The organism is Streptomyces sp. NPDC058401 (genome assembly GCF_042722885.1).
In the GTDB taxonomy this organism is placed as follows: Bacteria; Actinomycetota; Actinomycetes; order Streptomycetales; family Streptomycetaceae; genus Streptomyces.
The window spans coordinates 1-57,671 of sequence record NZ_JBHXKA010000024.1 but is presented as its reverse complement, the minus strand read 5'-3'; the positions used below and the strand labels follow the sequence as shown (position 1 = coordinate 57,671).

Below are 57,671 nucleotides of genomic sequence, written 5' to 3'. Positions count from 1 at the left end.
CTACACCGGCAAGGACTTCGACTCCGCCACCCGCTCCGCCCCGCTGAGCACCGCGGTGAATCCGGCGAACGCCAACGACCGCAACGACGACACCACTTGGCGCTGCAACAACAGCCCGACCGGTCGCGAGGCCACGTACGCCCCGGACACCTCCCATTACGCGCAGAAGAACTACTGCGACCTGATGGGCGTGTGGGTGGATCCCGACACCGGTGACTGGTACGGGCTGGTCCACAACGAGTTCACGCCGCGCCCCTTCGGCGACGGCCTGCACTACGACGCGATCGACTATGCCGTGTCCAAGGACCAGGGCAGGACCTGGGCCATCAGGGACCACGTGCTCACCTCGCCCTACAGCACGCTCCGCGGCGACACCGCGGCCTTCCCGCACGAGACGTACCACTACGGCAACGGCGACGCCCGCCTGTTCGTGGACACCGCCTCCGGCTACTTCTACGTCTACTACAACTCCCGCGTCATCCCGAAGGGCGGCGTCCCCGGCTCCTGGACCGCCGGCAGCCGGGCGCACGTCGCCCGCGCCCCCATGTCCGGGAAGATGGCACCCGGTTCGTGGCAGAAGTGGTACGACGGCTCATGGTCCCAGCCCGGAAAGGGCGGGCTGGAGAGCAATATGGAGCCCGTCGATGCCACCCACACCACCGGGTACACCCCCGTGGCGAAGGACTACGACCCGTCGACCCCCGGCAACGTCCAGGAACAGCAGGCCGCGGGCGAACTGCCGTCGAAATCAGACCTGTTGACCATGAACATCGCCTACAGCGCCTATCTGGGCATGTACGTGGGCCAGCCCGAGGCGGTCAACCAGGACGGCAGCGAGCCGCAGCGCTTCTACGTCACCGACGACCTCGCCACTCAGAAGTGGCGCCTCGCCGGCGACTCGGGCGCCTACCGCACCGGCTCCTGGTACCGCTGGGTCCTGGACTCGGTGAACAAGACGGGCTCCACCATCGTCGGCAAGACGTTCCGGTCGTACTGTTCGTTCTTCTGCTCCGGGGGCGCCGACGGGGAGTACTACGACACCGTGATCGACACGAACGCCCCCGCCGCCGCCGTCGACCCGGGCAAGGCCTACACGATCACCGCCGGAACAGGCCGCCGGCTCGCCCAGGTCCAGGGCGGCACGGCGACCACGTCCCTCCCCTCCACCGGCGGATCGACCCTCGGCCAGTGGGTGTTCACCTCCAACGGCGACGGCTCCTACCGCATCGTCAACGCCGCCACCCGTCAACTCCTCGGTGTCGAAGCCAAGTCGAACTCGGGACGCGCCTGGGCGGCCAGGCCCACGGCCACGAAGGCTCCACAGGGCGGACCCACCGTGGGACAGCAGTGGTTCGTGATCCCGAACTCCACGGCCGACGGCCGGCCCACCGGCACCTACCGGCTGGTGAACCGGTACAGCGGACTCGTGATCGGCCTCTCGAACGTGTCCGGCCGCCTCGCCGAGACCACTCCCACCCGCGCCTGGACCGACACCACCGGCAGTCCGGTCGGCGGCGCCCGCACCTCCGCGGAACAGACCCTCACCCTCACCGCGGTGGGAGCGGCCGGGTAGGAGCGCGGACGGCCGGTTGCGGTAGTCGACGCCGTCGCGCCGGTCCCGGAGGACGTTCGACTCCCCGACACGGGACCTTCGCGGCCATGCGCCTCGAAGGGTGAAGGGGTAGCGTCGAGAGTGCGACAGGAGATCACCGCTGCATAGCGGCAGATCCTGGCGTACGTCCCCGCGCGGGACGGCAAGAGAAAGTAAGACCAGCGTTGGCGAGCCGTGCCCGGCCGCCTGTGTCGACGCGTGGGCGCATCCAGTAGCGAAATCCTGGATTCCCGGTCTTTGCTTCGTGCTCTTGCCCTTCAAGCTCAAGGCTCCGCACTCCGGGAATCCTCCATCCCAGGAACCGGAGCTTTTTCCATGTCTGACATCGAGCGCAACAAGCAGATCGTCGTCGACTACTACCAGACGGCCTTCGGCGGGAACCCCCAGAAGGCGATCGGGGACCACTTCGGCGACCGCTACATCCAGCACAACCCGGACGCGGCCGACGGCCCGGAGGCATTCATCGGCTTCGTGACCTGGCTGCGCGGCGAACACCCGGACCTGCGGCTGGACATCAAGCGGGTCATCGCCGAAGGCGACATGGTCGTCACCCACTCCCACCTGATCCTCGAACCCGGCGAGCCCGGCCGCGCCCTCGCCGACTACTTCCGCCTGGAGGACGGCAAGGTCGTCGAGCACTGGGACGTCATCCAGGACGTACCGGCCCGGTCCGCCAACCCCAACGGCATGTTCTGAGGCCCACCCGGCACGCGAGGACGACGCTCTCCGTACGGCTACGCGGCGACGGTGATGGTCAGGATGTTCCCGGTGATCCGTGCGACGAGCCTCATGGCGAAGCCGTTCTCGGTGAGGACGTCGACGGCCTCCTTCGGGCCGTCCGGCTTGTCGGCGATGGCGAGTTGAGCGGAGATCCACTCCTTCTGCCGTGTGGTCGCCTTTCCGCCCAGCGCGATGTCCGCGCACTCCGCCAGGGTGGCTGCGACCTTCTCGGAGGTCGAGTTCAGGGCCATGCACTCGACGCGGTGCGTGCGGCCCGCGCCGTCGCTGTTCATCCGCACCCAGAGCGTGAAGCCCTCCGGGAGGACCCGCTTCGCCTCCAACGGCCCCTGTCCGTAACGGCCCTGCCGGTGGACCTCCATGCCCCACCGCCCGGCGATCTTGGCCATGAGCACGTCGGCGCCGGGCCCCGGAAACGGCGGAGAGTCGAAGGACTCCGTCGGCGAGGGTGACGGCGGGAGCGAGGCTGAGGCGGACGCGGCCGGCGGAGTCTCCGGGGTCGCCGCAGCCTTGCCCGCCGGACCACCCTCATCCGCACAGCCCGCCAGCAGTACCGCCGAACAGGCCAGCAGGCCGCCGGCCACGCGTATGCGGAGGGCCCTGTCCGCGGATCCGGTCCGGCTGATGTGGTCGGTCATGAGGCGCCACCTTAGCCGGGCCGGACCGGGCCCCGGGACCCGAGCGGGCACCGTGTGACGGGCACGGTTCGGCAGGTGAAATGAGAAGACAGGCTCCGGTTACTCGCGAGGAAACCCCACCGTTGGCTATGGTGAGCGCCCTGCGGTCGGAAACCCTTCGGATCCAATGATCAATACTGAATCCGTTGACCCGATCGAAGGCTGCCCTGCCAACTCAGGGCATATCTGCATGCAGAGCGACGTGCTGTCGGCAACACCGCCCGGCGTCGGCTCCGTGCGAGCCGGCCTGCCCTCGCCCCGCCATCCGGGGCTGGAGGGCGGCGGTCTTTCTCATTCACCTACCTCGCGAAGGCAAGGCAGAGATGGCAAGAACGCCCCGACAGTCCTCCCGAACGTCCTCCCGGCAGCACTCCCGGGAGCCCGCCTCCCGGCAGCGGACACACCCCGTCGACGAGCTGCTCCCCGTCCCCAGACTCGCCCTGTACGGATTCCAGCACGTGCTGGCCTTCTACGCCGCGGCCGTCATCGTCCCCGTCCTCCTCGGAAACGCGCTCGGACTCTCCCGCGAGGAGCTCGTCCACCTCATCAACGCGGACCTGCTGACCTGCGGCGTGGCCTCGATCATCCAGGCCCTCGGGGTCTGGAAGATCGGCGCCCGCCTGCCGCTGGTCCAAGGCGTGACCTTCACGGCGGTCTCCCCCATGATCGCCATCGGCACGGGGGCGGGCGGCGGGACCGCGGGCCTGCTCGTCGTCTACGGAGCGGTGATCACGGCGGGCATCGCCACCTTCCTGTTCGCCCCGCTCTTCAGCAAGCTGGTGAAGTACTTCCCGCCGGTCGTCATCGGCACCGTCCTGACCATCATCGGCATCACCCTGATACCCGTGGCCCTCCAGGACGCGGCCGGCGGCGCGCACCTCATCGGCACGCCCGCGTACGGGTCCCCGAAGAACCTCGCGTACGCGCTCGGCACCCTGCTCTTCATCCTGGCCCTGGTCCGGGTCGGCAAGCCGCTGCTGAGCAGCCTCGCCGTCCTGCTCGGGCTCGTGGCGGGCACGACGGTCGCGTGGATCTCCGGCGACGTCGACTTCGGCGTGGTGGAGCAGGCCGACTGGTTCGGGGTCACCACACCGTTCCACTACGGCATGCCCCGGTTCGAGCTGTTCCCGATCATCGCAATGCTCGTCGTCATGCTGATCACGATGGTGGAGACCACCGGGGACGTGTACGCCATCGGGGAGATCACCCGCAAGCGGGTCGACGCCGACACCATCGCGCGCGCCCTGCGCGCCGACGGTGTGGCGACGGTGCTCGGCGGCATCCTCAACTCGTTCCCGTACGTGGCGTTCGCGGAGAACATCGGGCTCGTCCGCATGTCCAGGATCATGAGCCGCTACGTGGTGGCGGCAGCCGGCGTATTCATGATCGCCCTCGGGCTGCTGCCGAAGGCCGGCAGTCTGGTCGCCTCCATCCCGCACCCGGTCCTGGGCGGGGCGGCGGTGTCCATGTTCGGCATCGTCGCCGCGGTCGGCGTCCAGATCCTGGGGAAGGCCGATCTGCGGGAGGAGCGGAACACCCTGATCCTGGCCGTCAGCCTCGGCGCCGCACTGCTGCCGACCACGGTCGCACCGTTCTTCGAACGGATGCCGGACAGCGTCCGGGCCGTACTCGACAGCGGGATCACCCTGGGCGCCCTCACGGCCATCGCCCTGAACCTGGTCTTCAACGTCTTCACCGGCCGCAGCACGATGGACATCGACTGGGACGACGTGGAGGACAACTCCAACTCCCTTGCGGGATCAGGAACGTTCGCCCACTGACCGGCCGGCCGACTGGCCGATCGACCGGCTGACCGCAGCCGCGGCAGCGGTCCGGAGCGGATCCCCCACTCTCCGGCCCGCTGCCGCGGCGCGCGAGCGCCCCCGTACTCCGCCCTCCGGCTCAGCCGTCCACCCCGAGGTACGAGGGGGACCCGGTCTCGTCACCGATCAACTCCCAGAACCGGTCCGGAAGTCGGCGCAGGAACGCCGCGCGCTCCGCCGCGATCTCCTTGAGCCGGGAGTCGTCGTTGCGGGCCACGAGGTTCCCCATGTACCGCTCGGAGAACTCGGAGAACTCCCCGTGCATCGTCCGCAGCGCATCGCCCACGCTCGTCGCGTCCACGGCGACGATCTCCACCACCGGATCCACATGAACCTTCCACCGTCCGGCGATGGCCGACCGCAGATGCTCCTCCAACTCGCCGTCCCGGCCCGTGATCCCGGTCAGCTTGCGCAAGGACAGTCCCAGGGCCTCCACCAGAATCCGTGTCTGCCGGGCGTCACCGTGCCACTGCCGTGCCGACTCGGCCTCGCGGTACTCGTCCGGGTCCATGCCCAGGCGGTGTGCCAGCCCCTCCACGCCGAGCCGGCGGGCCAGCCGGAACTCGACCAGCGTCCTGGGCCCGGTACCCATGAGGGTGACCGTGTCGCACCACAACACGTCGGCCAGCGCGAAGAGATGCCGGTCGGACGGCGCATGGGAGCCCCGCTCCCATGCCAGGACCAGCTCGGGGTCGACCGGGGTGCCGCAGGACGCCATGGAGGCGGCCACCTGCGTCACGGTCAGACCCATGCGGGCTCGCGCGGATCTGGCCTCGGCAGGAGAAAACGGAGCGCTGTACACGTACAAGACACCTCGCAACAACCCTCGGACGCTCCGCGCGCGAGGGGAAACGGAATGATGGACGAACACCAAGCGCGGGCACACTAACAGACGTTAAGAAGGCCGGAACCGGCCCCTCCCCTTCAATTCAAAGGCTGTGTGGGGTGATGTAGAGATGATCACGGAGTCCGGAGCAGTCCTGCGGAATGCCGGAATGCCGGAGCGCCGGAACGCCAACCCGCCCGGGTCTCAGGGACGAGACCCAGGCGGGTTGGCTAGCGGTTGGGCTCCTGCATCGTGACGCAGTGGGCGCCCCCGCCCCCGTTGCCGTAGAGGTTGTCGAGGTTCAGCTGGACGACGGGCCTGCCGTAGGCGGCCGAGATGGCCGCCTTGGCCGCGGCGTCCTTGGCGGTGTCACCGAACTGGGTGGTGATCACTGCCTGGTTGGTCACCGCCCAGTTCATGTAGGAGCTGAGGAAGTCCGCCTGCTTGCTCCGCGCGATCCGGGGCAGGGTGTCGGGGCCTTGGATCGTGAGGACCTGGAGTCGGCGCCCCCTGGCGTCGGTCGCGTTCACCAGCACGTCGCGGATGGCGTTGGCGTTGGCGGTCCAGACGGCCGGCCGCACCGCGCCGGCCAACTGCACCATCACCACTCCGGGCTTGATGTACCGGGCGGTGCCGTCGATGTGGCCGTCGGTGACGTCCTGCCCCCTGACGCCGGGCAGCCAGATCATCTTCGAGGCCCCGAACCGTGTGAGCAGCTCCGCCTCGATCTGGCTCCGCGTCTTCCCGGGGTTGCGGTTGGAGTTGACCCAGCAGCTCTCGGTCGCCATCAGCGTGCCGTCGCCGTCGTACTCGACTCCGCCGCCCTCGCCGACCACGGATGTCCTGGCGAACGGGGTGCCGTTGTAGGCGGCGAGGTTCTGCTCGACCACGCGGTCCTTGTTGTAGGCGGAGGCGGGGATCCCGTAGAAGCTCGTCGCGTTCTCGCCCCAGGCGTTGAAGTTCAGGCCGATGGAGTCCATGCCGCCGGCGCCGTCGACGCGGAACAGCGGTCCGGTGTCGCGCATCCAGCAGTCCGAGACGGGAACGGAGCTGATCAGCGTGACGGTGGAACCGCACATGCTCCTGGCCGTCGATGCGGCGGAAGAACCGTCCGCACACATGATGACCTGCTCGTACTTGGCGATCTCCTTCGCCAGCTTGGCGATGTCGGCCTGGATCTTGGACAGTACGCTGCCCCAGATCGTGGAGCTGGACGGCCAGGCCATCCAGGTCCGCTTGTGCGGGGACTCCTCGCCCGGCACGCGCCAGGCCGCGGCTGAGGCGGGCTGGATGCCGCCGAGGACCGGTCCCACCGACAGTGCGGCTGCGGCCGCTCCGGTGCGGGCCAGGAGGGTTCTGCGGCTCATCGCCGGCTTGGGGCCGTCGTTCTCAATCTTCACGTGGTGCTCCTACTCCGAGTGGTTCGAGGTTCCGTACGTGTGCGCAGGCGGCGGGGTTGCTCAGTGGAGTGCGTCCAGCAGCCCCTCCTCCTGGACCAGCCGGCGCTCGGCGGCGAGATCGAGGCTCCGGGCGAAGACCCAGTAGAGGGCGCCGGCCACCGGCAGTCCGACGAAGATCGAGTAGTCGACGCCGCCGAGGGCGTCCGCCACGGGCCCGACGTAGAGGCCGGTGATGACCATGAACGGCGCCATGCAGGCCAGACCGATCAGGTACGCGAGGTTTCCGCGCCATCCCCACCGGCCGTAGATGCCGTTCGGGTTGAAGATCTCCCTGACGACGTACTGGCCGCGCCGGACGAAGAAGAAGTCGACCAGGTTGATCGCCGTCCACGGGATGAACAGGTAGGTCAGGACGACCACGACGTTGGCGAAGAACCAGTTGAACTGGTCGATGCCGACGAGGACGGAGACCGTCCCGACGGCCACCATCATGATCACGATCGTCACGACCCGGATCGCCTTCGTCGGCTTGACCGGCCGGAACGAGTCCACGATCGAGATCATGGTGAGGCTGCCGCCGCACTGGTTGATCGCCATGATGGAGAGCAGCCCGACCAGCAGGACGACGACGGCGATCGCACCGAACCCGTGGAACAGCCGGTCCGCCACCAGCTTCAGGGCCGTCACCGGATCGGCGCCCTCGGGAGCCCCGGCCGAGACCACGACACCGAGGAGGAACACCCAGATCCCGGAGACCGCGCTGGGCAGGTAGGTCCACCAGAAGGTGCTGCGGACGGGGACGTCGGGCCGGAGATAGCGCGAGTAGTCCGAGACGTACGGCGCCCAGCCCAGCTGGAAGCCCGCCACGAAGACGAACACGAGCATGAACGGGGCGAGTTCGAACGGACCGGCCTCCCAGACTCCGTCCGGCATGCCGCCGCCGAACAGGGCCGCCCCGGTGATCACCGCGGTGATCACGACGAAGGGCCAGGTGAGCCATTTGTTCAGCCGGTGGATCCACTCGTACCCGAGCAGGGCGATCACCGCGGCCACCACGGCGGCCAGGGCGTAGCCGAGCCCGTTGGGAATTCCCGTGAGCATGTTCAGCGCCTGGCCGGACAACAGGGCGTCGGACGTATTGAAGGCGACGTAGTTGACCAGGGCGAACACCCACACGGTGAACGGGGCACCCAGATACCCGAACTGGGCGCGTGACTGCACAAGTTGGGGCAGACCCAGCTGAGGGCCCTGGGCCGAGTGGAACGCCATGAAGAACGTGCCGAAGAGCGAGCCCAGGACGGTGGCGATCACCGTCCACACGAGCGAGGCCCCCATGGAGAGCGTCACGACGCCGGTCGCCAGACCCGTGAGGTTGAGGCTGCCGACGAACCAGATGGCACCGACGTTCGCGGGTTTGCCGTGCCGTTCCTCGAGGGGCACCCAGTCGATCGAGTGCAACTCGATGCCCGCAGGAGGCGTCGTATCCGTTATCTCTGAGGGATTTGTTCCCATTTGCTCTCCCATGTACGGGCATCCGCACGGCCGTTGGGCCGCCCTGCCCCGCCAAAGCCGATCAGGCTGCGCTCACCGTAGGGACTGACTGAAATTCCAGTCAATGGACCAGATCGCGTGTTCCCTGCAGATAAGGCCACGACGTCAGCGAGGCACAGCCGCTTCGGGTGCGCGCCGATGGGCAGGGCGGGCCCTTCATGACCTGCGATTACGTCCAGGAGACAGCCTCAGACTCTCGCAGAGATGGAGGCTGACGGAATTTTCAGTTTGTCGGGAGGCGAGCGGTCGCATCCGGAATCCACTATCACCATGAGGGAGTACATGTCCCGACATCGCCTCGGCGGAAGGTGTTTGCGTATCGCGGTGCGCGAGCCGGGCGGAGATCCTCACGCGATCCGAAGGGCGCCCCTGGTGGCAGTAATGGTCTCAACCACCCTGCGCCCCTATACTTCGACGCATGCAGCTCGTGAAGATCAGACGTGCCACCGGCCAGGACGCGGGAGCTCTCACCGCGCTGGTCCAGGAATCCAGCGCCTACCGGGGGCAGTACGCCGCGGTGATCGCCGGGTACCAGGTCACGCCTGACTACATCGAAAGACACCTGGTCTTCGCGGCAGTGAACCCCACGAGGCAGGTGCTTGGTTTTTACGCCCTGGTGGTGGAGCCGGCCGAGCTGGACCTGGCGTTCGTGTCGGACGAAGCGCAGGGGCTGGGCATGGGGCGCCGCCTTGTGGAGCACATGCTCGACCAGGCCCGAAGGGCGGGCCTGGCACACGTGCGTGTCGTGTCGAACCCTCCCGCCGAGCAGTTCTACCGGCGCCTGGGCGCCGAGCCGGTAGGGATGATCCCTCCCTCACCGCCGAAGGTGACGTGGGAACGACCGGAGCTGCGATTTTCCCTCGCCCACGCTGCGGATCCCGCGTCGGGCCAGCCCGTACCCGGCTGCTGGTGACGTAGCGGCGGGGAGGGGCTGAATGCGTCGCGGAAGCCCTGGGGCATCCTCCACGGCCCCGACCCCCGCCGGCCCGGTGATAACCGACCGGCGGGGGTCCCCATGGAGCGGGCGGGCGGGCGGATCAGCGGGTGGCGCCGAAGTCCTGCGTCCAGTAGTGACCGGGCTGCGCGAGGCCGATGCCGATCTCCTTGACGTTGCAGTCGAGGATGTTCCGCTTGTGGCCCGGGCTGTTCATCCAGCCCTCCATCACCTTGGCGGCGGTGTCGTAGCCGTACGCGACGTTCTCGGCGTACGTGCGCCACTGGTACCCGGCACGGGTGATCCGCTGCCCCGGATCCGATCCGTCGGAGCCCGTGTGGGACATGTTGGAGTGGGCGGCCATGTCCTCGCTGTGGTCCTGCGCGGCCTTCGTGAGCTGTGCGTTCACGGTCAGGGCGGGGCAACCGGCCGTGGCACGCTCCTGGTTGACGAGGGTGAGGACCTCGGCCGCCGCACCGGAGGGTGCCGCGGAAGCCGAGGGCGCGGGGGTCGCGGCCGGCTCGGCCGAGGGCTCGACGACCGGGGGCGCGTCGATCGGGGGCGCGTCAACCGGCGCCTCGACGACCGGCGCCTCGACGACGGGGGGCGCGTCGATCGGGGGCTCCACTACCGGCGCCTCGTCGGCCGGGGGCTCGGCGATCTCGACGGGCGCGCCAGGGGAATCGGTGTACCAGGGAGGGGCCCCCTGCTCGGCCGCGCCGGAGCGCACCGGGCCTGCCGCCTGCGGGTCGAGGCAGGCCATGGCCGTGGTGGGTATCGCCACGAGGGCCAGCGCCCCGACGGCGACGACCATCTTCCTGTGGCGGGTCTGCTTACGGTGCTTCTTCATGCGGGACCTCACTCGGTGATCGCGAAGCTCCCGGCGCCGGACCGCGAAGGCGCCGGAGGAATCGCCATTCTTAGAAGCCCTCCATCGACCTGGCAAGCCTGCGCCGCTCGGCCGCGCAGGCCGCCCGGAACGCCGCTTGAAACCGCCACAAGATCGTGCATCCCCTCGTCGCGGCCGCGCCGGAACAGGCCCGGCCCGCCCCCAGAACCCGGCCCCGTCGGCCTTGTTGGAGACCCTGAAAGAGGAGCGCTGAATTCCGTTCCTGGTGGAGTGCGGTATGTCTTCGCTAAACAGGTACATACAGCGAAATGTCGAGGCACAGGAGTGCGCCGCAGGAACAGGTGGAGCGACCTGTCGGCCGTGACGCATATCACGGCCGAGAGCAGGAACCGCGCGGCAGGGCGGGGCCGTCGCGGCCCGCGAAGCGGGTGCGCGGGTGCTGCCGTACGTCCACTTGGGAGGTGCGTCGCGTCAGAGGTGCTGGAGGATCGCGGAGGTGAATGCGGCGGTGGAGGCGTTGCCGCCGAGGTCGGGGGTGCGGACCTCTGTGGTGGCCAGGACGCGGGCGATGGCTTCGGTGATCTCCGCCGCGGCCCCGGGGTGACCTAGGTGGTCGAGCATCATCGCGGCGGACCAGATCGCGCCGATCGGGTTGGCGATGCCCTGCCCGGCGATGTCGGGGGCCGATCCGTGGACCGGCTCGAACATGGACGGGTACGCGCCCTCCGGGTTGAGGTTGGCGGACGGGGCGATGCCGATGCCGCCGGCCACCGCGGCCGCCAGATCGCTGAGGATGTCCCCGAAGAGGTTGGAGGCGACGACGACGTCGAAGCGTGCGGGGGTGAGGACGAACTTGGCGGCCAGCGCGTCGATGTGCTCCTGGTTCCACTCGACCGTGGGGTGCTCGGCGGCTCGCTCGGCCACCAGCTCGTCCCAGAACGGCATGGTGTGCACGATGCCGTTGGACTTCGTCGCGGAGGTGAGGGGGCCGCCGCGCCGTTCGGCGAGGCGGAAGGCGAAGTCCAGGACCCGGGTCACTCCCGCCCGTGTGAACACCGCTTGCTGTACCGCCATTTCGTCGGGGAACCCGCGGTTCATCCGGCCGCCGATCTCGCTGTACTCGCCTTCGGTGTTCTCCCGGACCACCACGAAGTCCACTTCGCCCGGCACGGCCGTGCGCACCGGGCCGGGAAGACCGTCGAACACCCGGATGGGGCGGAGGTTGACGTACTGGCGGAAGGTCCGGCGGATCGGGATGAGCAGGCCCCACAGGGAGACGTGGTCCGGCACGCCCGGATGGCCGACGGCGCCGAGCAGGATCGCGTCATGGCGGCGGAGCTGCTCCAGACCGTCCTCGGGCATCATCGATCCGTGGCGCAGGTACCGCTCGCAGGACCAGTCGAACTGCTCGTAGGCGAAGGTGATGCCGTGGCGCGCGGCGACGGTGTCGAGGACCTCGCGCGCCGCCGGAAGGACTTCGGTGCCGATGCCGTCGCCGGGGATGAGGGCGATGTTGTGGTTCGTCATGACCCGCATTCCAGCAATCGGGGCCGCCCGGGGTCCAACACGTATCCCCGATGCGGCTCATAGGCTGCACCTATGAGCCGGCGGGTACGGCGACCTCCAGGAAGGCGCGGGCGGCCGGAGTCAGTTGGGCCCTGCGGGTCACCAGGACGTTGCGCTGGACGCAGGCCGGTTCCAGGTCGAGGACGAGGGCTCCCGCCCGCTCCGCCAGGTCGGTCCAGGACTCCGTGACCACCGCCAGTCCGATGCCCGCCAGCACCAAGGGCAGGAAGGCCATGCGGTGTTCGCTCTCCACCGCGATGCGGACGTCGATGCCCTGTGCCTTCAGATCGTCGACGTAGGCGCGGATGCCGGTCCCCCGCTGCCCGACGATCAGGCGGCGCCCTGCGAGCTGTTCGCCCCCCACGGCCCGGCCGGGCGGGAACGGGCCGTCCGGCGGGGTGACCAGGACGAGCCGGTGGTCTCCGACGTGGTGCGCGACGAAGTCCGCGTGCGGCAGCGGCGACGAGGTGGTCAGCAGTGCGAGTTCGCAGCCTCCCGTGCGTACCCTCTCGATCGCGTCCTCGCGGGTCAGGGCCACGCGCAGGCTGATGGACACCGCCGGATGGCGTTCGGTGAAGCGTCGGAGCATGGTGCTGAGGGGTTCGATCGTGGGTGAGGCCATCGCGGCGATCTCCAGTCGGCCGGCGCGCAGTTCCCGGACGGCGCCGACGCGGGCCCTGGCCAGCTCCAGGGCGTGCAGGGCCTCGCGGGCCGGTGCGACCAGCGCGGATCCGGCTTCGGTGAGGACCGCCTTCCGGCCCATCCGGTGGAAGAGGCTGCTGCCCAGTTCGCGTTCCAGGACGTGGATCGCCTGCGACAGCGAGGGCTGGGACACGTAGAGTGCCGCGGCCGCGCGGGTGAAGCCGCCGTGGTCCACGATGGCGAGGAAGTACGTCAGCCGGCGGAAGTCCACGGCTCAGCGCGGGCCGTCCGCGACGAACCGCACGTCCCCGTCGCCGCCGCGCCGGAGCAGGCCGGCCGTGGGCGCGGGGAAGTGGGTGCCGATGACGAGCGTTCCCGTGTCGGCGTACCGATCGACGAACGCCCGCCGGGTGGCGGCGGCCCGCGCCGCGTCGGCGTCGGCGAGGCCGGCCACGTCCGGTTCGATGAACTGCACCGGATGGTGCACGAGGTCACCGGTGATCACGGCGCGTTCCCCGCCGGATTCGACCACGACGGCGACCTGGCCCGGGGTGTGCCCGGGGGCGGCTTCCAGGCGTACGCCGTCGGCCACCCGGTGGTCGGTCCCGACGAAGTCGACGAGACCCGCATCGATCAGGGGCTGCATCGTGTCGTGGAGGTCGGCGTCGGGGTCGTCCGCCCAGTGGTCCCATTCCACCCGGGTGACGAGGTGGCGCGCCCGGGGGAACGTCGGCACCCACGTCCCGGCCACCAGGTGCGTGTTCCACCCGATGTGGTCGAAGTGGAGGTGGGTGCACACCACCGTGTCGATCGACTCCGGAGGGTAGCCGAGGGCGGTGAGCTCTTCGAGCCACGCCGAATCCAGCATGGGCAGGAACGGCACCGCCGGCCGGGCGTTGCCCACACCCGTATCGACGAGGATCCGGCGGGCTCCGGTGTCCACGACCAGCGCGTGGACCGAGAGCAGGAAGGTGCCGTCGGGCCTGCTGAAGTCGGGACCGGGCCACGGGTACCGCTTCAGGAGCGCGGTGTCGTCCGTCCGCAGGACACCCGCGAGCGATACCGCGACTTCCGCCTCCGACACCTTGTGAATCACCGTCGTACCGATGCGCCACGCCGTCATTCGAGCCTCCGTTCGATGATGCATAGAATAATATTGACGTTCGCAAGAAATACGCAATAACCTGAGGCTCGCCACTCCCCCTCCCGGCCTGGAAGGACGCACCGGATGGGATTCACCCAGGACCACACCTCACCCGTCGTACCCACACGATCGGGCCCGGTCCGCGGCGTCCTCGAAGGCGGCCTGGCCGTGTTCAAGGGCGTGCCGTACGCGGCGCCGCCCGTCGGGCCCCTCCGCTGGCGCCCCGCGCAGCCGCACCGGGGATGGAGCGGCACGCTCGACGCGACGGCGTACGGGCCGAGTTCGCCGCAGGCCGTCCGCGAGGGCGACCCGATCCTCGGCGGCCACGGCTTCGCACCCTTCGACGAGGACTGCCTGACGCTCAACGTGTGGACGCCCGGCCTCGACGACGCCCGCCGCCCCGTTCTGGTCTGGATCCACGGCGGCGCTTTCATCTCCGGGTCCGGGGCTATGCCGAACTACTCGGGCGAGACCTTCGCACGCAACGGCGACCTGGTGGTGGTGAACCTCAACTACCGGCTCGGGCCGCTCGGCCTGCTGTACTTCGCCGCGCAAGACGGCGCGCAGGACGGCGCGTTGGACGGCGCGGCGGGCGACGGGGAGGACGGCACGGAGGGCGGCAACGTCTGGCTCACCGACCAACTGGCCGCGCTGCATTGGGTGCAGGACAACATCGCGGCCTTCGGCGGCGATCCCGGCAACGTCACCGTCGCCGGCCAGTCCGCCGGCGCCCTGTCCGCGGCGGCGCTCGCGGGCCACGCCGGTGGCGGGCGGCTCTTCCGCCAGGCGATCCTCCAGAGCGTCCCGCTCGCCATGCCCCTCGCCACCCCGGCCGGCGCCCTGGCCCGTACGGCCGCCTTTCTGGGGGCCGTCGGCGCGAAGGACGTGGACGAGCTGCGGACGATGACGTGGCCGCGACTGGTCGAAGCCACGGCCGGGCTCCTCGGCGCCACCACGGAATGGGGGTACTGGACCACGCCGTTCCTGCCGGTCCTCGACGGCGTGACGGCCGCACGGCAACCGGTCGAGAACCTGCTCGACGGTCCGGGCGCGGCCATCGACGTCCTCATCGGCTGGACCGCAGAGGAGTCCGCCTTCGCCTTCGCCCTGGGCGAGGCCTACGCGTCGGCTACCAGGGAACAGGTGCTACGGCGGGCACGGGACAGCTTCGGCGACGGCGCGGCCGAAGCGTACGCGGCGTACGAGGCCGCCCGCCCGGGTGCCCGGCCGGTCGACGTGCTCATCGACCTGACCACCGACGAGCTGTTCAGGAAGCCCACCCTGGCCTTCGCGCAGGCGCGGGCGGCACGGGGTCGCCCCGTCTGGGCGTACGAGTTCGCCCTCCCCACCCCTGCGCACGACGGGCGGCTGGGCGCCCCGCACTGCCTGGACCTGCCCTTCGTCTTCGAGAATTTCGCCGCGTGGGCGCACGCACCGTTCCTGGCGGGGATGGACCCCCGCACCAGGGACCGCCTCGCCGGGACCGTGCACCGGGCCTGGATCTCCTTCGTGCGCACCGGCGACCCCAACCATCCGGGCATGGAGCGCTGGGACCGGTACGGCCCGTCGTCGCGCACCACCATGCGCTTCGGGGCGGACACCGCGGGTACGGCGGACACCCCCGACACAGCGGACACCCCCGACACCGCGGATACCGCCGCCGGGCCAAGCTAGTCGAGGGGCACGCCGATGGGCTGCTCCGTCCAGATCGTCTTCCCGGTACTGGTGAACCGGCAGCCCCACCGGTCGGTGAGCTGGGCCACGAGGAACAGGCCCCGCCCGCCCTCGTCCGACTCCCGTGCGCGCCGCAGTCGCGGCTGGGTGCCGCTGGGGTCGGACACCTCGCAGACGAGCACGCGGTCGCGGTCGCGGATCAACCGGAGCCCGACCGGTCCCCCGGCGTAGCGGATCGCATTGGTGACCAGCTCGCTGGCGACGAGCTCCGTCACGAAGCTGAGGGCGTCCAGATCCCAGCCGGCCAGCTGGCCGACCACCAGCTCGCGGGCTTGCGCGACGAGGGACAGGTCCGCTGCGAGCTCCCACTCGGCGACCTGGTCGGAGGAAAGGGCATGGGGGCGGGCCAGCAGCAGGGCCACGTCGTCGGAGGGGTCGCGCGGCAGCAAGGTGTCGAAGATGCCCTGGCCGATCTCGCCCAGGGTGCGGCTCGCATGCGCGCCGGCGAGCGCGCCCCTCAGCCTCTCCATCCCCTCCCCGATGTCGCCGCCGCGGCTCTCGACGAGTCCGTCCGTGAAGAACGCGAGCGTGCTTCCGGGCTCCACGTCGAACTCCGTGACCTCGAAGGGCATTCCGCCGATGCCCAGGGGCGGTCCCGGCACCGTGTCGATGAAGACCGGCTCCGCACCGGGCGCCATCACGGCCGGCGGCGGATGTCCGGCGGTGGCCGCCGCGCACTTCCTCGTCACCGGGTCGTACACGGCGTACAGGCAGGTCGCGCCGAGCACCGCCGTCTCCGAGCGGGAATCGTCTGCCGCCTCCTCGCCGGAGAGACCGAGGACCAGATCGTCCAGGTGCGTCAGGAGCTCCCCCGGATCCAGGTCGAGGTCGGCGAGGGTCTGCACGGCGGTCCGCAGGCGCGCCATGGCCGCGGTGGCATCGAGCCCGTGGCCGACCACGTCCCCGACCACGAACGCGACGCGCAACGACGGCAGGGGGATCACGTCGAACCAGTCCCCGCCCACGCCCAGACCGGCGCCCGCCGGCTGGTAGACGCCCACCGTCTCCGCCGCGGCGGAGTCCAGGGCCGACCGCGGCAGCAGGCTTCGCTGCAAGGCCAGTACCGACCGGTGTTCCTTGGTGTAGCGGCGCGCGTTGTCCACGCCCAGTGCGGCCCGGGAGACTACGTCCTGCAGCAGGGCGCCGTCCTCCTCGGCGAAGGGGGACGGCAGTTGGCTGCGCCAGACGGTGACGCAGCCGAGGATCAGACCGCGCGCGTAGAGCGGCACCGCCACGGAGGAGTGGGCCCCGCTGGGGACGAACAGCGGCAGGCTCTCCGGAGCCACGCCGAGCTTCGCGTGCAGGACGGCCACGTCCGGCACCAGCACGGGCAGCCCTTCCATGAGGGGACGCATCAACGCACTGTCCGCCACCGGGGGAAGCGCCTCTCCCACGGCCAGGAGCTTCTCGGCGGAGATCTCCGGGCTCTGCGCGGCGGCGATCCGGCGCAGGCGGACCTCCCCGCTGGTGTCGAAGTGCGGGGGCTCGTCGCCCACCAGCACCTGCTCGGCGATGTCGACGGTGGCCAGGTCGGCGAAGTCGGGGACGAGGAGGTTCACGAGGGTCTCGGCCATCTCGGTCACGTCCAGGGAGGTGCCGATGCCGGCCGCGGCGGCGTGGGACAGCCCCTTGCGGCGTCGCCACGCATCGCGCTCGGCCGCCTGCGCCTCGGTTTCCGACGGGGTGACCAGGACCAGCCACTGCGCCTCGGCGGCGGAAGCGCCCGGGGTGCGCGCCGCGAGCCGTACCACGGTGCAGGCCAGAGAGATCGTCTGTCCCGCGTCCTCTCCGTCCGGAACGGTCACCAGCTGCCCGGCCGGCAGCCCGTCCGTTCCGGGTCGCGGAAGCACGGCCAGCAACGGGGCGCAGGTCCGCCCCGGCGAGCATTCCAGCAGCGTCGCAGCCCACTGCGACCGCGCGAGGACCACGCCCGCCTCGTCCAGTACGACCGCTGCGGTTTGAAGGACGGGGCCGGCGGGCACCGAGGCCCGCCTCGGGCCACGATGCTCCGGTTCACGCATGTCGCCTCCACGCGCCGTGACCTTCAGTATCGTCCCCGCGCGAAAATGCGGCGACCCGGCCCGGCCCGCCCGCGGCACGGCCCTTCGCAGGGCGCGTCGGGGCGGGACGGGGCGGGACCGGACACGCGGGCGGGCGGGGCGCCCGTACCGCGCCCCGCCCGGTGGTGGGTGATCCGGTTCAGCTCGGGTCGTCAGCTCCGGGTCGGCTCAGGATCTGCGGTCAGCCGCACTTCAGACCGGTCTGGGCGCTCACGACGGCCGTGTCGAGCTTCTGCAGGTCCGGGGTGAGCTTGGTGAGGGCCTCGGCGCCGGTGGTGTCACCGGGCAGGTCCTCGTACGTCTTCTTCACGCTGTCGGCGGCGGACTTGACCGCGTCCTTCTGGGCGGCGTTGAACTGCGCGGTGGACTCGGCGACGGTCTTCCAGTCGTCCTGGACGGCGTTGTGCGCGTCCTTGATCTGGTCCTTGGTGGCTGTCGCCGGGTCGAGCGTACGCAACTTCGCGTTGTCGGCCTTGAGTTCGGTCAGACTGCTGCACAGCTTCGTGGTCGCGTCGTCGGTGGGCGCTGCGGCGAAGGCCGAGGCGGCCCCGCCGGCCACGAGAAGCGCTGCGGCGGTGGTGCTCACCGCCGTGGCGAGAAGTCGATTCATCTGCGATTCACCCCTTCGGGGAAGACGCCCCCCGGTCCGGCCCCCACTCGTACCAAGCTGACACAGGGCCCCCGGGCCCGCATCCGCACACCCCACCCCCACCCCACCGGAGCCGCGGATGAAACCGCAGGTCAGCCAGGGTGCGAGGCCGGTCGGACAGGGGTCCACACCGGCCGCCGCGTGCCCTCTGTACCCACCTCGGTCCGCCACTTCCGGAGCCGGGAGGATCCCCCGGCGACCAGGGCCCGCGGGGCCCTGCGGGCACGGTGCTAGCGTGCCCGCATGCGTACCCCCATCGGGCCGTTCGACAACGCCGTGCCCGCCCCCGACTGCCTCGCCGAGCTCACCCCGCCCGTGGCGCGAGCGGTCGACGGCTGGCGGGGAGACGTACCCGCCGCACAGATCCTCTACGTCGACACCGACCCGGACATCGCCGACACGGCCGCCTTCGTGGCGCACTTCGGTGCGGAACTGCTGGACCAGTCAGCGAACTGCGTGGTCGTGGCCGCGAAGCGCGGCGGGGAGACCACCCTCGCAGCCTGTCTGGTGCCCTCCGCCGCCCGCGTCGACGTGAACGGCGCCGTCCGCCGTCATCTGGGGGCGCGCAAGGTCTCCTTCGCCCCGATGGACACGGCAGTGCAGCTGACGGGCATGGAGTACGGCGGCATCACCCCTCTGGGACTTCCGGACGACTGGCCGCTGCTGGTGGACCCGGCCGTCCGCGACATGCCGTACGTGTTGATCGGCAGCGGGCGCCGCCGCGGGAAACTCATCGCACCCGGACGGCTGTTCACGGAGATTCCGGGCGCCGAGGTGATCGACGGCCTCGCTCTCTGAATTCCCGTACTGTGCCGACGAGTTGACGTCAGCCGACCGTCAACGAGGCAACGCCCGGCGCGCTTCGGGACACCCGGCCCGTACCGCTCCGACGGGGCGTCAGGAACGCCCCGTCGGAGCGTCCGTCACCTGCGTCGTGCGCAGGTCCAGGCCCCCATTCCCTGGATCCTGGCGAGCCTCCTCGCCGTGGCGATCTGCTCCGCCTTCGTGGCGAGATCGGCGCGTGGTGCGTACTTGCGGCCTCCCGCCGCGTTCCAGCTCGACTGGGTGAACTGCAATCCGCCGTAATGGCCGTTGCCGGTGTTCGCCCGCCAATTTCCCCCGGATTCACATCGGGCGATGGCATCCCAGTCGGGGCCCTGTTTGGAGTGGACCGCGGCGGCACGAGCCCCAGTCGCGTCCAAGAGCGGTACTGCCAAGACCATGACCAGGACGAGCAGTTGACCGACCCTGCTCCGCCTTCGCCGGTCCTTCCGGTAGCTCGACATCAGTCCTCCTTCGCTGTTGGGGCGGACCTGCCGCAAACAGCGGGCGGGCCCGCGTACGACCCCGCCTTCGGGTCGTGGCCACAGCACAGCACGGACCGGCCTATTTCCAGCCGCACTTACCACCGGGGAAGGGGCAACGCCACCCGAACGGACGCCCTACAGGCCCCGTGCAGCCCCAACCGGCTTCCGTGAGCGGATCGGAAGAACCCACCACGGACGTTCCGGCATTACGACGATTTTCACCCTATTGCTGCATGCGGGTCATTGGTGATCTTCCTCCGGTTTTTCCGTGCTTATGATTCCCGCGCCATGACAGAAAGTCAGAATTGTCGACGCTTACGCACCTCGGCCGATGTGGTCGTCCTCGGTGCCGGCCCCGCCGGCCTGGTGCTCGCCAACCTCCTACTCGCCGCCGGGATCGACTGCGTCGTTCTCGAACGCGCCGACCGCTCGCACGTCCAGACCCGGGCCCGGGCCGGGTTCCTCGCGCCGAACACCGTACGGATCCTGGACCGCCACGGCCTCGCCGACGGCCTGCACCGGCACGGACGCACCCACGGCACGTGCGAGTTCCGCACCGGGGACGGCCGCTTCCGGCTCGACTACGGCTCCCTGGGCCGGGGTGAGCGGCACACCGTCTACCCGCAGCAGAACCTGGTCACCGACCTCCTGACCCACTACCTCGACGCCGGCGGCCGGATCCAATTCGAGACCGAGGCACTTTCGGTCCACGACGCCGACGGAGTCCGGCCCCACGTCACCACCCGGGAGCCGGACGGCCGCCCCACCCGCTGGGACGCCCGGTACGTCGCAGGCTGCGACGGCCGCCACGGCGCGTCCCGCCGCTCGCTGCCGCCCGGCGCGATCCGCCACCACCACGACCACGGAGTGAGCTGGCTCGGCCTGCTCGCCGAAGCTCCGCCCAGCCTCGACGCCGTCGGCTACGCCGTCCACGACCGCGGCTTCGCCGGCCACATGGCCCGCAGCCCGCAGGTCACGCGGTACTACCTGCAGTACCGGCGCGGCGCTCCCGCCGACGCCTGGTCCGAAGAACGGATCTGGGACGAACTCGACCTGCGGATGGGCGCCGCGGAGCACGGTCCGCTGCGCCGGGGGCCGATCATCGAGCGCGGCGTCGTCGACCTGGCCTGCGAGGTGATCGAACCGCTGCGCCACGGCTCGCTCCTGCTCGCCGGCGACGCCGCGAGCCTGACCGCGCCGGCCGCCGCGAAGGGCGCGAACCTCGCCGTACTGGAGGCGGAGATCCTGGCCGGGGCGCTCGCCGAGACCCTCACCGGAGGGGACGGCACAGCCCTCGACCGGTACTCGGCGCAGAGTCTGGCGCACATCTGGCGCGCGCAGGAGTTCACCCAGTGGATGACCGGGCTGCTGCACGTGGTCCCGGGCCGGGAGGACCCCTCAGGCGGATCGTTCTTCCAGGCTTCCCTGCGGCGCGCCCGCCTCGACTCCCTGCGCACGTCCCGCGCCCACCAGGACTGGTTCGCCGAGAACTACGTCGGCATGTGACCACCGCCGTTCCCCGCACCGCCCCCGCACCGTCCCCTTCCCTCCCCTCCCCTTCCCTCGCTCGACCACCGCACAGCCGGTCCGCCCTGCCCTGCTCCCGCCCGGGCACCCGCCCCAGCACCACCCGAGGAACTCCGCGATGACGACGACCCTCCCCGACGAAGCGACGCGCCCCGCCGTACCGCCGCTGCGAGGCGAAACGATGCTTCCCGGCAGCCCAATGCCTCCGGACGCCTCGACGCCTCCCGACGGCACGACGTCCGCCGACGGAACGGTGCTCCCGGACGACACGGCCCGCCTGCGCGCGGCCGTCGCCTTCGTACGGGACCACGACACCGCCACCCTGCTGCCCCTCCTGCTGCCCGGTCTGTGCGGTCCGGAGCTGGAGTCCCTGGCCCCGCACTGCCGCTTCGCCCACGCCGGCCTGCTGCTCTTCCCCACCGACGCGCAGGACCTGCGCCGCCGGCTCGCCGACTGCGGGCTCGCCGCCGACACCCCGTCCCAGCCCAGCGTCGTCGTACGGGAGCGGCTCGCCCGGCGCCACGGCCGCGATCTGGCCGACCTCGACGTCAGGATCCTGCGTCCCCGCGTCCAGGGCCCGGCCGGAGAGCGCCGTGCGGTGGAGGTGTTCGCCCTGACGGTGCCCGCGGACTCGGACCTCGAAGCGATCGCCGCGCACGAACGAGCCCGGGGCCACGAGGCGCACCTCGCCCTCGAACTGGAGCATCCGGACCCCCTGGTGCTGCGCGGCCTGTGCGCGGTGCTCGCCCGGCACGGCGCCCGCCCCGACGGCGGCGGGTACAACCCGCACGAGGACGGCACCGTCCTCTACTTCACCACCCCCGCGGCCGGGGCGTGCGGCTACCGCCGTCTGGAGCTCTATACGCCCGGCGACCACCGGGACGCCCTCCGCGACCACCTCTGCGCGCAACCGCGGGAGCGCCCGGACGCGGGCGGGCCCGCCGAGACGCTCCTGCGCCTCCTCACCGGAGCGTGGACCACCCAGGCGCTCGCCGCGTTCGCGCGCCTGGGCCTGCCCGACGCCATGGACCCGTACGCGGCCACCGGCATCCGGGAGCTCGCCCGGCGTACCGGCACCCGGCCCGAGAACCTCGCCACGCTCCTGCGCTACCTCTCGATGCTCGACGTCGTGGCCGGGGACACCGATCGAGCCGAAGACACCGATCAAGAGGAAAGCTTCCGCCTCACCCCGCTCGGGGCCCTGCTCCGCTCGGACTCCCCGGACACGATGCGCCCGCTGGCCCTGATGTACGGGGGCCCCTTCTACGGGTCCTTCGCCGCCCTCGACCACACCGTAAGGACCGGACAGCCCGCGTTCGACCACCTTTTCGGCGAGAACCACTTCGACCATTTCGCACGCGACCCCGAACTCGCCGACCTCTTCGACCGTTCCATGGCGGCCAGTTCGCGGATGTTCCAGCCGCTCCCGGACCACCCCGTGATCACCGCCGCGGCCCGGGCGTCCGCCCCGCGGACCGTCGTCGACGTGGCCGGCGGCAACGGCGAGCTGCTCGGGCGCATCCTGACCGCACACCCGGGGCTGCGGGGCACGCTCCTGGAGCGCCCGCACGCCGTCGAGGCCGCCCGCCGCTCGCTCGACGCCGCGGGCTGCGGCGACCGCTGCGCCTACCGCAGCGGGGACTTCGCGGACATGCCGTCCGGCGGCGACGTGTACGTCCTCTCCCGCATCCTGCACGACTGGGACGACGACCGGTGCCGGGAGATCCTGCGCCACTGCGCCCGCGCGATGCCCGACCACGCCGACCTGCTGATCGTCGAACGGCTGCTGCCCGCCGACGGTTCCCCCTCGCTGGCCACGGCCTGGGACCTCCACATGATGTGCAACGTCGGCGGGCGCGAACGCCGGGCCGAGCACTACGCCCGGCTGCTCGCCGACGCCGGGCTGGAATTGGTCGGCCGCACCCCGCTCCCCTTGGAGGCGTACGTCCTGCACGCCCGCAAGGCTCGGTAGGCGGGTTCGGGGGTAAGGAGCCCCGCGTGAAGGCCCGTTGACGTGCCGGCCGGCCCGGTCAGCCCGTCCGGGCGGAGTAGTAGCGCCGGCAGGCGCGGAGCATTCCCTCGTCGGAGAGGGTGAACACGTCGACGAAGTCCCGCTGCTGCGGGGCGAGTCGGCCCATCGCGACCACGCAGTCCCCCTCGGCGACGATCCGGGTGATGTGGTGCCGGGCCCCGGCGCCCCGGGGGGCTTCCAGCTCGGGTCCCAGGCTCCCCGCGTGCAGGAGGGACCCGTAGCCGTCGAGGTCCCCGCTGTCGAGGTAGTGGTACGCGAGGCGGACGTGGTCGACCCCGGAGTCGGTGATGACGGGGCTGGGCGGGATCCGCCTCGGGTGCCGGGTGGTCATGGGGGTCCTTTCGTACGGCCGCGTCCCCTCCGGGGGCGGCAGGTACACCGTCCTCCAGGCGCGCAACTCGGGGCTATCCCCGGCCTATCACCGGGACGGGGCTACGCGGCGCCACCACCGGGCCGCGATGGCCTGAACTGCACTGTCGCGTTCATCGCCACGAAATCTCCACACCATGGACAACCGCAGACGTGTTCGGGAAGACTGACCACCGCTCCACCCGTCTTCCCTCCCGGCTCGACCGCGTCGTGCACGCGGGGCGAGCGGGATCAGGTATGCCCCCAGCTGGGAGTCTCATGACCGTTTCGCCCGGCGGGGTTCCGCAGACCCCTGACTCGGTGGTGTTCCGTCTCCTCGGACCGTTACAAGTGACCGGTCTCGGCGGTCCGGTACGCATACCGCCCGGTCGGCAGGAGGTCATCCTGGCCGCCCTGCTGCTCGAGGCGAACCGCGTGGTGAGCACCGACTACCTCGTCGACCTGATCTGGGACGACGAGCCCCCGGACACGGCCCGCACCCAGGTGCAGATCTGCGTGTCGCGGCTGCGCAAGCTGTTCAGCACGGCGGTGGTGCCGGCGGCGATCACCACCCGGCCACCGGGGTACGTCCTCAAGACGGAGGGCGACCTCGTCGACTCCGCCCTGTTCGCCCGCGCGGCGGCCGAGGCACGTGCGCTGGCCAAGCAGGGGGCCCTGGGCGAGGCCGCGGAACTACTGCGCACAGCAAGCGAGTTGTGGCAGGGAGACTGCCTCAGCGGGGTGTCGAGCGACACCCTGCGGAGCAAGGCCCTGCAATGGGACGAGGAACGCCTCACGGTGGCCGAGACCCGCATCGGGCTGGAACTGGAACTGGGACGGCACCACCAGCTCGTCGGCGAGATCCAGTTGCTGGTGAGGGTGCACCCGCTGCGGGAGCGGCTGCGCGGGCAGCTGATGCTCGCCCTGTACCGCTCGGGGCGGCAGGCGGAGGCGCTGGAGAGCTACCGGGTCGGACGCGAGCTGCTGGTGGAGGAGCTCGGCCTGGAGCCGGGATCCGAACTGCGGGCGCTGGAATCAGCCATCCTTGCCGGTGAAGTCACCCCACCGTCGCGGCCCGGGGCGGGCGACTACGGCACCGGAGGTCCGGCCCGGAGTACGGGTACGGGTACGGGTACGGGTACGGGTACGGGTACGAGCGCTCCTTCGCCCGGTGCCGCTCCCCCGGCGGCGGTACCGGTCCCCGCCGCGGCGGGCGCAGCGACTGCGGCGGCCCTCGCCGCCGGCGAGGCGCCCGGGCCGGAGCGGCCCGCCCTGCTGCCGCCCGCGCTCCCGTCCGCGTCCGGCGCAGCCTCGTACCGGGAGGAGATTCCGCGCCAACTCCCCGCCGACACCTCCGATTTCGTCGGGGACGAGGCGCTGATCGAGGCGATCGAACGGACGCTGCTCGCCGAGGGCGGCCGGGCGGTGGGCCTGGCCGTGGTCGTGGGCAAGCCGGGCACCGGCAAGTCCACGCTGGCCACGCACATCGCACACCGGCTCAGCGAGAACGCCTTCCCCGACGGCCAGTTGTACTGCGATCTGCGCGGTACCGGCACTCCGGCGACCTCCTCCGAGGTGCTCGGCCGGTTCCTGCGCGCACTCGGCATCCCCGGGCCCGTGATCCCCGAATCGCAGGACGAGCGCGCCGAGATGTACCGCACCCTGATGGCGTCGCGGCGGGTGCTGGTGGTCCTCGACGACGCGGCGTCGGAGAGCCAGATCCGCCCGTTGCTGCCGGGGAACCGCAGCTGCGCCGTGCTCGTCACCAGCAGGGTCCGGCTGACCGGCCTGCCGGGCGCGCACCGCGTGGAACTCGACGTGATGAGCACCGAACACGCGCTGGAACTGCTGGTACGGGTGATCGGCGAGGACCGGGTGGGGCGCGAAGGGGCTTCCGCCGAGGCCCTGATCCGTACGGTGGGCGGACTGCCGCTGGCCCTGCGGATCGTCGCCGCCCGGCTGGCGGCCCGGCCGCACTGGACGCTCGCCTCGATGGTGCACCGCCTCGCCAACGAACGGCACCGCCTCGACGAACTGACCCACGGCGAAATGACGATGCGCGCGAGCCTCTCGCTCACGCACGACGGCCTGGCCGCGGCGGACCGCCGACTGCTGCGGCTGCTGAGCCTCGCGAAGGGGCCGACCCTCCCGGGCTGGCTGGCCGGGGCGCTGCTGGACGACGACCGCCCCTTCCCCTGCGACCTCCTCGAACCGCTCGTCGACGTACAGATGCTGGACGTCGTCGGGGTCGAGTCCACCGGCGGCTTCCGCTACCGCTTCCACGAGATCATCCGGGTGTTCGCGCGGGAGCAGCTCGCCGCGCACGACGAGCCCGCCGCGCAGACGTCGGCGCTCGGGCGGATGCTGGGCGGCTGGCTGTCGCTGGCCGAACAGGCCCACCGCCGCATCTACGGCGGGGACTTCACCGTGCTCCACGGCAGCGCACCGCGCTGGGAGCCGCCCGCTCCGTGCGTGGACGAACTCCTCGTCGATCCGCTGGAGTGGCTCGACAGCGAGCACGCGAACCTGGTCCAGGCCGTCGAGCACGCGGCGGCGGCGCAGATGGACGAACTGTGCTGGGACCTGGCAACGACGCTGACGACCCTGTTCGAGGGCCGGGGCTACTTCGACGACTGGGAGCGCACGCACCGGCTGGCGCTGGAGGCCGTCCGGGCCGCGGGCAACAAGCGCGGTACCGCGGCCCTGCTCAGCTCGATGGGTGTACTGCACCTCGGCCGCAGCCAGAAGGAGGAGTCCCGGGCGGCGCTGACCTCGGCGCTCGGGCTGTTCCAGGAGCTGGGCGACCCCCACGGGCTGGCGCTGTGCCACCGCGACCTGGCCCTGCTGGAACGGATGCAGGGCAACGAGGACCACGCGCTCACCCTGTACGACCGGGCGCTGCGGGATTTCGACCGGGTCGGTGACGTGGTGGGCCGGGCCATCGTCCTGACGCAGAGCGCGCAGATCTGGATGGTGCGCGGCCAGGCCTCGGCCGCGCAGGACCGGCTGGACGAGGCGCTCGGCATCTACCGTTCGGTGGGGTACACGGGCGGACAGGCCCGCACGCTGCGCAGGGCGGGCCAGCTGTCGCAGGCCCGCGGCGAACACGAGCGCGCGGTACGGACGTTCACCGAGGTGCTGGAGCTGTGCCGGGACAGCGGTGACGTGATCGGCGAGGGGCACCTGCTGCGGGACCTGGGTCATGCGCACGCGGAGCTCGGCCGTGGTGAGGCCGCCCGGGGGTTCTACGCGCAGGCGCTGTCGGTCCGCGAGCAGATCATGGACCAGGGCGGGGCGGCGCTGGTGCGGCTGGATCTGGCGAGGCTGCTGGTGGCGAGCGGGGGCGCCGGTGAGCGCTCGCGGTCGCGGGAGCTGCTGGAGAGTTCGGTACGGGTGTTCCGCGAGCGGCGGATGGACGCGGAACTCACCGAGGCGATGCGGCTGCTGGGTTCGGCCGCGCTGCCGGCCAGGCCGGTCGTGGTCCAGATGCCCGGCCAGATCACCGGTGGCGCTCCTGCGAACCCGGGCCTGGGGGCGGGTCTGGGCTCGGCGGCAAGTCTGGGCTCGGTGGCGGGGCTGAGCTCGGCGGCCCCTCATACACCGGCGAGCGGAGCCGCTGCCGGGGTCTGACACCGGGCCGGCGGGGGGGACGTCAGTCCCACGGGTTGGTGTCCGTGGTGGTGCTCGGGGAGGGGGTGGCCTGCGGGGCCGGGTTGCCGGCCGTGGTGGCGGGGGCGACGGGGCCGTCGGCCTGGGCGACCTGGGTACCGAGCACCGCGGCTCCGGCGATGGCGACGGTGACGAGGGCGGTGCGGAAGGCGGTGGCGAGCGTCATTTCTGAGTCCCTTCGTCGGTGCGCTCCGGGTCTTCCGGGGCGCTTCCTTCGTTCTGGGACAGACATTAGGAAGAGCCGGAATCCCCGCACCGGCCCTCTCCCTATCCCCGCGCTATCACGGAACTCCGTGCGCCGTGATAGCCGCGGGCCCGCCCGCCGATAGCGGCGCCGGGCGGGGCCGCGCCGGGCCCGCCCGGTGATAGGGCGGCCCACCGGAGGCGGTTCGTCCGGGGATGCCGGGGCGATAGCGCGCTGCCGACGATAGGGATCAGGAACCGGGCCGCATCACCCCAGGCCCTGTCGTTCCCCACCACCACCGCCGGGAGCGCACATGCACAGCACGGCCGTCGCCGCCGCAGTCCCCCTCGCACAGGAGGCCACCCGACTGGGGGTCCTGATCCGGGCCCACCGGCTGCGGATCGGGCTCACCCAGCGGGAGCTGGCCGACCTGTCCACCATCAGCGTCCGCGCCATCCGCGATCTGGAGCAGGGCAAGGCGAGACGGCCCCGCCCCGACACCCTGCGCCTGATGGCCGACGCGCTGCGACTGGGTCCGCGGGCCCGGGCCTCCCTCGAGGCGGCCGTCCACCGGGGGCGGGCGACCGGTGCGGGCTGGGAGCAGCCGCCCGCACCGCCGACGGCCCTGCACCCGATGGTGGGCCGGGAGGCGGAGCTGGCGGGGCTGGAGCGGGAGCTCTCCTCGGGCGCGGAGCGGCTGGTCCACCTGGTGGGGCTGGCCGGTGTGGGCAAGACGCGGCTGGCGCTGGCGGTGGCCGAGCGGCTGCACGCGGCCGGGATGCCGGTGCTCTGGCACGCCTTCCCCGGTGCGGCGGCCGACCACTTGGGCTGCGCGGACGGCGAGCCCGCGGCCCGGGTCGCGGCTGCGGTCGCCGAGCTGCTCGCACCGGAGACCGCAGCGGAGACCGCATCGGAGACCAAAGCAGCGGCCGCAGGCGCCTCGGGCTCACCGAGCGCGGTCGACTCCCTGGCCGAACTACTGGGTGATCAGAGCGTATTGCTGGTGCTCGACGGCGCTGCGGCGGGTGTGGCCCGGTGCGGCCGGCTGACGGGCCTGCTGCGCGCCTGCCCGGGCCTGCGGCTGCTGGTGACCTCCGACCAGCCGTGGGAGGTGCCGGGTGAGCGGATCTTCCTGCTGGCGCCGCTGGAGGTGCCCGCCGCCGGGGCGGTGGACGCGTCGGCTCCCGCGGTGAGGCTGTTCCTCGACCATGTCCGGCGGGTACGGCCGGAGTTCGTCCCGACGGCGGCCGACGCGGAGCGGGCGGCGTGGATCAGCCGGCGGCTGGACGGGCATCCGGGGGCACTGGCCGCGGCCGCCTCCTGGCTGGTCGTGTGCGATCTGCCCGCGCTGTGCCACAGCCTCGACGAGGACCCGGTGGCCCTGCTCGACCACTTGGGCGGCCGGCCGGGGGCCGACGGGCTCCGCGGTGTGCTGCGCCACCGGCTGGACCGGCTCTCGCCCGCCGCGCGGGAGCTGCTGGAGGCGCTGTGCGGCCGGTCCGGGGAGGAGTTCGAGCTGGCCGGGATCACCGCCCTCACCGGCGGCGGCCTGGCGGAGTCCGGCCGGCTGCTGCGCGAGCTGCTGATCAGCGGTGTGGTGCGCGCCGCGCACGAGGGCGGCAGCTCCCGCTTCCGGGTCCTGGGCCTGGTCCGGGCCGCGTGCCCGGCCGCCGTCGCGGAGCCCCGTACGGCTGCCGCCACTGCCGCCTGAACTGCTGGCCGAGTGCCGGAGCAACTGCCGCCCGCCCCGGGAGCCCGCCGGTTGGATGGCGTACGGCCGGACCGCACGGCAGAACCCGGACCCGCACGGCAGAACCCGGACAGCACGGCAGGACCCCGGACCCGCACGGCAGGACCCGGACCGGCGTCCGGACCCCGCTCGACCGCCCGCCACGGAGACCATTTTGAGGAGCACCGGCATGTCCCCCAAGCCCGCTGAACCGAGCAGCACCGCGCACGGGCCGGTCGCTGCGCGACTGCCGCTGTCGGCGGCGCAACGCGACATCTGGATGGCCCACGGACTCGACGCCTCCGGCTGCCGCTACAACATCGGGGAGTACCGCGAGATCCTGGGCGACCTCGATCCGCAGCTGCTCGCCCGGGCCTGGTACCAGCTGGCCCGCGAGGCGGACGCGCTGCGCATCCGGGGCACCGGTGCGGACGAGGACGGCTCCCTGTGGCAGCTGGTGCGGGCCGAACCGGGCGACCGGCGGCTGGAGTTGCTGGACTTGAGCGGTGAGGCGGACCCCGCGGGTGCGGCCCGGGACCGGATGGACGCGGAGCTGGCCCGGCCCTTCGACCTCGCGGACGGCTGGCTGACCCGGCACGTCCTGATCGATGCGGGAACCGCGCCCGGCGGCGAACGGCGCTGGTTCTACTTCCACGCCTTCCACCACCTGGCCGTCGACGGCCTGGGTGTCGCCCTGATGGATCAGCGGCTGGTGGAGCTGTACGAGCGGGCGGCGGCCGGCGAGCCCTGGGGGCCGAGCCCGTTCGGGACGCTGGAGGCCCTGTTCGCCGAGGACGCGGAGTACCGGACCTCGCCGGAGGCGGCGGCGGACCGGGCGCACTGGGCCGGGCACCTCGCGGGGCTGCCGCAGACCCCGCGGCTCGGCGAAGGCCGCAGCGGCGGGCCGGTGCCGGGTGCGCTGCCCTTCGTACGGCGCACCGTGGTGCTGCCGCCGGACCGGGCGGACCGGCTGCGGGCGGTGGCGCGGGCGCAGCGGGCACCGTGGACGATGCTGGTGATCGCTCTCGTCGCGGCCTACGTGCACCGGGTGAGCGGGAGCTCCGAGCCGGTGCTCGGCCTACCGGTGACGGGGCGGCGTACGGAACTGGCCCGGCGCACACCGGGGATGATGTCGAACGTGGTGCCGCTGCGGGTGCCGGTGGCACCCGAAGGCACGCTCGCCGAGCTGCTGGCGGCCGTGGTCAAGGAGACCCGGCAGGGTCTGGCGCACCAGCGCACGCGGTACGAGGACATGTGCCGGGACCTGGGTGTAGGCGAGTCGGAGCGGCGGATCACGGCCCCGCTGGTCAACATCATGGCGTTCACCCCCGGGATGCGGTTCTGCGGCTTCCCGACGATTCAGCACAACTTGAGCAACGGTCCCGTGGAGGACCTGGCGGTCGGTGTCTACGACCTGGGGCCCGAGGACGGGCTCCGGATCGACTTCGATGCGGCGCCGCAGGTCTGCGACCTCGCCGCGGTGGCCGGGCACCAGGACCGGTTCCTGCGCTTCGTGACGACGGCGCTCGACTCCGATCTCGAAGTACCGCTACCCGAGGTGGAGTTGCTCGGTCAGGCCGAGCGGCGCCAGGTGCTGGAGGAGTGGACCGGCCGGCGCACCGACATCGGGGAAGACACCCTCGTGGACCGCTTCGAGGAGCAGGCCCGCACCCGCCCCGGCGCCCGCGCCCTGGTCTTCGGCGACGAGGAACTCACCTACGCCGAACTCGACACCCGCGCCAACCGACTCGCCCACCACCTCACCGAACACGGCCTCGCACGCGGCGACTTGGCAGGCATCCTGCTCGACCGCGGCACCGAGTTCGCCGTCGCCCTCCTCGCCGTCCTCAAGACCGGCGCCGGATACGCACTCCTGGACCCCGAGTTCCCCGACGAACGACTCGCCGGCACGGCCGTCGAGGCCGGTCTGCGGGTGCTGGTGAGCGACGGGCCGCACCATGCCCGGGTGGCCGGACCCTGGACGACCGTCCTGGTCGACGCCGAGAGCGGGGCCGTCGCGCGGCAGCCGTCCACGCCCCTGGGCATCTGGCTGACGCCCGCCGACACGGCCTGCGTGATGTTCACGTCCGGCTCCACCGGACGCCCGAAGGGCATCCTCTCCTCCCACCGCAACCTCGTCTCCACCCTCACCGCCCAGACCTACGCGCACTTCGGTCCGGAGGAAGTCTTCCTCCAGTGCTCCCCTGTCTCCTGGGACGCTTTCAGCCTCGAATTCTGGGGCGCCCTCCTGCACGGCGGCACCACCGTCCTCCAACCCGGGCAGCGCCCCGAACCCGCGGCCATCGCCGCGCTGGCCCCGAGCCGGGGCGTCACGATGCTCCAGCTGTCCTCCAGCCTCTTCAACTTCCTGACCGACGAGCACCCGGAGACCTTCGCCACCACCCGGATCGTCTACACGGGCGGCGAACCCGCCTCCCCCACCCACGTCCACCGCCTCCACTCCCTCCACCCGGACCTGACCATCACCAACGGCTACGGCCCCGCCGAATCCATGGGCTTCACCACCACCCACCCCGTCCCGGCCACGGCCGAGGTGACGGGCACGGTGTCCATCGGACGGCCGCTGACGAACAAGCACGCCTACGTCCTCGACGCGCGACTGCGCCCCTCGCCGCCCGGCACCACCGGCGAGCTTTACCTGGCCGGCGACGGCCTCGCACACGGCTATCTCGCCCAGCCCGGCACCACCGCGGCCAGCTTCCTGCCCAACCCCTACGGCCCGCCCGGCTCCCGCCTCTACCGCACCGGCGACCAGGCCCACTGGGACACCGAAGGCAACCTCCACTACACCGGCCGCACTGACACCCAGATCAAGATCCGCGGCTTCCGCGTGGAACCCACCGAGATCGAGACCGTGCTGACCGGCCATCCCCGCATCGCCCAGGCCACCGTGGTGCACACCACCCACCTGACGGCCTACGTCACCCTGGTACCCGGCACAGGGTCCGCCGCGGGACCCGGCACAGGCCCCGCCGCCCTGAAGAGCTGGCTGCGCGAGCGGCTCCCGGAGCACATGGTCCCGGCGCAGTTCGCGGTACTGGACCGGCTGCCGCTCACCCCGAACGGGAAGATCGACAAGCGGGCCCTGCCGGCCGTCGAGCTTCCGCTGACGGCCGGCGGCCGCCAGCCCCGTACCGAGCTGGAGGAGATCGTCCGGACCCTGGTCAGCGAGGTCCTCGGCTCCCCGGCCCCGCTCTCCATCGACGACGGGTTCTTCGACCACGGCGGCCACTCGCTGCTGGCCGCCCGTCTGGTCAACCGGATCGGCTCCACGCTCGGCGTCGCCCTCACCCTGCGCGACGTCTTCCAGCACCCCACCCCGGCGGCGCTGGCCCGCCAGGTCACGGCCGCCTCGGGCCGGCCCGTGCTGCCTCCGCTGGCCCGGGCCGCCGTGCGGCCCGAGCGGCTGCCGCTGTCCTTCGCCCAGCAGCGTCTCTGGCTGGTGTCGGGTCTGCAGGAGCAGGGGACCTCGTACAACGTGCCGATGACGGTGCGGCTGGACGGCGCCGTGGACGTGGCGGCGCTGCGGGCCGCCTTCGGTGACCTCGTCGGCCGGCACGAGCCGCTGCGAACCCGGTTCACCACCGTGGACGGCGACCCCCGGCAGGTCGTCGACCCGGCAGGGCCGGCCGTGTTCGAGGTCCGTACGGTGGCCCCGCACGCGCTGGACGCCGAACTGCTGTCGGCTGCCCGGCACTCCTTCGACCTGGCCGCCGAACATCCCTTGCGGGCGACGCTGTTGCGGACCGGGGAGACCGATTCCACCCTGCTCGTCCTGATGCACCACATCGCCACCGACGGCCAGTCGCTGCGCCCGCTCTTCGACGACCTGTCGGCCGCATACGCGGCGCGCCGGGAGGACCGCGCCCCCGACTGGGCCCCGCTGCCCGCGGACTACGCCGACTACGCGCTCTGGCAGCGCGCCGCGCAGGCCGACGGCGGGGTGCTGGAGGGCCAACTGGCCTACTGGAAGTCGGCGCTGGGCGGGCTGCCGGAGGAGCTCGGGCTGGTCACCGACCGGCCGCGGCCCGCGGTGGCCGGGCAGCGCGGCGGGGCGGTGCGCGTGGACTTCGGGCGCCGCCTGCACAAGCGGATCGTCGAGCTGGCGCGCGCCGAACGGTGCACCCCGTTCATGGTGGTGCAGGCGGCGCTGGCCGCGCTCCTGACCCGGATGGGCGCGGGGACGGACATCCCCCTCGGCTCACCGGTCGCGGGACGGACGGACGAGGCCCTGTCGGACCTGGTGGGCTTCTTCGTCAACACGCTCGTGCTGCGGACCGACACCTCGGGCGATCCTGCCTTCCGCGAGTTGCTGGCCCGGGTGCGGGCCGCCGACCTGGACGCCTTCGCCCATCAGGACGCCCCCTTCGACCTGGTGCTGGAGGCCGTCAATCCGACGCGTACGCTGGCCCGGCACCCGCTGTTCCAGATCTGCCTGGCCCTGGAGTCGGGCCCCGCGGTCACCCCGGACCTGCCGGGCCTGCGGGCCGGGGCCGCGGAGCCGCTGGCGACGGGCGCGGTCAAGTTCGACCTGGAGTTCCTGCTGCGGGCCGAGCCGGACGGGCCGCTGACGGGTGCGGTGCTGTACAGCTCCGACCTGTACGAGCACGGCACCGTGGAGCGGCTGGCGGACATGCTGCGGCGCACGCTGGAACACGTCGTGGCCGCCCCGGAAGTCGCCTTGTCGGAGCTGGAGTTGCTCGGTGAGGCCGAGCGGCGCCAGGTGCTGGAGGAGTGGACCGGCCGGCGCACCGCCATCGGCGAGGACACCCTCGTGGACCGCTTCGAGGAGCAGGCCCGCACCCGCCCCGGCGCCCGCGCCCTGGTCTTCGGCGACGAGGAACTCACCTACGCCGAACTCGACACCCGCGCCAACCGACTCGCCCACCACCTCACCGAACACGGCCTGGGTCGAGGCGACTTGGCGGGCATTCTCCTCGACCGCGGCACCCACTTCGCCGTCGCCCTCCTCGCCGTCCTCAAGACCGGCGCCGGATACGCACTCCTGGACCCCGAGTTCCCCGACGAACGGCTCGCGGGGACCGCACGGGACGCGGCGGTCGGCATCCTCGTCACCGACGCGCGCCACCACGCCCGGGTGGCCGGGCCGTGGACCTCCGTGCTCGTGGACTCCGAGGCGGAGGCGATCGGCCGACGATCCGCCACCCGCCCGGGCATACGCCTCACCCCCGCCGACGCGGCCTGCGTGATGTTCACGTCCGGCTCGACGGGTCGCCCCAAGGGGATCCTGTCCTCCCACCGCAACCTCGTCTCCACGGTCACGGCCCAGACCTACGCGCACTTCGGTCCGGAGGAAGTCTTCCTCCAGTGCTCGCCCGTGTCCTGGGACGCCTTCAGCCTCGAATTCTGGGGCGCCCTCCTGCACGGCGGCACCACCGTCCTCCAACCCGGACAGCGCCCCGAACCGGCAGCCATCTCCGCACTGTCGCAGCGCCACTCCGTGACCATGCTCCAGCTGTCCTCCAGCCTCTTCAACTACCTCACCGACGAGCACCCGGACACCTTCACCACCACCCGCATCGTCTACACGGGCGGCGAACCCGCCTCCCCCACCCACGTCCACCGCCTCCACTCCCTCCACCCGGACCTGACCATCACCAACGGCTACGGCCCCGCCGAATCCATGGGCTTCACCACCACCCACCCCATCCCGGTCTCGGACCGCCCGACCCCGACCGTGTCCATCGGCCGGCCGCTCACCAACAAGCAGGCCTACGTCCTGGACGCCCGCCTGCACCCGACACCGCCCGGCGCCACCGGCGAGCTCTACCTCACCGGTGACGGCCTGGCGCACGGCTACCTCGGCCAGCCCGGCACCACCGCGGCGAGCTTCCTGCCCAACCCCTACGGCCCGCCCGGATCCCGCCTCTACCGCACCGGCGACCAGGCCCACTGGGACGCCGAGGGGAACCTCCACTACACCGGCCGCACCGACACCCAGATCAAGATCCGCGGCTTCCGCGTGGAGACGACGGAGATCGAGACCGTCCTCACCACCCACCCGGACATCGCCCAGGCCACCCTCTCGACCCACCCCGACCACCACAACACGCCCCAGCTGACGGCCTACCTCGTCGCGACCGACCCCGGCCTCTCGGGGCAGGACGTCCGGCTCTGGCTGCGCACGCTGCTGCCGGACCACATGGTCCCGGCCTTCGTGGTCCTGCTGGACCGGCTGCCCCTCACCCCGAACGGGAAGATCGACAAGCGGGCCCTGCCCGTCCCCGAGGCGGCCGCCACGGTAGGCGGGCGCGCTCCGCGCACCGAGCTGGAGGCGTCGGTCCTCGCGCACTTCGCCGAGGCCCTGAACACGACGGCGCCGCTCTCCATCGACGACGGCTTCTTCGACCTCGGGGGCCACTCCCTGCTGGCCGCCCGCCTCACCAACCGGATCGGCGCCGCCCTCGGCGTCACCCTCGCCCTCCGCGACGTCTTCCAGCACCCGACACCCGCCACCCTCGCCGCGCGCATAGAGAGCCTGCGCCGGTCCGCCCCGGCGGCGCCCCGCCGGGCCCGGCCCGCGCTCCGCCGCCGCACCCCCGACCAGGAACGGAGTTCCTCATGAGCAACGACACGTACCCGGACTTCACGCCCGCCCCCGACGACGTGGTGTGGGACCTGCCCGGCGAGGGCCCGCAGCGGACCTCGCTGCTGGTCCTGCCGCACGCCGGCGGCAACGCGCACGCGTACGCCGAATGGCGCCGGTACCTGCCCGCCGACGTCCGGCTGCTGATCGGCCAGTACCCCGGCCGGGGCGCCCGCTTCGCCGAGGACCTGCCCCGTACGATCGCCGACCTGGCCGGCCCCGTCGTGGCCTCGCTGCCCGCGGGCACCACCGACGACCTGGTGGTGCTCGGGCACAGCATGGGCTCGCTGGTCGCCTTCGAGGTGGTACGGGCCCTGCAGGCGGCGGGCCGGACCCCGCGGGCCCTGGTCGCCTCGGCCTGCCGGGCCCCCTTCCTCGCCAACCCGTGCGCGGTGCACCCCGAACTCCTGGACGACGACGAACTGGTCGCGGCCATCAAGGAGCGCGGCGGCACCGACGACGGCATCCTCGACGAGCCGGAGCTGCGGGAGATCATCATCCCGTCCATCCGCGCCGACTTCGCGATCGACGACGTCTACCGCTGCGAGGAGTCCGAGGCCCGCGTGGACTGCCCGCTGACGGTGATCGGCGGGGACGCCGACCCGGTCGCCCCGGCCGCCTCGCTGGACCGCTGGGCACAGCTCACCGACCACCCCTTCGCCTCGTTCGTGCTGCCCGGTGGCCACTTCTACTTCCAGGAGCAGCTCCCCGAGTTCTTCGCCGTCCTCGGCACCGTCCTGGACTCCGACCTCGGTTCAGGCCTCGGCTCCGCAGTCGGCGGCCGGGCCACGGCCGGCTCCGCCGCCTGACCGCCCGCCGCTTCCTCCTTCACACCTCGGTCTTTTCAACTCCGCGCCCCCTTAAGGACTTTCCATGACCACGTTCGCAGACGCCCCGGCCGACACCGGTATCCGCCCGATCCGCGAGGCGGGCAAGCCCGTCGTCGTCCAGACCCCGGCCGGCGCCGACCTGGAGACGGCCGTCGCCTGGCTGAACGCCCACCGCGGCGACATCCAGGCCGAGTTGCACCGTTCGGGTGCGGTCCTCCTGCGCGGGCTGCCGGTCTCGGACGCGGCGAGCTTCGCCGCCGCCCGCGACGCGCTGATCCAGCAGCGCGCCGGCTACAAGGAGAAGGCGACCCCGCGCACCGACTTCGGCGAGGGCGTCTTCTCCTCCACCGACCTGCCGGCCGTGCAGCCGATCCGGCTCCACAACGAGAACAGCTACACCCTCGACTTCCCCGGCGTGCTGCTGTTCGGCTGCGTGATCGCCCCCGAGGAGGGCGGCGCCACCACGGTCGGTGACATGCGGGAGGCGCTGCGCCTGCTGCCGCCGGAGCTGGTGGAGCGGTTCGCCCGGGCCGGCTGGCTGCTCGTGCGCAACTACTCGGAGCTCGCGGGCCTGCCCTGGTACAAGACGTTCGCGACCGAGGACAAGGCCGTCGCGGAGGCCTACTGCGAGGAGAACACGGTCGGCTACGAATGGGTCGAGGAGGACGACTCGATGATCACCCGGCAGCGCCGGTCGGCGATCGTCACCCACCCCGCCACCGGCGAGCGGACCTGGTTCAACCACTTCGCCTTCTGGAACAGCCGCACCCTGGACCCCGACATCCGCGAGGTGCTCGTGGAGACGTACGGCGAGGACGGCCTGCCCTTCAACACCTACCTGGGCGACGGGACGCGCCTGACGGACGCCGAGGTCGACGCGATCAACGAGGTGTACGACCGCGTCACGGTCCGCGAGACCTGGCAGCAGGGCGACCTGATGCTCGTCGACAACATCCTGTGCGCCCACGGCCGCGAGGCCTACAAGGGCGACCGCAAGATCCTGGTCGCCATGGGAGAGCCGGTGGCCCTGGCCGACTGCGCCCCCGCCACCCAGCCGTCCACCACCGTTTTCGCCGGGGAGTGACCACCATGACCGCCGTGCTTCCCGAGCGTTCCCGTACCTCAGCGTCCCTGCCGGACGACACCCGGCGCACCGTCGCCGACCTCATGGACCGACTCGCGCTGGTCCCCGCCGCGCGGACCGCCGTCGTCGCGGCCGACCGCGAGCTGACCTTCGGCGCGCTGCGCGCCGAGGCCATGCGGATCGCCGCCCGCCTCACGGCCCGCGGCATCGGGCCCGAGAGCGTGGTCGCCCTCGCCCTGCCGCGCGGCGCCGGCCTCGTGGCCGCGCTGATCGGCACCCTGACCGCGGGCGCCGCCTACCTGCCGGTCGACCCGAAGCTGCCCGCCGAGCGGCGCCGCTACCTGGTCGAGGACTCCGGCGCCGACCTGGTCGTGACGGCCGGTACCGACTCCGAGCCGCTCGCCGCCGGTACCGAGCACCTGTCCCTGGCCGAACTGACCGCGCCGGACGGTGCCTCCGAGTCCGCGTACGCCCCGGTGGCCGTGTCCGCCGACACCCTCGCCTACGTGATCTACACCTCCGGTTCGACCGGCCGTCCCAAGGGCGTGGAGATCGGCCGGGCCGCCGCCTCGGCGCTGCTCGCCGAGCTGGAGGGCGCGGGGATCGCGGCCACCGAGGGCGGCCGGGTCGGCTGGAACGCCTCCCCCTCCTTCGACGCGTCCGTGCAGCAGTGGGTGCGCATCTGCCGCGGCGACACCCTGGTGATGATCGACGAGGAGACCCGCGCCGACCCGGCGCTGCTGGCCCGGTTCGTCGACGAACAGGCCCTGACCGACCTCGACATCACCCCCTCGCACGCCGAGCCGCTGCTGGACCTGCTGAGCGCGGACGGCGGGCCGCGCCCGCTGACGCTCCTCATCGGCGGGGAGGCGGTCGGCCCGGAGCTGTGGCGGCGCCTCGCGGCGAAGGGGGCGCAGGGCGTCCTGCGCACGGTGAACCTCTACGGGCCCACCGAGTGCACGGTGGACTCCACGGCCGGCTGGATCGACGGCGCCGACGAGCCGCACATCGGCAGCGTGCTGCCCGGACTGCGCATGCGGGTGCTCGACGAGCAGCTGAACCCGGTCGCCGAGGGCGGTAGCGGCGAGCTGTACCTGGCCGGCCCGCGCGTGGGCCGCGGCTACCGGCGCCGGCCCGCCCTGACGGCGGAGCGGTTCACCGCCGACTCGGGCGCGGACGCCGCGTACGGCGGGCGGATGTACCGCACGGGCGACCTCGTACGGCTGCTGCCCGAAGGCCGGCTGGGCTACCTGGGCCGGGCCGACGGGCAGGTCAAGCTGCGCGGGCACCGCATCGAGCTCCCGGAGATCGAGGCCGCGCTGACGGCGGTCGAGGGGGTCGCGGAGGCGGCCGTCGTGCTCCTCGACGAGGTGCACGGGGCGCCCGGGCTGGTGGCGTACTACCGCGCCGCGTCGGGCGGGGCCACCGGTGTCACCGAGGGCGCGCTGCGCGAGCACCTGGGGGCGGCGCTGCCCGCCTACATGCTCCCGGCGGCCTTCGTCGCGCTGGAGCGCTTCCCGACCACCACCAACGGCAAGCTGGACCGGGCCGCGCTGCCCGCCCCGGCCGCCGCCTCCCCCGGGCCCGTCCCGGCCGCCGAGGGCCTGACCCGGTCGCAGGAGCTGATCGCGGGCGTCTGGGCGGCGGTGCTCGGCGCCTCCCGCATCGGCCCCGACGACAACTTCTTCAAGCTGGGCGGCCATTCGCTCCTCGCCATCAAGCTGGTGTCGCGGGTCCGGGCCGAACTGGGCGTCGCCCTGCCGGTGAAGGCGGTCTACGCCAACCCGCGCCTGCGGGACCTCGCCTCCCACCTCGACACGCTCGTCGCGGCCACCGCCGGTGCCAGCGCCGACGCGGCCACCGCGCGCCAGGACAGTTAGGACAGTCAGGACATGACCGAGATCCCGTTGTCGTTCGCCCAGCGCCGGCTGTGGTTCCTGGGCCGGCTCCACGGACCGTCCGCCACCTACAACGCCCCCGTGGTCGTGCACTTGGACGCGGTGCCCGACACCGCGGCCCTCGGCGCCGCGCTGGCCGATGTGGTGGAGCGGCACGAGGTGCTGCGGACCGTGCTGCCGGCCGGGGCCGACGCGGAGCCGTACCAGCGGGTGCTGGCGGCCGCCGCGGTACCCGGGCTCACCACGGGAGACTGCTCGCCCGGTGAACTGGACGCCGCCGTCGCCGCGTTCACCCGGCAGGCGATCGACATCACCGCCGAACCGCCGCTGCGCGCCCGGCTGCTGCTCCCGGGCGACGGGACCTCGGTACTCGTCCTGCTCATCCACCACGTGGCCACCGACGGATGGTCCGTACGCCCCCTGCTGCGCGACCTCGCCGAGGCCTACGGGGACCGCCTCGCGGGCCGGGCACCGGACCGGGAGCCGCTGCCGGTCCAGTACGCGGACTACAGCCAGTGGCAGCACGAGCTGCTCGGCGACCCCGCCGACCCGGACAGCCTCGCCCACGAGCAGCTGGCGCACTGGCGGGAGGTCCTGGCCGGCGCTCCGCAGGTCATCGCCCTGCCCGCCGACCGGCCGCGCCCGGCGGAACCGTCGGGCCGGGGCGCCACCGTGACCTCCCGGCTGGACGCGGCCGGCCACCGCGGGCTGCTTGCCCTGGCCCGCGGCCACCGGGCGAGCCTGACCATGGCGGCGCGCGCCGCGCTGGCGGCGGCGCTGTCGGCCGCCGGGGCGGGCGAGGACGTCGTGATCGGTGCGCCCGTCGCGGGGCGGCCCGACGAGGACCTGTACGACCTGGTCGGCTTCTTCGTCAACTCCCTTGCCCTGCGGACGGATCTGTCGGGCGATCCCTCGGTCGGCGCGCTGCTGGGACGGGTACGGGACGCCGATCTGGCCGCGTACGAGCACCAGGAGCTTCCCTTCGACCTGCTGGTGGAACGGCTCGCACCGGAACGGGCCCTGGGCCACCACCCCTTCTTCCAGACGATGTTGACGGTGGACGCGGGCGCCGGGTCGTCCGAGCCGGTGGAACTGGCCGGCGGGATCCGCGGACGGCTGGAGGATGTCGGCCTGGACGCGGCCAAGTTCGACCTCACCTGGTACTGCGCGGAGCGGTACACCGCGGACGGCGCCCCCGACGGGATCGAGCTCGCCCTCCAGTACGCGGTGGACCTCTTCGACGAGGAGACGGCGCGGCTGCTCCTGGAGGTGTACGCACGGGCCCTGGGCGCGTTCGCCGCCGCGGCGCAGGACCCGGACCGGCTCCTCGGCGAGCTGGACCTGGTGACGGCCGGGGAATCCCGGGCACTGGCCGCCCGGCACGCGGCGGCTGCCCCGGACGCGGCCGCTCCGGCTTCGGCCGGGCCGGTGCGCCGCGACGTCCTGTCGCCGCGCGAGGAGATCCTGTGCGGACTGTTCGCGGAGGTGCTGGGCCGCGAGACCCAGGGCGCCGACGCCAACTTCTTCAAATCGGGGGGCCATTCGCTGCTGGCGAGCAAGCTGGTCAACCGGATCCGGGGCGCGCTCGGCCTGGAGCTCGGCATCCGCGACCTGTTCCTGGCCCCGACCCCGACCGCGCTGCACCGGCGTCTCGCCGAACTGGGCGGCGCGGCCACGAGCAGGCCGGCGCTGACGGCCGCGGCGGACCGGCCGGAGCGGCTCCCGCTGTCGGCGGCGCAGCGGGCGCTGTGGCTGCTGGACCGGATCGAGGGGCCTTCCGCGACGTACAACGCGCCGCTGGTGCTGCGGCTGGCGGAGGTCCCGGACCGGGTGGCGCTCACGGCAGCGCTGGGTGACGTGGTGGGGCGGCACGAGGTGCTGCGCACCGTGTACGGCTCCGAGGGCGGCGAACCGTACCAGCGGGTGGTCGGCGTGGCCGGGGCCTCCGGCCTGGAGACCTCCGGGCTGGAGGTGACGCGGTGCGCCCCGCAGGACCTGGAGGGGCTGGTCGCCGGCTTCGGCCGGGAGCCCTTCGACCTCGCGGTGCGGCCGCCTCTGCGGGCCCGGCTCTTCCTTCCGGGGGACGGCGCCGCGGTACTGGTGCTGCTGGTCCACCACATCGCGACCGACGGGTGGTCGATCGCCCCGCTGCTGCGGGACCTGGGCGAGGCCTACGAGGCCCGGCGCACGGGCCGGGCACCCGCCTGGCGGGCGCTGCCGGTGCAGTACGCCGACTACGCCCTGTGGCAGCGCGAGCTGCTGGCGGATCCGGCGGGGCTGCTCGGCTTCTGGAAGACGGCACTGGACGGCATGCCGTCCCGTACCCCCCTGCCGACGGACCGGCCCCGGCCGGCCGAGCCCTCGGGGCGGGCGGTGACGGTGTCGGCCGGGCTGGACGCCGGGGCGCACCGCGCGCTGCTCTCCCTGGCGCGCGGGCACCGGGCCAGCCTGTTCATGGTGGCCCGCTCCGCCCTGGCTGCGGCCCTGTCCGCGGCCGGGGCCGGGGAGGACCTGGCGATCGGCACCCCGGTGGCGGGCCGGCCCGACCAGGACCTGCACGATCTGGTGGGCTGCTTCGTCAACTCCCTGGTGCTGCGCACCGATCTGTCCGGTGACCCTACGGTCGGCGCGTTCGTCGAGCGGGTACGGGACGCTGACCTGGCCGCCTTCGACCACCAGGACCTGCCCTTCGACGTGCTGGTGGAGCAGCTCGCCGAGCCGGGCCGGGCCCTGGGCGAACACCCCTTCTTCCAGGTGATGCTGACGGTGCAGGAGGCCGCGGACGACACCGTGCGGCTCGGCGGGGTCCGGGGGCGGGCGACGAGCACGGACCTCGGCGCCGCCAAGTTCGACCTGTCCTTCCACTGCGCCGCACGGCGGGGTGCGGACGGCGCGCCCGGCGGACTGGACGTGCACGTGCAGTACGCCGAGGACCTCTTCGACGAGGAGACGGCGCGGCTGCTGCTGGCGGTGTACGTACGGGCGCTGCGCGCGTTCGCGGACTCGGCGCAGACCCGGCTGGGCGCGCTGGAGCTGGTGACGGCCGAGGAGGGTACGGGGCTCGCCCGGCGCCGGGAGCGCCTCGCCGCGGCGGCGGCTGCTACGGCTGCTGCTGCTGCTACGGCTGCGGCTGCGCACGGGCCGACGGCTGCGGCGCCCGTGGCGCTCTCGCCCCGGGAGGAGATCCTCTGCGGGCTCTTCGCCGAGGTGCTGGGGCGCGAGCGGATCGCCGCCGACGCCAACTTCTTCAAATCGGGCGGGCATTCACTGCTCGCCAGCAAGCTCGTCAACCGGATCCGGGCGGTGCTCGGGGTCGAGGCGGGCATCCGCGACCTGTTCCTGGCGCCCACGGCCACGGCCCTGCACCGGCGGCTCGCCGCGGCGGGCCCGGCCGGCGCCCGGCCCGCCCTGGAGCCCGTGGAGCGGCGGCCCGAGCGGCTTCCGCTGTCGTACGCGCAGCGCCGGCTGTGGTTCACCGACCAGCTGGAGGGCCCCTCCCCCGCCTACAACATCGCCCTGGTGCGGCGCCTGGACCGGCCGCTGGACCCGGCGGCGCTCGCCGACGCCCTGGCCGACGTGGTGTCCCGGCACGAGGTGCTGCGCACGGTGTACGGGGCCGAGGGCGGCGAACCGTACCAGCGGGTGCTGGAGCGGGCCCGGCCGCAGCTGGAGCTGGCCCGACCGCAGGACGTCGGCGCCGCCGTGGACGAGGCGGCGGGGCACGTCTTCGACCTGACCCGCGATCTCCCGCTGCGGGCCTGGCTGTTCCTGCCGGACGGGGAGGGTCCGCAGACACTGGTCCTGCTGCTGCACCACATCGCGGCCGATGGCTGGTCCACGGGGCCCCTGCTGGCCGATCTGGCCGCCGCGTACGAGGCCCGGCTCGCCGGCCGGTCCCCCGGCACGCCGCCGCTTCCGGTGCAGTACGCCGACTACACGCTGTGGCAGCGGGAGCTGCTCGCCGACGCCCGGCCCCAACTGGACTTCTGGCAGCGGACCCTGGCCGGCCTGCCCCCGCTGATCGACCTGCCGGCGGACCGGCACCGGCCCGCCGAGCCCTCCGGGCGCGGAGCCCTCACCGGTTTCGCGGTGTCCCCGGACACCCATGGCCGGCTCCTGCGCCTCGCCCACGCCCAGGGCGCCACGCTCTTCATGGTGGTGCAGGCGGCTCTCGCCGCGGCCTTCACCCGGCTCGGAGCGGGCACGGACCTCGCGCTCGGCACGACGGTGGCCGGGCGCGGCGACGACGCCCTGTCCGGACTGGTCGGCTTCTTCGTCAACACCCTTGTCCTGCGCACCGACACCGACGGCGACCCGACCTTCGGGGAGCTGCTCGGGCGGGTCCGGGAGGCGGGCCTGGCCGCGTACGCGCACCAGGAGCTGCCCTTCGACCTGCTCGTGGAGCACGTGAACCCGCTCCGGTCCGCGGCCCACCATCCGCTGGTGCAGGTGATGCTCCAGGTCAACCGGGCGGACGCGGCCGCGAACGCCCTCACGGCCGGCGGGCCGCTGGCGGGCAGGGAGCTGCCGTACGGGTCGGCGACGGCGAAGGCCGACCTGACCTTCGCCCTGACGGAACAGGCCGAAGGCGGCCTCTCGGGCGTCCTGGAGTACGCCACCGACCTGTACGGGGAGGCCGGCGCCGAGCGCCTGGCCGGGCTGCTCGTCGCGGCACTGGAGCTGTTCGGCGCCGACCCGGGCCGCCGGATCGGCGACCTCCCGGCGCCGGCCGACCGGCGGGGTGCGCGGCCGCTGGCCGGCGGCTACCGGATCGACGTGGAACACGTCGCCGCGGTGCTCGCGGAGCACCCGGCGGTGGCCGGGGCGCGGGTCCGCGTGGTGGAGGACCGCCTCGTCGCGGAGGTACTGGACCGGGAGGACCCGGCCGGCCCGCTGTCCGAGCCGGCCCTGCAGGAGTGGGCGGCGGAGCGGCTGCCGGAGTACGCGGTCCCCTCGACGGTACGCCTCCTCGCGGGGGCGGCACCGGAACAGGAGGCGGCACGACCCGCTGCCGGGTCCGCGGCGCAGGCTCAGGGCGCGGCCCGGACCTCCGCCGGGGCCACGAGCCGGTCCCAGGACCCGACCGGGACCTCGGACCGGTCCCAGGACCCGACCGGGACCTCGGACCGGTCCCAGGACCCGACCGGGGCCGCCAGCGCGGCGCCCTCACCGGGCGGCGATGACCGGCGCAGTGACGACCAGCGCGGTGACGACCGGCGTGCTGACGACCGGCTGGCGCCGGCGCTGTTGCGGCTGTTCGCGGAGGTGCTGGAACGGGGGCAGCTCGGCCCGGACGACAACTTCTTCAAGTCCGGCGGGCATTCCCTGCTGGCGGTCCGGCTGGTCAACCGGATCAAGGCGGAGCTGGGCCGGGAGCTGACCCTGCGCGAGGTGTTCCGGCACCCGACCCCGGCCCGGCTGGCGGCGCTGCTGGCGTCCGCGCCCCCGGTCCCGCCGACCCCGCCGCCGGCCCTGCGCCGCCGCACCCGCGCGGGCTCCCGGGTCCGCCAGCCGTAGCGGCGCCGTAGGGCGCCCCTGCCCGACACGCGCCCTGTATGACGCAGAGGTCCTCCCCGGCAGTCTGCCTGGGAGGACCTCTGCGTCATGGGGGGCAAGCTCCCGAGCGGCTCAACAACGACCCGGGCCAGGGCCGTTCCGGTCCGGGCCAGGGCCGTTCCGGTCCGGGCCAGGGCCGTTCCGGTCCGGGTCCGGTCCGGGCCCGGCCTGTGCTCCGCTGCGCGGGGCTGAGTCCCCTACCCGCCCTTCCACCGTTCCCCGGGCTCCGCCCGGACCCCTGTTGCCGCGCGCGGCGCCGTTCCCCGGTGGCCGGCCGGGGACCGGCCCGGTGCACGAGCCGAGGTCGCCGTCGACGCACCGGATCGCACACCGGAGGTGCACGCCCCCGGGATCCGCGTCCCGAAGCCGCCGGAGGCGCACGCACACCCCGGGATTCAGGTCCCGAAACCGCCGGAGGCACACGCACACCCCGGGATTCAGGTCCCGAAACCGCCGGAGGCACACGCACACCCCAGGGATTCACGTCCCGAAACCGCCGGAGGCACACGCACACCCCAGGGATTCACGTCCCGAAACCGCCGGAGGCACACGCACACCCCCGGATCCGCGTCCCGAAGCCGCCGGAGGCACACGTACGCCCCCGGGGACCGGCAGTTCGGAGCGGCAGAAGGGGGCCGGGGAGCTGCCGCGGGGACTGCCCGGTGGGGTGGGGTGCGGTGTCTAGCTTGGGGGCACGGACTCCGCTCCGCATCCATTCCCCCGCCTGGAGGCTCCGCGATGCCCTCGACCGCCCCCACCGCCTCCGCCGTCCTGGACGGCGGCCCGGCGATCACCCCGGCGCCCCGCGTGCTCGACCGGATCGACGCCCGGGTCGCCGACGGCGCCGAGCGGCTCGCCCTGGTGCACGGCGAGCGCCGGATGACGTACGGGCAGCTCGCCCTCGCCGTGGCGTTCCGTGCCGAGGAGCTGGCCGCCGAGGGTGCCGGGCCCGGCCGGCTGGTGGCCGTGCACCGGCCGCGCGGGATCGACGCGGTGGTGGGGCTGCTGGCCGCCCTGCGGACCGGCGCCGCCTACCTGCCGCTGGACCCCGGCGCCCCGGCCGCCCGTACGGCCGCCATCCTGGCGGACTGCGCCGGGCAGGAAGTCCGGCCGCCGCACGGCGAGTTCGCCCTCCCCGGCCCCGGTGTCCCCGAGGACACCGCGTACGTGATCTACACCTCCGGTTCGACGGGAACCCCCAACGGGGTGGTGGTCGGGCAGGACGCCCTGGCCCACTTCACGGCCGGGGCGACGGTCCGCTACGGCATCACCGCCGAGGACCGGGTCCTGCAGTTCGCGCCGCTGCACTTCGACGCGAGCGTCGAGGAGGTGTTCCTGACCCTGGGCGCCGGCGCCACCCTGGTGCTGCGCGACGAGGAGATGCTGGACGTGCCCGGGCTGCTGGCGGGGTGCACCGCGCACGGCGTGACCGTACTGGACCTCCCCACGGCCTACTGGCACGAGCTGGCCCACGCCCTCGACGCGGGCATCGCCGAACTCCCTTCCACGGTACGCACGGTGGTCATCGGGGGCGAGGCCGCACTGCCCGAGCGGGTGGCCCAGTGGTGCCGGGCCGTGGATCCGGACCGGGTGCGGCTGCTGAACACGTACGGCCCGACCGAGGCCACGGTCGTCGCCACCGTCGCCGACCTCTCCCGGCACCCGGGCGGCCCGGTGCCGATCGGCGAGCCGCTTCCGGGGGTCCGCGCGGCCGTCGTGGACGGTGAGCTGTGGCTGCTCGGCGGAGGGCTGGCCCACGGATACCTGGGCCGGCCGGAGCTGACCGGGGGGCGCTTCGCGGCCCTGGGCGGCGAGCGCGCGTACCGGACCGGTGACGTGGTGTTCGTACGGGAGGACGGGCAGCTCGGGTTCCGGGGACGGGCCGACGACGAGGTCAAGATCAACGGTCACCGGGTGGACCCGGCGTCCGTCGAGTCGGTGCTCACCGCCCACCCGGGGGTCCGCGAGGCCGCCGTCGTGCCGCAGGAGACCGCGGACGGCGTGAAGCGGCTGGCCGCCTTCGTCGTCGCGGATCCGGAGGTGGAAGCCGACGCGCTACGCGCCCGGGTACGGGCCCAACTGCCTGCCGCTGCCGTGCCGTCGGTCATGACGCTGGTGGAGGCCCTGCCCCGTACCTCCTCCGGAAAGATCGACCGCAAGCTACTGCGCACCGCGCCCCCCGCGGGCCGGTCCGGCGCCGAATCGGTGTTCGACGGGCCGGTGCTGCCCGCCGAGGACCGGATCCCGCTGTCCTTCGCGCAGCGCCGGCTGTGGTTCCTCGCCGGACTGGAGGGCCCCTCGACCACGTACAACCTCCCGCTGGTGCTGCGCCTGGACACCGTCCCCGACCGGGAGGCGCTGGCCGCGGCCCTCGGCGACGTTGTGGAGCGCCACGAGGTGCTGCGCACGGTGTACCCGGCCGTGGATTCCGAGCCGTACCAGCACGTCCTGGAGCCGCTGCCGGTCCCGCTCGGGGTACGGGAGTGCGTGCCGGGCGAACTCGACGCCCTGGTGGCCCGGTTCACCGCCGGAACCTTCGACCTGTCCTGCGAACTCCCCATCCGTGCTCGGCTGTTCACCACCGGCGACGGCGGAGCCACCCTCGCCCTGCTGACCCACCACATCGCCACCGACGGCTGGTCGGTACGGCCGCTGCTGCGCGACCTGGGCGAGGCGTACGCGGCGCGGCTGGCCGGCGCCGCACCCCAACGGGAGCCGCTGCCGGTGCAGTACGCCGACTACACCCTGTGGCAGCACGAGCTCCTGGAGGACCCGTCCGCACTGCTGGACCACTGGCGGGCCGCCCTGGACGGGATGCCGACCGTACTGGACCTGCCCGCCGACCGCCCCCGCCCGGCCGAGCCGACCGGTCGGGGCGCGAGCCTCACGGCGCGGCTGGACGCGGACGCGCTGCGGCGGCTCACCGCGCTCGGCGCGGAGCGGGGCGCCAGCCTCCTGATGGTCCTCCAGCCGGCCCTGGCCCAAGCGTTGGCCGCCGTCGGCGCGGGAACGGACATCGCGATCGGCACCCCGGTCGCGGGCCGCGGCGACGAGGCGCTCGACGCCCTCGTGGGCTTCTTCGTGAACACCCTGGTGCTGCGCACCGACGTATCGGGCGACGTGCCGTACGCGGAGCTCGTGGACCGGGCCCGGGACGCCGACCTGGCCGCCTACGCCCACCAGGAGCTGCCCTTCGACCTGCTGGTGGAACACCTCGCCCCGGAGCGCGCGCTCGCCGTCAACCCGTTCTTCCAGGTGATGCTGACCGCCCAGGAGCCGGAGCCGGACGCCCCGGCGGAGAGCGCGCAGACCACCGAGGGAGCGCAGACCCCGGAGCCGTCCGGCCCGCTCACCGGCCGGTTCGTGGAAACGGGCCTGGAGGCGGCCAAGTTCGACCTCAGCGCCGCCTGCGTGGCCACCGCGGACGGCGGGCTGGAGGTGTGGTGGCAGTACGCGGAGGACCTCTTCGACGAGGAGACCGCGCGGCTGCTGCTGGACGTGTTCGTACGGGCCCTGGCCCGGGCGGCCGCCGACCCCGACGGGCCGCCCTCCGCCGGCCCGCTGCTCGACGAGGCGGAGCTGCGCGGGCTCGCCGAACGCCGGGCCCGCGTCGCCCTCGCCCTTGCGGCGCAGGCCGAGGCGGAGGCGGTGCGCGCGGCGCAGGCCCCGTCCGCCGGGGGCTCCGCCGCCGAGGGGGTGCTCTGCACGCTGTTCGCCGAGGTCATCGGCATCGACCGGGTGGCCCCGGACGACAACTTCTTCTCGGTCGGCGGCCATTCCATGATGGGTGTCCGGCTGGTCAACCGGATCCGCGCGGTCCTCGGCCTGGAGGCCCGGATCCGCGACCTGTTCCTCGCCCCGACCCCGGCCGGGCTGGCCCTGCGCCTCACCCGGGACGGCGCGGGCGCCGGACGGGCGCCCCTGGTCCCGGTGGCTGCCGCCGACCGGCCCGATCTGGTCCCGCTGTCGTACGCGCAGCGCCGGCTGTGGTTCGTCGACCAGCTGGAGGGCCCGAGCCGCTCCTACACCATCCCCTTCGCCCTGCGCCTGGACCGGCCGCTGGACCCGGCGGTGCTGGCCGAGGCCCTCGCCGACGTGGCCGGCCGGCACGAGGTGCTGCGGACCGTGTACCCGGCGGTGGACGGGCAGCCGTACCAGCGCGTGCTGGAGTCGGCGCGGCCGGTGCTGGAGCAGCTCGCGGCTCCGCCCGGCGGGCTGGACGCGGCCGTCGACGCGGCGGCCGGACACGTCTTCGACCTGGCGGCCGAACTCCCCTTCCGGGCCGCGCTGATCGATTCCGCGGACGCGGACGGGTACGCGGACGGGTACGCGGTCGGGTACGCGGACGGGTACGAAAGCGGCGGAGGGCAGGTGCTCGTCCTGCTCGTGCACCACATCGCTGCCGACGGCTGGTCGACGGGCCCGCTGCTGGCCGATCTGGCCACGGCGTACGCGGCCCGGCAGGACGGGCGGGCCCCCGGCTGGCGGCCGCTGCCCGTGCAGTACACGGACTACACCCTGTGGGAGCGGACGGCCCTCGACGGCGAGGCCGCCGCCGGGCACGTCGCCCACTGGAAGCAGGCCCTGGCCGGCGCACCCCCGGTGCTGGAGCTGACGGCGGCCCGCACCCGGCCCGCGGAGGCCACGCACCGGGGTGCGGCGACCCCGCTCGCCCTGGACGCAGGGACGCACGCCCGGCTGGAGCGGCTCGCCCTGGAGCACGGGGCCAGCGTGTTCATGGTGGTCCAGGCGGCCCTGGCGGCCACCCTGACCCGGCACGGAGCCGGCACCGACCTGCCGCTGGGCACGGTCGTGGCGGGGCGCGACGACGAGGCGCTGAACGACCTGGTCGGCTTCTTCGTCAACACGCTGGTGCTGCGCTGCGACACCTCCGGCGACCCCCGGTTCGCGGAGCTCCTGGAGCGGGTCAAGGAGACGGACCTCTCCGCGTACGCACACCAGGACCTCCCCTTCGACCTGGTGGTGGAGCAGCTGAACCCGGCGCGCTCCACCGCCCACCACCCCCTGGTGCAGGTCGTGGTGCAGGTCCATCCCGCGGAGCCGCCGGCGGAGGCGGACGCGGTGCTGGCCGGAACCCCGCTGGGGACGGCCTCCGGGTTCACGAAGTTCGACCTGACCGTGTCGCTGCGCGAGACGCGCACGGCGGACGGGGCCCCGGGCGGGCTGGAGGGCGTACTGGAGTATGCGACGGACCTCTACGACGAGGGGACCGCGGCCCAGCTGGCCGCGCACCTGGCCCGCACGCTGCGGGCGGTCGCCGAGGACCCGGGGCAGCGCATCGGGGACATCGCCCTGCTCTCGGCCGAGGAGGAGTTCCGCCTGGTCACCGAGTACAACGACACGGCGACCCCGCGGGCGGCCTGCGGGCTGGTCCACGAGCGGTTCGCCGCCCAGGCCCGGCGCACCCCGGACCGGATCGCGGTCTCGTACGAGGAGGAGACCCTGACCTACGCGGCCCTCGACGCCCGCGCCAACGCCCTCGCGCACCGGCTGCTGGCGGCGGGCGTGGCCCGGGACGGGGCGGTCGGAGTCCTGATGGACCGCACGCCGGAGCTGCTGGTGGCGGCGCTCGCCGTGCTCAAGTGCGGGGCCGCCTACGTACCGCTGGACCCGCGGCTGCCCGACGTACGGGTGCGCATGGTCATGGAGGACGTGGCGGCGCGGGTGCTGCTGACGCAGGAGTCGCACCGCGAGCGGCCCGCCGTGCTCCAGGAGGCGGCGGCCGGTATCCGGGTGCTGACCGCGGACCCCGCGCAGGACGGGGGCGCCGGCGCTTCGGGCACGGGCGTCACGGACGGCGGAGAGCAGGGCGATCCCGGGATCGCCGTCGGCGAGGACGCCCTGATGTACGTGATGTTCACCTCCGGCTCCACGGGCCGCCCCAAGGGCGTCGGAGTCACCCACCGCAACGTGGTGGAACTGGTCACCGACCGCTGCTGGAACCTCGCCAACCACCGCCGGATGCTGGTCCATTCGGCGATCGGCTTCGACGCCTCGACCTACGAGCTGTGGGTGCCGCTGCTGAACGGCGGACAGCTGGTCATCGCCCCCGGAGACGGCACAGACGTCGCCGAACTCGACCACACGGTCCGCACCTACGGCGTGACCGCGGCCTACTTCACCATGGGCCTCTTCCACATCATGGCCGACGAGGGCCTGGACACCCTCAAGCTCCTCGACGAGGTCTGGACCGGCGGTGACGTGGCCTCCCCGAGCGCCCTCCAGCGGGTCCTGGACCACTGCCCCGACACCGTGCTCGTGCACTCCTACGGACCGACCGAGACCACCTTCGCCTCGCACCAGCAGCGGATCCCGGCGGGACGGCGCACGCTCCCCGGCGTGTTCCTGGGCGCGGCCCTGGACAACACCCGGATCCACGTCCTCGACGAGCGGCTGCGGCCGGTCCCCATCGGGGTGGCCGGCGAGATGTACATCGCGGGCACCCAGGTGGCCCGCGGGTACCTGGGCCGGCCGGGACTGACGGCCGAGCGGTTCGTCGCCGACCCGTTCGGCGCGGACGGCGGCCGGATGTACCGCACGGGCGACCTCGTGCACTGGACCCCCGAGGGCGAACTGCGCTTCGTGGGGCGGGCCGACGGCCAGATCAAACTGCGCGGCTTCCGGATCGAGCCCGGGGAGATCGAATCGACCCTGGCCCGCCACCCCGGCGTCGGACAGGTCGCGGTGGTCGTGTTCGAGGACGGCCCGGGCGGCAAGCGGCTCGTCGCCTACGCCGTACCGCGCGCCGGCCACGGGCTCACGGTCGAGGGGCTGTTGCGCTGGGCGGCGGAGGAACTCCCCGAGCACATGGTCCCGTCGGCGGCCGTGCTGCTCGACTCGATCCCGCTGACCGTCAACGGCAAGCCGGACCGCAAGGCCCTGCCCGCGCCCGCCCTCGCCGCACGCCCTTCGGGGCGGCCCCCGCGCAACCCGCGCGAGGAGATCCTGTGCGCCCTGTTCGCCGAGGTCCTGGGCGTGGAGGGGGTGGGCATCGACGACAACTTCTTCGGCCTGGGCGGGCATTCGCTGCTCGGCGTGCGCCTGGTGAGCCGGATGCGGACCGTGCTCGGGCTGGAGCGCGGGGTGCGCGACCTGTTCCGCACCCCGACGGTCGCGGGCCTGCTGGGTGACGAGCCCAGCGGTTTCGACCCGATGGGCGTGGTGCTGCCGCTGAGCACCCGCGGGGCGCGGCCGCCGCTGTTCTGCATCCATCCCGGCACCGGGGTCGGCTGGCCGTACGCGGGCCTGGCCCAGCACCTGGGGCCGGACCAGCCGCTGTACGCGATCCAGGCGCGGGCCTTGAGCGAGCTGGGGCACTCCCCCGCCTCGGTGGAGGAGATGGTCGCGGACTACCTCCCGCTGATCCGGGAGGTCCAGCCGCAGGGCCCGTACCGCTTCCTGGGCTGGTCCTTCGGCGGCACGGTCGCCCACGCCCTCGCCGTGCGCCTGGCGGAGCTCGGGGAGCGCACCGAGCTGCTGGCGATGATGGACGTCCACCTGCTGCCCACCGAGCCGGTACGGCGCCACATGACCCCGGCGCAGAAGCGGGACATGCTGGTCGGCGACGCCACGGACGAGCCGGCCGACGCACCGTTCGACGTGGACGCGCTGATCGGTCTGGTACGGCTGAAGGACCCGGTGCTCGGGGCCTTCTCGGACGGGGAGATCCGGTCCGTGATCGGGGCCTCCATCAACCACGCCGAAATCATGAACCTGTACGACCCGCGCCCGGTGGCCACCGACATGCTGTTCCTGGCGGCCATCGAGGACGGGGAAACAGAAAACACCCTCGCGCAGCACTGGATTCCCTATGTGGAAGGCAGTGTCGAGAATCACATCATCGGGGTCCCGCACACCAGAATGGGCGAACCCGAACCGCTTGCACTCATCGGCCGTATTCTTTCCGAGAAACTGAGGAGCCTGTCATGACCAATCCTTTCGACGACACCGAGGGCACGTTCCACGTCGTGGTCAACGCCGAGGGGCAGCACGCCCTGTGGCCCGTCTTCGCCGAGGTTCCCGCAGGCTGGGACGTGGTCTGGGGCGCCGGCCCGCGGGCGGACGCGCTCGCCTACGTGGAGGAGAACTGGACGGACATCCGCCCCAAGAGCCTGGTCGCCCAGTACGTCTGAGCCCTTGAGAACAGTTCAGGAAAACCGTGTCCCGCACCGCGGGGCACGGTTTTTCGCTGTCTACTAAATCGCCTCTTCCGGCATTTCTGATTTCCCTCATACTGCCGCTCCAACTTCCCCTCGACGAGGCCGTCGCTTCCTATATTTCTCCGTATGCGACGACGGAATGTGAACATCCTTCTCACGGGTACGGCTTCGGATTCCCACACATGGAACCTGGTCTATCTGCAGCTGCTCCTGGAGGAGCTCGGGCACCCGGTCACCAATCTGGGTCCTTGTGTGACGGACGAGCTCCTGACCGCCGCCTGCGCGGCCGAGGAGCCCGGTCTCGTGGTCATCAGCAGTGTCAACGGGCACGGCTACCGGGACGGGCTGAGCGCCGTGCGCGCCGTCCGCCGGGGCGGCCTGACCGTTCCCGTCGTCATCGGCGGGAAGCTCGGCGTGGCCGGCGAGGCCGACCCGGAACAGCGCACGCGGCTCCTCGACGCGGGCTGCGACGCCGTCTTCGACGACGGTGACGTCGGCGCCCTGAAGTCCTTCATCGCCGCCCTCGGACAGGGTTCACGGACCGCCCGGCACCTCGTGCCGCGGGCGGCCCCGCGGGCCGCCGCCGGACAGGCGGCCGCCCGGCAGGCCGTCGCATGACCGCCGCCACGCTCGCCGCACCGAACGTGGCCGCCGCGTCCTCCCCTTCGCCGCCCCCGGCCCCTTCGCCTTCATCTCCTTCATCGGCTTCCCCGGCCTCCTTCGGCGCGTTCGTCGCGGACGCCGCCGCGTCCGGTCAGCTCGTCGTCCAGCCGCGGATGGGCTTCGGCGATCCGCGCCGGATGCGGGCCGGCCTGGAGCGGACCAAGGCCGCCGTGGCCACCACCGTCGGCACCCTCACCATCGACAGCTACACCCGGGTCGGCGACCACGCCGCGGCGCGGGACGCCCTCGCCGAGGGCACCCCGCTCAACGGCTACCCGATCGCCACCCACTCCGCCGAGCTCACCCGCACGCTCCTCGCGGGCGTGTTCGACGCCGGGTTCCCCGTCCAGGTACGGCACGGCTCCTCGCGGCCGGAGGCGATCGTCCGGGCGCTCGCCGCCGCCGGGCTCGACGCCACGGAGGGCGGACCGGTCTCGTACTGCCTGCCCTACGGACGCACCCCGCTCGCCGAGTCCGTGGAGAACTGGGCCCGTTGCTGCGAACTGCTCGCCTCGCTCGTCCAGGCCCCGCGGGTGGCGCACGTGGAGAGCTTCGGCGGCTGCATGCTCGGCCAGCTCTGCCCTCCCGGACTTCTGGTCGCCATCAGCCTGCTGGAGGGCCTGTTCTTCACCCGGCACGGCATCCGCAGCGTGTCCCTGAGCTACGCGCAGCAGACCGACCCCGCCCAGGACGCGGAGGCGGTACGGGCCCTGCGCCGGCTGGCCGCCGAGTTCCTGCCCCCGGACGTCGACCGGCACGTCGTCCTCTACACCTACATGGGCGTCTTCCCGCACACCGAGCGCGGCGCCACCCGGCTCCTGGAGGCCTCGGCCCGGCTGGCCGTGACCTCGGGGGCGCAGCGGCTGATCGTCAAGACGGCCGCCGAGGCACACCGGATCCCCACCGTGCTGGAGAACGTCCGCGCCCTGGAGACGGCCGCGGCGACGGCGGCGCTGACCGGGCCCCCGCGCGAGGCGGCGGATCCGGCCGACAGCGAGGTGTACCGGGAGGCCCGGGCCTTCGTGGAGGCCGTGCTCGAACTCGGCGAGGACCTCGGGAAGGCCCTGCGCACCGCTTTCGCCCGGGGAGTCCTGGACGTCCCGTACTGCCTGCACCCCGACAACGCCGGTCGCTCGCGCAGCTTCATCGACGCGGGCGGGCGGCTGCGGTGGTCCGCGACCGGCGCCATGCCGGTCACCCCCCATCCGGTGCCGGGCGGGCCGGGGCCGGCCTCCGCCCGGGCCATGACCTCGGACGGGCTGCTGGCGGCGCTCGGCCGGGTGGCCTCGCAGTACGACGGCCCGCCTACACCCGGGGCCGGAGGCGGGGCCCGGGCGGGCTCCCGCCCGGCCCGGACCCCCGCCTGATCCGCTCCCACCACGACCCCACCACTCGACCGGCACACCGACCACCACCACGAACAGGAAGCGACATGGACCTCTCGACCCCTCCCCCGCTGGGCGAGCACCTGCGGTCGCCGCAGCTGCGGTCCGCGATGCTCGTCCAGCAGGAAGTCCTCCACGCGGCACGGCAGTTCCTGCGCGGCGAGGGCTTCGTGGAGCTGCTGCCGCCGCTGGTGGGCCCGGTCACCGATCCGGGCGGGCGCGGCGCGAAGGCGCTGGACGTCGACTACTACGGGCAGCCGTACAAGTTGATGACGAGCGCGATCCTCTACAAGCAGGCTTCCCTGAAGGGCTTTCCGCGCCTCTTCTACATCGCCCCGAACGTCCGCGTGGAGCCCCCGGAGACCGCGGGCACGGGCCGCCACCTGGTGGAGTTCCACCAGATCGACGTGGAGCTGGCGGGCGGCAGCCGGGCCGACGCGCAGGAGATCGCGGCCGGCCTGCTGACCGGTGTGGTCGACCACGTGTGGACGGCCGTCCCCGAGCTGCTGCGCGAACTGGGCCGGGAGGAGCTGGACTTCGCCGAGCTGCGGTCCGGGAAGTTCGACTCCTGCACGCACGAGGAGGCGGTGGCCCGGCTGATCGGGCAGGGCCACCCGCAGAGTCCGGACGCGGAGATCGACTGGGAGGGCGAGAAGGTGCTCTCCCTGGAGGCCGACCGGCCGTTCTTCATCGAGGACTACCCGAAGGGATCACGCGGCTTCTACGACCGCGAGGACCCCGAACGCCCCGGCGTACTGCGGAACTTCGACCTGATCGCGCACGGTGGATTCGGCGAGCTGGTCAGCGGCAGCGAGCGGGAGTCGGGCTACGCGGCGATCGTGACCCGGATGCGGGAGAGCGGCGAGAACCCGGCGAAGTACGCGTGGTACCTGGAGCTGGCCCGCGAGGGCATCGAGCCCAGCGCCGGCTTCGGCATGGGACTGCAGCGCCTGGTGCGCTACCTGACCGGGCTCGACGCCCTCTGGCAGGTCAGCGCCTACCCGAAGCTGCCGGGGGTGATCGCACCGTGAGCGCACTGGGCACACTGGGCGCGCCGGGCTTCCCGGAGCGGGCGGTACGGGCCAGGGCCCGGGCGGGCACGGCCGAGGTGTTTCCGGCGGCGGACGCCTACGGGGCGGAGCTCTTCGGGTCCGAGGCCGACGGGTCCGGGAACGGGTACCCGGCAGGCGCCGGCGACGCGCTGGACGCGCTGCGGATCGTGCCGCCGGTGTTCATGCCGCGGCGGCTGGAGAAGCTGATCGACCTGGGCCGCGAGCCCTCGTACGAGGACGTGGACCTGGACACGTCGATCGGCGGTTTCACGGCCCGACTGCCGCTGTACCTCTCCGCGTTCGGCTCCACGCGGGCCGGCAGCGGTGACCTCGGGGTGGCGGCAGGCCGGCAGGCGGCCCGGCTCGGGATCCCGATGGTGATCGGCGAGAACATGGTGCCGGTGCACGGCTACGTCCGCGGCGGCGACGGCGGGGCCACCCGCTCGGCCCTGCTCGAACGGGTCGCCGCCTACGCGGAGTCCGTCCCGGACGGGGTCGGCGGCGTCGTCGTCCAGCAGTCCACCGAGGACGCCGACTCCGAGGTCTGGAACCTCCTCTACAGCGACCCGGGGACCCGGCCGCTGCGCGACTCCGGCCGGCTCGGCTTCGAACTCAAGGTGGGCCAGGGCGCCAAGCCCGGACTCGGCGGGATGACGGTGGTGGGCGCGGCCGAAGCCGAACGGCTGGCCGGGCGGTTCGCCGTACGGGACCTGCTGGGCGAGGCCGAAGGCAGGCGGCTGCGGTGCGCGACGCCCGGCACCTTCACCGAGGAGATCGTCCGCCAGCAGCTGCGGTTCATGCGGAACAACTTCCCGCTGGCCCGCACCTGGGTGAAGTTCCACCCGGGCCGGGACATCGCGGCGGCCACCGCCACCGCGTGGGCGGCGGGCGCCGACGCGGTCACGGTGGACGGCGCCGAGGGCGGCACCGGCTGGGCGCCGCGGGTGTTCCTGGACCAGGTGGGGCTGCCGCTCGGGGAGTGCCTGCGCCGGATCGGCCGGCCGGGCGGTGACCTGCTCGCCACGGGCCGGATCTGGGAGGGCGGCCGGGCGGTCCGGGCCCTGGCCCTGGGCGCGACCGCGGTGGGCCTGGGCCGGGCGGCGCTGCTGGCGGTGGACGAGGACCCGGAGGCGGGCCTGGTCCGGCTGGTCGAGGCCCTGGCACTGGAGGTGCGGCTGCTGGTCAGCGCCCTCGGGAAGTACCGCGTCGCCGATCTGGACCCGGCGGACCTGTGGTCCCCGGACGCCCCGGTGCCGGGGGCCGTGCCGGCCGTCCCGCTCGGGAGCCCGTCATGAGGGCGCGCGGGCCCGCCGGGCCGGGCGGCCCCGCCGTCGCCGGACCGGTACCCGGAATCGGCCGCCGGGACGGGTGAGGAGCCCCAGGAGACGGGCAC

General features: G+C 73.0%; 34 protein-coding genes (1 of these 34 running past the window's edge). 21 read left to right on the top strand and 13 right to left on the bottom strand.

The window, feature by feature from the left end; translation table 11 throughout:
• A protein-coding gene (locus ACFWNV_RS11940) for an RICIN domain-containing protein (protein ID WP_383944361.1) crosses the window boundary here: on the top strand, positions 1-1,573 show its 3' portion. The gene continues 263 nt to the left of window position 1, outside the view; the window shows 1,573 of its 1,836 coding nt (coding positions 264-1,836); its start codon lies off the left edge, out of view; the stop codon is at positions 1,571-1,573.
• A gap of 354 nt (positions 1,574-1,927) precedes the next feature.
• Positions 1,928-2,308, top strand: coding sequence for an ester cyclase (locus ACFWNV_RS11935; protein ID WP_383944358.1), 381 nt, complete (start codon positions 1,928-1,930; stop codon positions 2,306-2,308).
• 38 nt (positions 2,309-2,346) lie between these two features.
• On the opposite strand, the gene ACFWNV_RS11930 is transcribed toward ACFWNV_RS11935, so the two are convergent.
• Positions 2,347-2,988 carry a hypothetical protein gene (locus ACFWNV_RS11930; RefSeq protein ID WP_383944355.1) on the bottom strand — a complete coding sequence of 214 codons (642 nt, stop codon included), beginning with the start codon at positions 2,986-2,988 and terminating at the stop codon, positions 2,347-2,349.
• A gap of 362 nt (positions 2,989-3,350) precedes the next feature.
• Between ACFWNV_RS11930 and ACFWNV_RS11925 the strand changes: the two genes are divergently transcribed.
• Positions 3,351-4,808, top strand: a complete 1,458-nt coding sequence (locus ACFWNV_RS11925) for a nucleobase:cation symporter-2 family protein (protein WP_383944352.1) — start codon at positions 3,351-3,353, stop codon at positions 4,806-4,808.
• 121 nt (positions 4,809-4,929) lie between these two features.
• On the opposite strand, the gene ACFWNV_RS11920 is transcribed toward ACFWNV_RS11925, so the two are convergent.
• The 3 genes from ACFWNV_RS11920 to ACFWNV_RS11910 form a co-directional block, all read right to left on the bottom strand.
• Entirely contained in the window at positions 4,930-5,601 is a 672-nt protein-coding gene (locus ACFWNV_RS11920) for a transcriptional regulator (protein ID WP_383944349.1), read from the bottom strand.
• 305 nt (positions 5,602-5,906) lie between these two features.
• Entirely contained in the window at positions 5,907-7,076 is a 1,170-nt protein-coding gene (locus ACFWNV_RS11915) for an agmatine/peptidylarginine deiminase (RefSeq protein ID WP_383944345.1), read from the bottom strand.
• Between the two features lie 60 nt (positions 7,077-7,136).
• On the bottom strand, positions 7,137-8,516 hold the full coding sequence (locus ACFWNV_RS11910; protein ID WP_383944343.1) for a purine-cytosine permease family protein: 1,380 nt from the start codon (positions 8,514-8,516) through the stop codon (positions 7,137-7,139).
• Positions 8,517-9,045: 529 nt separating this feature from the next.
• On the opposite strand from ACFWNV_RS11910, the gene ACFWNV_RS11905 reads away from it, so the two are divergent.
• Positions 9,046-9,540 carry a GNAT family N-acetyltransferase gene (locus ACFWNV_RS11905; protein WP_383944339.1) on the top strand — a complete coding sequence of 165 codons (495 nt, stop codon included), beginning with the start codon at positions 9,046-9,048 and terminating at the stop codon, positions 9,538-9,540.
• A gap of 124 nt (positions 9,541-9,664) precedes the next feature.
• Here ACFWNV_RS11905 and ACFWNV_RS11900 read toward each other — a convergent pair whose 3' ends face one another.
• The 4 genes from ACFWNV_RS11900 to ACFWNV_RS11885 form a co-directional block, all read right to left on the bottom strand.
• On the bottom strand, positions 9,665-10,411 hold the full coding sequence (locus tag ACFWNV_RS11900; RefSeq protein WP_383944336.1) for a CAP domain-containing protein: 747 nt from the start codon (positions 10,409-10,411) through the stop codon (positions 9,665-9,667).
• Positions 10,412-10,882: 471 nt separating this feature from the next.
• A complete protein-coding gene (locus tag ACFWNV_RS11895; RefSeq protein WP_383944333.1) occupies positions 10,883-11,938 on the bottom strand; it encodes a tartrate dehydrogenase in 1,056 nt (351 codons plus the stop codon).
• Positions 11,939-12,008: 70 nt separating this feature from the next.
• The gene (locus ACFWNV_RS11890) at positions 12,009-12,890 is read right to left on the bottom strand and encodes a LysR family transcriptional regulator (protein WP_383944331.1); all 882 of its coding nucleotides are present in this window, start codon (positions 12,888-12,890) and stop codon (positions 12,009-12,011) included.
• A 3-nt stretch (positions 12,891-12,893) separates the two neighbouring features.
• On the bottom strand, positions 12,894-13,742 hold the full coding sequence (locus ACFWNV_RS11885) for an MBL fold metallo-hydrolase (RefSeq protein ID WP_383944328.1): 849 nt from the start codon (positions 13,740-13,742) through the stop codon (positions 12,894-12,896).
• 105 nt (positions 13,743-13,847) lie between these two features.
• Between ACFWNV_RS11885 and ACFWNV_RS11880 the strand changes: the two genes are divergently transcribed.
• Positions 13,848-15,437 carry a carboxylesterase/lipase family protein gene (locus tag ACFWNV_RS11880; RefSeq protein WP_383944325.1) on the top strand — a complete coding sequence of 530 codons (1,590 nt, stop codon included), beginning with the start codon at positions 13,848-13,850 and terminating at the stop codon, positions 15,435-15,437.
• On the opposite strand, the gene ACFWNV_RS11875 is transcribed toward ACFWNV_RS11880, so the two are convergent.
• Together ACFWNV_RS11875 and ACFWNV_RS11870 are read right to left on the bottom strand one after the other, a co-directional pair.
• Complete coding sequence (locus tag ACFWNV_RS11875; protein WP_383944322.1) at positions 15,434-17,518, bottom strand: SpoIIE family protein phosphatase; 2,085 nt, start codon at positions 17,516-17,518, stop codon at positions 15,434-15,436. The two genes, ACFWNV_RS11880 and ACFWNV_RS11875, sit on opposite strands and share 4 nt — an antisense overlap.
• Positions 17,519-17,738: 220 nt before the next feature.
• On the bottom strand, positions 17,739-18,167 hold the full coding sequence (locus ACFWNV_RS11870) for a hypothetical protein (protein WP_383944319.1): 429 nt from the start codon (positions 18,165-18,167) through the stop codon (positions 17,739-17,741).
• 282 nt (positions 18,168-18,449) lie between these two features.
• Between ACFWNV_RS11870 and ACFWNV_RS11865 the strand changes: the two genes are divergently transcribed.
• Positions 18,450-19,004 carry a YbaK/EbsC family protein gene (locus ACFWNV_RS11865; protein WP_383944316.1) on the top strand — a complete coding sequence of 185 codons (555 nt, stop codon included), beginning with the start codon at positions 18,450-18,452 and terminating at the stop codon, positions 19,002-19,004.
• A 125-nt stretch (positions 19,005-19,129) separates the two neighbouring features.
• Here the strand turns inward: ACFWNV_RS11865 and ACFWNV_RS11860 are convergent, their stop codons facing one another.
• Positions 19,130-19,429, bottom strand: a complete 300-nt coding sequence (locus ACFWNV_RS11860) for a transglycosylase family protein (RefSeq protein ID WP_383944418.1) — start codon at positions 19,427-19,429, stop codon at positions 19,130-19,132.
• Between the two features lie 372 nt (positions 19,430-19,801).
• Between ACFWNV_RS11860 and ACFWNV_RS11855 the strand changes: the two genes are divergently transcribed.
• A complete protein-coding gene (locus ACFWNV_RS11855) occupies positions 19,802-21,019 on the top strand; it encodes a 4-hydroxybenzoate 3-monooxygenase (protein ID WP_383944313.1) in 1,218 nt (405 codons plus the stop codon).
• A 220-nt stretch (positions 21,020-21,239) separates the two neighbouring features.
• A complete protein-coding gene (locus ACFWNV_RS11850) occupies positions 21,240-23,012 on the top strand; it encodes a methyltransferase (protein WP_383944415.1) in 1,773 nt (590 codons plus the stop codon).
• Positions 23,013-23,070: 58 nt separating this feature from the next.
• On the opposite strand, the gene ACFWNV_RS11845 is transcribed toward ACFWNV_RS11850, so the two are convergent.
• On the bottom strand, positions 23,071-23,403 hold the full coding sequence (locus tag ACFWNV_RS11845) for a nuclear transport factor 2 family protein (protein ID WP_383944310.1): 333 nt from the start codon (positions 23,401-23,403) through the stop codon (positions 23,071-23,073).
• A gap of 296 nt (positions 23,404-23,699) precedes the next feature.
• On the opposite strand from ACFWNV_RS11845, the gene ACFWNV_RS11840 reads away from it, so the two are divergent.
• Positions 23,700-27,050, top strand: coding sequence for a BTAD domain-containing putative transcriptional regulator (locus tag ACFWNV_RS11840; protein ID WP_383944307.1), 3,351 nt, complete (start codon positions 23,700-23,702; stop codon positions 27,048-27,050).
• A 22-nt stretch (positions 27,051-27,072) separates the two neighbouring features.
• On the opposite strand, the gene ACFWNV_RS11835 is transcribed toward ACFWNV_RS11840, so the two are convergent.
• Positions 27,073-27,255 carry a hypothetical protein gene (locus tag ACFWNV_RS11835; RefSeq protein ID WP_383944304.1) on the bottom strand — a complete coding sequence of 61 codons (183 nt, stop codon included), beginning with the start codon at positions 27,253-27,255 and terminating at the stop codon, positions 27,073-27,075.
• Between the two features lie 331 nt (positions 27,256-27,586).
• Here ACFWNV_RS11835 and ACFWNV_RS11830 point away from each other — a divergent pair, with 331 nt between their 5' ends.
• From ACFWNV_RS11830 to ACFWNV_RS11775, 12 genes are all read left to right on the top strand, one after another.
• The gene (locus ACFWNV_RS11830; RefSeq protein ID WP_383944301.1) at positions 27,587-28,984 is read left to right on the top strand and encodes a helix-turn-helix domain-containing protein; all 1,398 of its coding nucleotides are present in this window, start codon (positions 27,587-27,589) and stop codon (positions 28,982-28,984) included.
• A 208-nt stretch (positions 28,985-29,192) separates the two neighbouring features.
• A complete protein-coding gene (locus ACFWNV_RS11825; protein ID WP_383944297.1) occupies positions 29,193-35,609 on the top strand; it encodes an amino acid adenylation domain-containing protein in 6,417 nt (2,138 codons plus the stop codon).
• Positions 35,606-36,439, top strand: coding sequence for a thioesterase II family protein (locus ACFWNV_RS11820; protein WP_383944295.1), 834 nt, complete (start codon positions 35,606-35,608; stop codon positions 36,437-36,439). The genes ACFWNV_RS11825 and ACFWNV_RS11820 overlap by 4 nt, the downstream gene beginning before the upstream one ends.
• A 64-nt stretch (positions 36,440-36,503) precedes the next feature.
• Positions 36,504-37,544: a TauD/TfdA family dioxygenase gene (locus tag ACFWNV_RS11815; protein WP_383944292.1), complete on the top strand. Its 1,041-nt coding sequence runs from the start codon at positions 36,504-36,506 to the stop codon at positions 37,542-37,544.
• Between the two features lie 5 nt (positions 37,545-37,549).
• Positions 37,550-39,424: an amino acid adenylation domain-containing protein gene (locus ACFWNV_RS11810; RefSeq protein ID WP_383944289.1), complete on the top strand. Its 1,875-nt coding sequence runs from the start codon at positions 37,550-37,552 to the stop codon at positions 39,422-39,424.
• A gap of 12 nt (positions 39,425-39,436) precedes the next feature.
• Positions 39,437-44,959 (top strand): condensation domain-containing protein, encoded by a 5,523-nt coding sequence (locus ACFWNV_RS11805; RefSeq protein WP_383944287.1) that lies wholly within the window; start codon positions 39,437-39,439, stop codon positions 44,957-44,959.
• A 777-nt stretch (positions 44,960-45,736) separates the two neighbouring features.
• Positions 45,737-52,948 (top strand): amino acid adenylation domain-containing protein, encoded by a 7,212-nt coding sequence (locus ACFWNV_RS11800; protein WP_383944284.1) that lies wholly within the window; start codon positions 45,737-45,739, stop codon positions 52,946-52,948.
• On the top strand, positions 52,945-53,151 hold the full coding sequence (locus ACFWNV_RS11795; RefSeq protein ID WP_383944281.1) for an MbtH family protein: 207 nt from the start codon (positions 52,945-52,947) through the stop codon (positions 53,149-53,151). Before ACFWNV_RS11800 ends, ACFWNV_RS11795 begins: the two co-directional genes overlap by 4 nt.
• A 153-nt stretch (positions 53,152-53,304) precedes the next feature.
• On the top strand, positions 53,305-53,796 hold the full coding sequence (locus tag ACFWNV_RS11790; RefSeq protein WP_383944278.1) for a cobalamin B12-binding domain-containing protein: 492 nt from the start codon (positions 53,305-53,307) through the stop codon (positions 53,794-53,796).
• Complete coding sequence (locus tag ACFWNV_RS11785) at positions 53,793-55,208, top strand: methylaspartate mutase (protein ID WP_383944275.1); 1,416 nt, start codon at positions 53,793-53,795, stop codon at positions 55,206-55,208. Before ACFWNV_RS11790 ends, ACFWNV_RS11785 begins: the two co-directional genes overlap by 4 nt.
• 65 nt (positions 55,209-55,273) lie before the next feature.
• Positions 55,274-56,257 carry an asparagine synthetase A gene (locus tag ACFWNV_RS11780; RefSeq protein WP_383944273.1) on the top strand — a complete coding sequence of 328 codons (984 nt, stop codon included), beginning with the start codon at positions 55,274-55,276 and terminating at the stop codon, positions 56,255-56,257.
• A 5-nt stretch (positions 56,258-56,262) separates the two neighbouring features.
• Complete coding sequence (locus ACFWNV_RS11775) at positions 56,263-57,573, top strand: glutamate synthase-related protein (protein ID WP_383944412.1); 1,311 nt, start codon at positions 56,263-56,265, stop codon at positions 57,571-57,573.
• The last annotated feature ends 98 nt before the right edge of the window (positions 57,574-57,671 follow it).

Bases quoted from the DNA above. Each gene is read 5' to 3' on its own strand.
- ACFWNV_RS11930 (WP_383944355.1), bottom strand. From the start codon at position 2,988: ATGACCGACCACATCAGCCGGACCGGATCCGCGGACAGGGCCCTCCGC.
- ACFWNV_RS11865 (WP_383944316.1), top strand. From the start codon at position 18,450: ATGCGTACCCCCATCGGGCCGTTCGACAACGCCGTGCCCGCCCCCGAC.
- ACFWNV_RS11895 (WP_383944333.1), bottom strand. From the start codon at position 11,938: ATGACGAACCACAACATCGCCCTCATCCCCGGCGACGGCATCGGCACC.
- ACFWNV_RS11875 (WP_383944322.1), bottom strand. From the start codon at position 17,518: ATGCGTGAACCGGAGCATCGTGGCCCGAGGCGGGCCTCGGTGCCCGCC.
- ACFWNV_RS11840 (WP_383944307.1), top strand. From the start codon at position 23,700: ATGACCGTTTCGCCCGGCGGGGTTCCGCAGACCCCTGACTCGGTGGTG.
- ACFWNV_RS11860 (WP_383944418.1), bottom strand. From the start codon at position 19,429: ATGGTCTTGGCAGTACCGCTCTTGGACGCGACTGGGGCTCGTGCCGCC.
- ACFWNV_RS11835 (WP_383944304.1), bottom strand. From the start codon at position 27,255: ATGACGCTCGCCACCGCCTTCCGCACCGCCCTCGTCACCGTCGCCATC.
- ACFWNV_RS11785 (WP_383944275.1), top strand. From the start codon at position 53,793: ATGACCGCCGCCACGCTCGCCGCACCGAACGTGGCCGCCGCGTCCTCC.
- ACFWNV_RS11805 (WP_383944287.1), top strand. From the start codon at position 39,437: ATGACCGAGATCCCGTTGTCGTTCGCCCAGCGCCGGCTGTGGTTCCTG.
- ACFWNV_RS11790 (WP_383944278.1), top strand. From the start codon at position 53,305: ATGCGACGACGGAATGTGAACATCCTTCTCACGGGTACGGCTTCGGAT.
- ACFWNV_RS11830 (WP_383944301.1), top strand. From the start codon at position 27,587: ATGCACAGCACGGCCGTCGCCGCCGCAGTCCCCCTCGCACAGGAGGCC.
- ACFWNV_RS11820 (WP_383944295.1), top strand. From the start codon at position 35,606: ATGAGCAACGACACGTACCCGGACTTCACGCCCGCCCCCGACGACGTG.
- ACFWNV_RS11935 (WP_383944358.1), top strand. From the start codon at position 1,928: ATGTCTGACATCGAGCGCAACAAGCAGATCGTCGTCGACTACTACCAG.
- ACFWNV_RS11925 (WP_383944352.1), top strand. From the start codon at position 3,351: ATGGCAAGAACGCCCCGACAGTCCTCCCGAACGTCCTCCCGGCAGCAC.
- ACFWNV_RS11825 (WP_383944297.1), top strand. From the start codon at position 29,193: ATGTCCCCCAAGCCCGCTGAACCGAGCAGCACCGCGCACGGGCCGGTC.
- ACFWNV_RS11850 (WP_383944415.1), top strand. From the start codon at position 21,240: ATGCCTCCGGACGCCTCGACGCCTCCCGACGGCACGACGTCCGCCGAC.
- ACFWNV_RS11900 (WP_383944336.1), bottom strand. From the start codon at position 10,411: ATGAAGAAGCACCGTAAGCAGACCCGCCACAGGAAGATGGTCGTCGCC.
- ACFWNV_RS11905 (WP_383944339.1), top strand. From the start codon at position 9,046: ATGCAGCTCGTGAAGATCAGACGTGCCACCGGCCAGGACGCGGGAGCT.
- ACFWNV_RS11795 (WP_383944281.1), top strand. From the start codon at position 52,945: ATGACCAATCCTTTCGACGACACCGAGGGCACGTTCCACGTCGTGGTC.
- ACFWNV_RS11810 (WP_383944289.1), top strand. From the start codon at position 37,550: ATGACCGCCGTGCTTCCCGAGCGTTCCCGTACCTCAGCGTCCCTGCCG.
- ACFWNV_RS11815 (WP_383944292.1), top strand. From the start codon at position 36,504: ATGACCACGTTCGCAGACGCCCCGGCCGACACCGGTATCCGCCCGATC.
- ACFWNV_RS11780 (WP_383944273.1), top strand. From the start codon at position 55,274: ATGGACCTCTCGACCCCTCCCCCGCTGGGCGAGCACCTGCGGTCGCCG.
- ACFWNV_RS11920 (WP_383944349.1), bottom strand. From the start codon at position 5,601: ATGGGTCTGACCGTGACGCAGGTGGCCGCCTCCATGGCGTCCTGCGGC.
- ACFWNV_RS11880 (WP_383944325.1), top strand. From the start codon at position 13,848: ATGGGATTCACCCAGGACCACACCTCACCCGTCGTACCCACACGATCG.
- ACFWNV_RS11845 (WP_383944310.1), bottom strand. From the start codon at position 23,403: ATGACCACCCGGCACCCGAGGCGGATCCCGCCCAGCCCCGTCATCACC.
- ACFWNV_RS11885 (WP_383944328.1), bottom strand. From the start codon at position 13,742: ATGACGGCGTGGCGCATCGGTACGACGGTGATTCACAAGGTGTCGGAG.
- ACFWNV_RS11870 (WP_383944319.1), bottom strand. From the start codon at position 18,167: ATGAATCGACTTCTCGCCACGGCGGTGAGCACCACCGCCGCAGCGCTT.
- ACFWNV_RS11800 (WP_383944284.1), top strand. From the start codon at position 45,737: ATGCCCTCGACCGCCCCCACCGCCTCCGCCGTCCTGGACGGCGGCCCG.
- ACFWNV_RS11855 (WP_383944313.1), top strand. From the start codon at position 19,802: ATGACAGAAAGTCAGAATTGTCGACGCTTACGCACCTCGGCCGATGTG.